The organism is uncultured Ferrimonas sp. (genome assembly GCF_947489035.1).
Lineage (GTDB): Bacteria > Pseudomonadota > Gammaproteobacteria > Enterobacterales > Shewanellaceae > Ferrimonas.
In genome coordinates this window covers 55,904-97,623 of record NZ_CANLCI010000016.1, presented here as the reverse complement: position 1 = coordinate 97,623, position 41,720 = coordinate 55,904, and the positions used below count along the sequence as shown (strand labels likewise).

General features: G+C 56.9%; 39 protein-coding genes. 20 read left to right on the top strand and 19 right to left on the bottom strand.

Annotation, left to right across the window (positions count from 1 at the left end; translation table 11 throughout):
* Positions 1-200: 200 nt before the first annotated feature.
* From menE to Q0796_RS11345, 8 genes are all read right to left on the bottom strand, one after another.
* A complete protein-coding gene (gene menE, locus Q0796_RS11380) occupies positions 201-1,583 on the bottom strand; it encodes an o-succinylbenzoate--CoA ligase (protein ID WP_298443140.1) in 1,383 nt (460 codons plus the stop codon).
* A complete protein-coding gene (gene menC / locus Q0796_RS11375) occupies positions 1,574-2,527 on the bottom strand; it encodes an o-succinylbenzoate synthase (protein WP_298443136.1) in 954 nt (317 codons plus the stop codon). The genes menE and menC overlap by 10 nt, the downstream gene beginning before the upstream one ends.
* Entirely contained in the window at positions 2,524-2,775 is a 252-nt protein-coding gene (locus tag Q0796_RS11370; RefSeq protein WP_298443134.1) for a DUF2164 domain-containing protein, read from the bottom strand. Before Q0796_RS11370 ends, menC begins: the two co-directional genes overlap by 4 nt.
* 12 nt (positions 2,776-2,787) lie before the next feature.
* On the bottom strand, positions 2,788-3,546 hold the full coding sequence (gene menH, locus Q0796_RS11365) for a 2-succinyl-6-hydroxy-2,4-cyclohexadiene-1-carboxylate synthase (protein ID WP_298443133.1): 759 nt from the start codon (positions 3,544-3,546) through the stop codon (positions 2,788-2,790).
* Positions 3,539-5,236 (bottom strand): 2-succinyl-5-enolpyruvyl-6-hydroxy-3-cyclohexene-1-carboxylic-acid synthase, encoded by a 1,698-nt coding sequence (gene menD / locus Q0796_RS11360; RefSeq protein ID WP_298443130.1) that lies wholly within the window; start codon positions 5,234-5,236, stop codon positions 3,539-3,541. Before menD ends, menH begins: the two co-directional genes overlap by 8 nt.
* A complete protein-coding gene (locus Q0796_RS11355; RefSeq protein WP_298443127.1) occupies positions 5,233-6,588 on the bottom strand; it encodes an isochorismate synthase in 1,356 nt (451 codons plus the stop codon). Before Q0796_RS11355 ends, menD begins: the two co-directional genes overlap by 4 nt.
* Before the next feature lie 249 nt (positions 6,589-6,837).
* The gene (glpK, locus tag Q0796_RS11350; RefSeq protein ID WP_298443145.1) at positions 6,838-8,319 is read right to left on the bottom strand and encodes a glycerol kinase GlpK; all 1,482 of its coding nucleotides are present in this window, start codon (positions 8,317-8,319) and stop codon (positions 6,838-6,840) included.
* An 87-nt stretch (positions 8,320-8,406) separates the two neighbouring features.
* Positions 8,407-8,871, bottom strand: a complete 465-nt coding sequence (locus tag Q0796_RS11345; protein ID WP_298443124.1) for an Lrp/AsnC family transcriptional regulator — start codon at positions 8,869-8,871, stop codon at positions 8,407-8,409.
* Positions 8,872-9,025: 154 nt separating this feature from the next.
* Here Q0796_RS11345 and Q0796_RS11340 point away from each other — a divergent pair, with 154 nt between their 5' ends.
* Both Q0796_RS11340 and Q0796_RS11335 read left to right on the top strand, forming a co-directional pair.
* Positions 9,026-9,988, top strand: a complete 963-nt coding sequence (locus tag Q0796_RS11340) for a hypothetical protein (RefSeq protein WP_298443122.1) — start codon at positions 9,026-9,028, stop codon at positions 9,986-9,988.
* 391 nt (positions 9,989-10,379) lie between these two features.
* Positions 10,380-11,285: a LysR family transcriptional regulator gene (locus tag Q0796_RS11335; protein ID WP_298443120.1), complete on the top strand. Its 906-nt coding sequence runs from the start codon at positions 10,380-10,382 to the stop codon at positions 11,283-11,285.
* Here the strand turns inward: Q0796_RS11335 and Q0796_RS11330 are convergent.
* The gene (locus Q0796_RS11330) at positions 11,263-11,808 is read right to left on the bottom strand and encodes a protein tyrosine phosphatase family protein (RefSeq protein ID WP_298443118.1); all 546 of its coding nucleotides are present in this window, start codon (positions 11,806-11,808) and stop codon (positions 11,263-11,265) included. The genes Q0796_RS11335 and Q0796_RS11330 overlap by 23 nt on opposite strands.
* Before the next feature lie 124 nt (positions 11,809-11,932).
* The gene (locus Q0796_RS11325; protein WP_298443115.1) at positions 11,933-12,166 is read right to left on the bottom strand and encodes a hypothetical protein; all 234 of its coding nucleotides are present in this window, start codon (positions 12,164-12,166) and stop codon (positions 11,933-11,935) included.
* Between the two features lie 16 nt (positions 12,167-12,182).
* Here Q0796_RS11325 and Q0796_RS11320 point away from each other — a divergent pair, with 16 nt between their 5' ends.
* Complete coding sequence (locus Q0796_RS11320) at positions 12,183-13,118, top strand: alpha-L-glutamate ligase (protein ID WP_298443113.1); 936 nt, start codon at positions 12,183-12,185, stop codon at positions 13,116-13,118.
* Between the two features lie 84 nt (positions 13,119-13,202).
* On the opposite strand, the gene Q0796_RS11315 is transcribed toward Q0796_RS11320, so the two are convergent.
* Positions 13,203-13,703, bottom strand: a complete 501-nt coding sequence (locus Q0796_RS11315; RefSeq protein WP_298443111.1) for a lactoylglutathione lyase family protein — start codon at positions 13,701-13,703, stop codon at positions 13,203-13,205.
* A 309-nt stretch (positions 13,704-14,012) separates the two neighbouring features.
* Between Q0796_RS11315 and Q0796_RS11310 the strand changes: the two genes are divergently transcribed.
* The 4 genes from Q0796_RS11310 (at position 14,013) to Q0796_RS11295 (ending at position 20,038) form a co-directional block, all read left to right on the top strand.
* Positions 14,013-14,309 carry a hypothetical protein gene (locus Q0796_RS11310; RefSeq protein WP_298443109.1) on the top strand — a complete coding sequence of 99 codons (297 nt, stop codon included), beginning with the start codon at positions 14,013-14,015 and terminating at the stop codon, positions 14,307-14,309.
* A 79-nt stretch (positions 14,310-14,388) separates the two neighbouring features.
* Positions 14,389-15,633: a TolC family protein gene (locus Q0796_RS11305; RefSeq protein ID WP_298443106.1), complete on the top strand. Its 1,245-nt coding sequence runs from the start codon at positions 14,389-14,391 to the stop codon at positions 15,631-15,633.
* 10 nt (positions 15,634-15,643) lie between these two features.
* Positions 15,644-16,906 carry an efflux RND transporter periplasmic adaptor subunit gene (locus tag Q0796_RS11300; RefSeq protein WP_298443103.1) on the top strand — a complete coding sequence of 421 codons (1,263 nt, stop codon included), beginning with the start codon at positions 15,644-15,646 and terminating at the stop codon, positions 16,904-16,906.
* Between the two features lie 9 nt (positions 16,907-16,915).
* Positions 16,916-20,038, top strand: a complete 3,123-nt coding sequence (locus Q0796_RS11295; RefSeq protein WP_298443101.1) for a CusA/CzcA family heavy metal efflux RND transporter — start codon at positions 16,916-16,918, stop codon at positions 20,036-20,038.
* Between the two features lie 83 nt (positions 20,039-20,121).
* On the opposite strand, the gene Q0796_RS11290 is transcribed toward Q0796_RS11295, so the two are convergent.
* The 3 genes from Q0796_RS11290 to Q0796_RS11280 all read right to left on the bottom strand — a co-directional run bounded on the left by Q0796_RS11290 (position 20,122) and on the right by Q0796_RS11280 (position 22,752).
* A complete protein-coding gene (locus Q0796_RS11290; protein ID WP_298443099.1) occupies positions 20,122-20,772 on the bottom strand; it encodes a YitT family protein in 651 nt (216 codons plus the stop codon).
* A gap of 203 nt (positions 20,773-20,975) precedes the next feature.
* Entirely contained in the window at positions 20,976-21,629 is a 654-nt protein-coding gene (locus Q0796_RS11285) for a HEPN domain-containing protein (RefSeq protein WP_298443097.1), read from the bottom strand.
* Positions 21,630-21,870: 241 nt separating this feature from the next.
* The gene (locus Q0796_RS11280) at positions 21,871-22,752 is read right to left on the bottom strand and encodes a DMT family transporter (protein ID WP_298443094.1); all 882 of its coding nucleotides are present in this window, start codon (positions 22,750-22,752) and stop codon (positions 21,871-21,873) included.
* 118 nt (positions 22,753-22,870) lie between these two features.
* On the opposite strand from Q0796_RS11280, the gene Q0796_RS11275 reads away from it, so the two are divergent.
* Positions 22,871-23,455, top strand: a complete 585-nt coding sequence (locus tag Q0796_RS11275) for a TetR/AcrR family transcriptional regulator (protein WP_298443092.1) — start codon at positions 22,871-22,873, stop codon at positions 23,453-23,455.
* 43 nt (positions 23,456-23,498) lie between these two features.
* On the opposite strand, the gene Q0796_RS11270 is transcribed toward Q0796_RS11275, so the two are convergent.
* Complete coding sequence (locus tag Q0796_RS11270) at positions 23,499-23,894, bottom strand: NAD(P)H-dependent oxidoreductase (protein WP_298443089.1); 396 nt, start codon at positions 23,892-23,894, stop codon at positions 23,499-23,501.
* Between the two features lie 166 nt (positions 23,895-24,060).
* Here Q0796_RS11270 and Q0796_RS11265 point away from each other — a divergent pair, with 166 nt between their 5' ends.
* The gene (locus Q0796_RS11265) at positions 24,061-24,462 is read left to right on the top strand and encodes a VOC family protein (protein ID WP_298443086.1); all 402 of its coding nucleotides are present in this window, start codon (positions 24,061-24,063) and stop codon (positions 24,460-24,462) included.
* A gap of 1,204 nt (positions 24,463-25,666) precedes the next feature.
* On the opposite strand, the gene Q0796_RS11260 is transcribed toward Q0796_RS11265, so the two are convergent.
* Both Q0796_RS11260 and gorA read right to left on the bottom strand, forming a co-directional pair.
* Complete coding sequence (locus Q0796_RS11260; protein ID WP_298443084.1) at positions 25,667-26,218, bottom strand: stationary phase growth adaptation protein; 552 nt, start codon at positions 26,216-26,218, stop codon at positions 25,667-25,669.
* A 176-nt stretch (positions 26,219-26,394) separates the two neighbouring features.
* Positions 26,395-27,750 carry a glutathione-disulfide reductase gene (gene gorA, locus Q0796_RS11255; RefSeq protein ID WP_298443081.1) on the bottom strand — a complete coding sequence of 452 codons (1,356 nt, stop codon included), beginning with the start codon at positions 27,748-27,750 and terminating at the stop codon, positions 26,395-26,397.
* 528 nt (positions 27,751-28,278) lie between these two features.
* On the opposite strand from gorA, the gene Q0796_RS11250 reads away from it, so the two are divergent.
* From Q0796_RS11250 to Q0796_RS11200, 11 genes are all read left to right on the top strand, one after another.
* Complete coding sequence (locus tag Q0796_RS11250; protein ID WP_298443079.1) at positions 28,279-28,980, top strand: hypothetical protein; 702 nt, start codon at positions 28,279-28,281, stop codon at positions 28,978-28,980.
* Positions 28,981-29,146: 166 nt separating this feature from the next.
* Positions 29,147-31,189, top strand: a complete 2,043-nt coding sequence (prlC, locus tag Q0796_RS11245; RefSeq protein WP_298443077.1) for an oligopeptidase A — start codon at positions 29,147-29,149, stop codon at positions 31,187-31,189.
* A 403-nt stretch (positions 31,190-31,592) separates the two neighbouring features.
* Entirely contained in the window at positions 31,593-32,312 is a 720-nt protein-coding gene (locus Q0796_RS11240) for a TetR/AcrR family transcriptional regulator (protein WP_298443074.1), read from the top strand.
* A gap of 110 nt (positions 32,313-32,422) precedes the next feature.
* Positions 32,423-33,178 carry a class I SAM-dependent methyltransferase gene (locus tag Q0796_RS11235; RefSeq protein WP_298443071.1) on the top strand — a complete coding sequence of 252 codons (756 nt, stop codon included), beginning with the start codon at positions 32,423-32,425 and terminating at the stop codon, positions 33,176-33,178.
* A complete protein-coding gene (locus Q0796_RS11230) occupies positions 33,175-33,588 on the top strand; it encodes a GNAT family N-acetyltransferase (RefSeq protein ID WP_298443068.1) in 414 nt (137 codons plus the stop codon). The genes Q0796_RS11235 and Q0796_RS11230 overlap by 4 nt, the downstream gene beginning before the upstream one ends.
* Before the next feature lie 165 nt (positions 33,589-33,753).
* Positions 33,754-34,281 (top strand): non-heme ferritin, encoded by a 528-nt coding sequence (ftnA, locus tag Q0796_RS11225; RefSeq protein WP_298443066.1) that lies wholly within the window; start codon positions 33,754-33,756, stop codon positions 34,279-34,281.
* Between the two features lie 247 nt (positions 34,282-34,528).
* Complete coding sequence (locus Q0796_RS11220; protein WP_298443064.1) at positions 34,529-35,032, top strand: disulfide bond formation protein B; 504 nt, start codon at positions 34,529-34,531, stop codon at positions 35,030-35,032.
* Positions 35,033-35,136: 104 nt separating this feature from the next.
* Entirely contained in the window at positions 35,137-36,588 is a 1,452-nt protein-coding gene (locus Q0796_RS11215) for a DUF4145 domain-containing protein (RefSeq protein ID WP_298443061.1), read from the top strand.
* Positions 36,589-36,597: 9 nt separating this feature from the next.
* Complete coding sequence (locus tag Q0796_RS11210; protein WP_298443058.1) at positions 36,598-37,152, top strand: GNAT family protein; 555 nt, start codon at positions 36,598-36,600, stop codon at positions 37,150-37,152.
* A 122-nt stretch (positions 37,153-37,274) separates the two neighbouring features.
* The gene (locus tag Q0796_RS11205) at positions 37,275-38,597 is read left to right on the top strand and encodes a pitrilysin family protein (protein ID WP_298443056.1); all 1,323 of its coding nucleotides are present in this window, start codon (positions 37,275-37,277) and stop codon (positions 38,595-38,597) included.
* Positions 38,594-40,069, top strand: a complete 1,476-nt coding sequence (locus tag Q0796_RS11200; RefSeq protein ID WP_298443054.1) for a pitrilysin family protein — start codon at positions 38,594-38,596, stop codon at positions 40,067-40,069. The genes Q0796_RS11205 and Q0796_RS11200 overlap by 4 nt, the downstream gene beginning before the upstream one ends.
* A gap of 72 nt (positions 40,070-40,141) precedes the next feature.
* On the opposite strand, the gene Q0796_RS11195 is transcribed toward Q0796_RS11200, so the two are convergent.
* On the bottom strand, positions 40,142-40,564 hold the full coding sequence (locus Q0796_RS11195; RefSeq protein WP_298443052.1) for a hypothetical protein: 423 nt from the start codon (positions 40,562-40,564) through the stop codon (positions 40,142-40,144).
* 125 nt (positions 40,565-40,689) lie between these two features.
* Complete coding sequence (locus Q0796_RS11190; protein WP_298443050.1) at positions 40,690-41,712, bottom strand: P1 family peptidase; 1,023 nt, start codon at positions 41,710-41,712, stop codon at positions 40,690-40,692.
* Positions 41,713-41,720: the final 8 nt, after the last annotated feature.

Genomic DNA, 41,720 nt, shown 5'->3' with positions numbered 1-41,720 from the left:
AGTTGGTAGAGCGCACCCTTGGTAAGGGTGAGGTCCCCAGTTCGACTCTGGGTATTAGCACCATCTTTCGATTAAGCTCTGTCCTTTGGACAGGGCTTTTTTCGTTTCTGGCATTGGGATAATTATTGCGGATTGGCGCAGAAAGGGTCTGATCAGTACACGATTGCTGCCTGATCAGACACTGTTGGGGGCTTTTGTTGTTAACAGGCTAACTGTTGTTGGGCGTAACGCATCATCGCTTGGCGGTTCACTTTGATGCCAGTGTTGTCGTTGTTGTTCGGCCAGCGGAGAAACTGCCGTGGACGCATAAAGCGGGCTAATTTCTTATTTAAGCGCTTCTCTAGGGCGACTTGGTCGTAATCTCCGGCAACGATAGCTACGGGTAGCTGGCCAAATTCAGAGTCGTCGATGGGCACCACAATCACCTGCTTAACCCCGTTACAGTGGCTTATTACTGCTTCAATGGCTTCGGGTTGTACGTTTTCCCCCCCGCTAATGAACATGTTGTCGGCGCGACCGATGATCTTCAGTTGTTCGCCTATCCACTGACCACGATCGTTGGTGGCAAACCAGCCGTCCCGATCAAAGGGCTGCTGCAACTGCCCACGTTGGTAGTAGCCCATGAATAGGCAATCGCCTTTCACTTCAATCACATCGCTGTCTTCATTGATGCGTATTTGGCGCCCTGCCAATGGAAAGCCAGCTAAGCCTTGGTTGTTGGCTACGCCGGTGGTTATCTGCGAGCCCATTTCGGTCATGCCGTAGCTGGTGAGTGCGCGCAGTTGCGAGTAAGTGGCAAACAGATCCGCCAACTGGGCTGGAATTGCTCCGCCACCCAGCAGCACGACTCGCAGTGATGCAACACGCTCGCTGGTATCGGATTTGGCCAACAGTCGTTGGGCTTGCGTTGCGACCATCGACACATGGCTGATCTGTTGCGGAGCCAGGCAATCTTCGGCTGCTTTGTGCTGCGGCAATACTGCGGTCGCGCCACTAAGCAAGCAGCGAAACAGAATGGCCATGCCACCGATGTGGTACAGCGGCAGCGACAATAACCAGCGATCACCAACGGTCAGTGGCGTTTGATCGAAGCTGCCTTCGGCTGCTGCCATCTGTTGCAGCAGGTTATGAACTGCGGCTTTAGGCTGGCCACTGGAGCCTGAGGTCAGCACCATCGTTGCCGGTACGCTGGCATCAAATCGCCACAACTGCTCGCCGTCATTTTGTGGCAGTTGCAGGCTGGTGATGCCATTGATTGCAGCATCATCGTGGTATAGGAACCGGATGTTGAGCTGCTCCAGCAGTTGCTGCAATTGCGCTGCAGGGAAACGGGTAGACAGTGGGATGAAAACGGCATTTAAGCGAAAGCAAGCGTACATCAGTACCACAGCTTCAACTTTGTTATCGGCACAGTAACCGACATGATCGCCGCTGTTTACCCCTTGTTTGCGTAAGTCGTTGCACAGCCCAGTAACGCGGCTGTCCAGTTGCATATAACTCAGTTGCTGGCCGTGACCATCAATGGCGATGGCATCGCCCCAGCGACGAGCGGCGCTTTGCAGCGGGCAGAGAATTAAGGCCATAGTGGCTCCAGTTGGGATTCACGCAGCAGTGGTCGGGAAGCGATCCACGGGTTGGGCTGGCATAGATCGTAGTAAAGGGGAGTCAGGGTATCTAGCCCAGCGTCATGTTGAGGGGTAAATTCACCGGCCAAGCTGGCCAGCGCCAATAACCCCAGATTGCTTTCAAAACTGGACGACAGCACCGAGGCGACCCCATCGGCCGCCGCCGCGCTGATGATGGCGCGGAGCTTATTGATGTGGCCGAGAATGGTTGGCTTTAAGACCAGCGCGACCACTCCTGGATGAGTTTGATAACGGTAGTTGGGCTGTTGGGTGGTTTCATCCAAGGCCAATGGCATGGCGCTGCGTTGATGCACTTGCAAGGAATCGGTCAGCGCCAGACAGGGCTCTTCGACGTAATCGATGCGGCTGAGATCGACGGCGTTGGCAAAGGCGCAAGCCTGTTCCACATTCCAACCTTGGTTGGCGTCGATGCGTAAGCGCAGCCTTGGTTGGCGGCGTTGCAGCTGCTGCACCAGTGCGATCTCTTCAGTCAAAGGGTTGCGCGCTAATTTGAGCTTTACGGTGCGCGGTTGGCTGTTCTGAGCTTGAGCCAATATGTGCGCCGTGCTGCCGTGCAATAGTGGCACCGGAGCGGCGCAGCCCGCTGAGGGCCGTTGCGACTGCTGGCGCGCCATATAGCGGCCGCTGCTGATGGCAAACTGGGCTGCGGCGGGCAGCGATTCGATGGCGCCGCCCTGTTGGCACCAGCGCTGCAGTGCCTGCTGGTTGGCATCCAAGCTGTCGTGGGAAAACCCCGGCAGCGGCGCGCAATCGCCCCAACCGATGTGACCATTGTGGGTAAACTTCAACAGCAAACCGTCACGCTGAGTTAAGGTTTGGCCGGCAAAGGTGAGGCTGGTCGCAAGGGGATTGCGGTAGCGATACAGCGCCGTTGGGATCATCGCAGCTGGCTCGGCTGCTCGATTTGATACAGATCGTCGCGCAGATCATTCAGCCGATTTTCCATCGTAGCGGCGGCATCGGTTAGGGCGCGATTGTAGATCTCGGGCCCCACCAATTTCACCATAAAATCGAGGAGAAATTCCGCCTCAAACTGACCGATATCGAGTTCAAATTCACGCTCACAATAGCGTTGTAGCTCGGTGGCAATCTGTTGTTTTTGTTGGCGACTGAGTTCGATCTCGCTCATGGCTGCTGCTGTTCAAGTAAGTTGGCTCAGCAGTGTAGCAAGAAACTCCCCCGGCTGGTGGGCGTGGATGTTATGGCCCGCGTGTTCGATAAGCCGGTGCTGCAACTTATCGCTGGGCCACTGCTGCGCCATCTGGGTGTATTTGCTGTCGCGATCACCGGTCATCAACAGGGTGGGTACGGCAAGCTGCGCCATATCTTGTTGATGGCCCATACTGGTGCCTAAAAACATGGCGGCTAAGGCACTGGGGCTGTTGCCTTGGCGTTGGATGATCATGCTTTGGCGGCGTTCGTTGCTCATGTCGGCAAACACCGGCTGTTGATACCATTGCTGCAGAAACGCCGCCATTCCTTGCGTGGCCATCAGCTGTTGCCATTGCTGATCATCTTGCAGTCGCACCTTTTTGCCCGCTTCGGTGAGGATGCCGCGATTGGCGGATTCCAAGGTTAGGCTTAACAATCGTTCGGGGCAGCGTTGGGCAATGTGCAGGGCAATGCGCCCACCCAGAGAGTAACCAAATAGGTGAAAGGAACCCGCTGGGATCTGAGCAAGAAGCAGATCGACCACTTCCTCAAAGGCGGGGCTGGTTTCCACCTGAACCTGGCTGCTTTGGCCGTGGCCGGGCAGATCGAAGGCGTGGCAATAACAACGCTTGCCCAATGGCTCAGCAAAGGGGATCCACTCTAAGCTGCTGCCCATGAAACCGTGCAGCAGCACCAAGGTTGGCTTGGTTTGGTCGCCCCAGCGGCGACAATGCAGTCGCTTAGCCACGAAGCTGCGCCGCGCAAGCTTTGATCATCTGGGCGGATTCATCCGCTGGCACCACAACTTCAATCAAGGTTGCGCCGGTGCCGTTGATGGCGTTGTGCATCTGTTCGGTAAACTCAGTCAGGCTTTGGGGTTGCTGGTAGCCTAGTTCAAACTGCTTGGCTGCGTGGGCAAAATTGAGGCCGTGGCCAAGACGGTAGTAATCCTGTTTTAGCTGTTCATCCGCCACCGGCAGCATATTAAAGATGCTGCCGCCGTCGTTATTGAGTGCGATGATCAGCAGCGGTTGGCTGCTGTGGCGAGCCAACGCCAAGGAGTTGAGATCGTGCAGTGCAGAGATGTCGCCAATCAGCATGATGGTTGGCTTACCGTTGCCACGGCTGATCCCACAACAGCTGGCGATCAGGCCATCGATGCCGGAGGCTCCGCGGTTGGTGAACACCGTTGCGGCCTCGTTTTTAACGGCGGCGAGCAGATCAAACAAGCGGATTGGCAGGCTGTTACCAATGAACAGATTGTGGCGTTGATCGGCATAGCACGAGAGGCTGCGTACCACCGCCATCTCGGTTAAGCGCCCCTGTTGGTGCTGGCTAAAGTGTTGCTCTAATTGCTGATTTAACGGGTAAAGGGCAGCAGCCCAATCCGCCTGTGCTGAGCTTGGCCAGGGCAGGCTGGCAAAGGCGCTGATGTCACCACAGAAGCTGGTTTTCCGCAGGTGGCTTGGATCCAGATTGCGCCGCTGCGGCAGGCAGTGCCACAAGGTGCGCCACGGCTGTTGATCGATAAATTGCAGTAACCGTTTGGAGAGCAAGCGACTGCCAAACCACAGCAGGGTATCGGCTTGCGCCAAGATCCGCTTGGCATTGGGCAGATGGAACAGCTGATCGATGTGGTTGATCACATCGGGGTGCTGGCGCAGCTGCGATTGGGCGTCAACCAATATCGGCCAGCCGAGTTGTTTGGCCAGTTGCAGTAACTGTTGTGGCTGCTGTTCTGGGCCCAAGGTGCCCACCACAATCACCCCTTTGCCTTGGGCCAAGTGCTGCAGCTGTGCCGGGGTTGGTAAGGCGTGTTGCTGCAACGCGGGCAGGTGTTGCCACGGTTGCTCATCTTGCTGCCACTGGGCTATCGGCGCGAGGTAGTCACTGAAATCACTGCGGCTGCCATCGGGGTACAGCGGCTCGCGGAACATGCAGTTGATGTGCAGCGGTTGCTGCAGATCCGCCATGGCGTGATCCAGCTGCGCCAACAGCGCCTGCGGGGGCAGGTTCAGATCGGCGGCAGGCAGATCCAAGCGTCTGGCGTAATCGGCAAAGATGGCCGGTTGCACAATGGCTTGGTTGGCGCCGCAATCAATCAGCTCGGGTGGGCGATCGCCACTGAGGATCACCAGCGGTATGTTGGTTTGCGCGGCCTCGACGATGGCGGGGTAGAGGTTGGCAACGGCCGTGCCGGAGGTGGTGATGATCGCCACCGGCGCATGGCTGGATTTTGCCAGCCCCAGCGCCATGAAGGCCAAGCCGCGTTCGTCGAAATGCGTGTGGCGACACAGGGTTGGGTGGGCCGCCGCTGCCATGGTAAGCGGGGTTGAGCGAGAGCCAGGGGCGAGACAGATGTGGCGGACACCAAGGCGGTGCAGCTCGGTCACAATCAGTTCCGCCCACAGCAGGTTCAGATCGGCGCTGTGGGTCATAGTCCGTTGAGGATCCCCAGTACGGTGGTTAATTTATTATTCAGTTCTTGCCATTCATCGGCGGCAACCGATCCCGACACAATGCCCGCACCGGCAAACAGAGTGACCTGCCCAGGCTGAAAACGGGCGCTGCGGATCGCCACCGAAAATTCACTTTCGTTGGCGCCTAAAAAGCCACAAGCCCCGGCATACCAGCCGCGCTCAAACCCTTCCCGTTGACGGATAAAGTTCATCGCCGCTGCCCGTGGTAAGCCGCCCACTGCAGGGGTTGGGTGCAACGCTTGCAGCAATTGCAGGTCGTTTACGCCGGCTTTTAGCTCTGCCCGAATGTCGCGATGCAGGTGTTGAATGTGGTTGAGCTTCAATACGGTTGGGCTTTCTTCGGCGCCAACGTATTCCGACAGTGGCAGCAGTTGCTGCTCAATGTGTTCACGCACCAGCTGATTTTCGTGGCTGTTCTTGCCGTCTTGCAGCAGCGCATCGGCCAAGGCATCGTCTTCGGCATCGGTAAAGCCACGGGTGGTGGTGCCTGCCAACGCTTCGGTCGACAGTTCTCGGCCATGGCGGTGATACAGGCGCTCGGGCGAGCAGCTGATGAAGCTGTGTTCCGAGGTAAATTGAAACCCGTACTGATAGCTGCTGGGATTCAGTAACCCCCAGCTGTGCAAGACCGTCCACGGATTGGGCAGGGTATTGCTGTGCAGTTGGGTTTCCCGTGCCAGCACCACTTTGGGGGTGTCGGCAACAAAATTGGGGTTGGTGACCTGCTCGATCAGATCTTGCCAACGGCTGCGATTGGGGTGCTGGGTTTGGCTGAGCACATGGGCCGGAGCCAACGGCGGCAACGGCTTAATCGGGGCGATCTGTGCCAGTGCCAGCTTGGCGGCCGCAAATTGGTCGTCCCAATCTTCGGCGGTTAGGGTCAGCAGCAGCTGCCCTTGTTCGCCCTGTTGGCGGATCTCTAAGCGCGGCAAGACAAAGCGAGCTTGGCCAAAGTGTTGCCAAGCGGGCTGGTCTGGATCGAAGGCCACGCCGCCATACAGCCGCAGCAGTTTGTCGGGATCGGAGCGCAGGTAACTGGCGTACAGCTGATCCAGCTGCTCGCCATCGGGCATCTGTTGCAGGTGATGATCTTGGGCGGCGCCAATGGCCGCAATCTGCTCGCCATCGCGGCGGCCGCGCCAGTAGATCTTGGGGTATTGCTGTTGGCTGGCCAGCCACGCCAACAGCGGCGGTGCCTCGACTGATTCCAGCAGTTGCATGCAGCGGCTAGGCGGGCGCGTGTGAGCCAGTTGCTGTAGCCGCAACTGCAACCGCGCAATGGCGCTGGTCAAACCGTTCTGTTGTGCCACTAATGACCCACCCTAATATCTGAGAATTCACCTAACCGGCTGAAATTAAGAGTCTGTTGATCCAGCGTCAAGTTTAGACGGTCAGCCTGTGACCAACGCAGCATCCTGATAACGTCGCTTGATTATGGCGGTTTACTTTCCCTGATTTTATCGCCCAAAACGCCGTAGCGAGGGCGTCCACATCAACCTGAGTACTAGCCTAGCGCGCCCCAGATTTTGGGTTTGCGAGGCGGTTCAATTTTCGCGCATCTATTTTAAGCGGCACTGGGCCAATGCCTGTTGCCAGCCTTGTTGCAGTTGCTGCCGTTGCGATTGCGCCATTTGCGGCTGAAACTGGCGTTCTGCTGGGTTGAGCGATTGCAAGGCACGGCGATCTGGCCAGAATCCCACCTGCAATCCGGCCAGATAGGCGGCGCCAGCGGCGGTGGTTTCGTTGTTGCTGGGCCGGGTGACCGCAGTGGCGCTGATGTCGGCTTGAAACTGCATCAGGAAATCGTTGGCGACCGCACCGCCGTCCACTCGCAGTTCGGTGAGGGTGAGCTCGGCGTCTTGCTGCATCGCTTGCAGCAGATCGTCGGTTTGGTAGGCAATGGCTTCGAGTGCAGCGCGGGCAATGTGGTTGCGGTTGCTGCCACGGGTTAAGCCAACCAACACGCCGCGGGCGTCGGGATCCCAGTAAGGGGCGCCCAAGCCGGTAAAGGCGGGCACTAAGTAGGTGCCGCCGTTATCGCTTACCGCTTGCGCCATTGCTTGGGTCTCGCTGGCGTGGCGCACCAAGCCCAATTCATCTCGCAACCACTGCACACAGGCACCGCCCATAAACACCGAACCTTCCAAGGCGTAGGGGATCTCATCGTCAGTGCTGCAGGCTAGGGTTGTGATTAAGCCGTGGCTTGAGAGCACCGGTTTGGTGCCGGTGTGCATCAACAAAAAGCAGCCGGTGCCGTAGGTGTTTTTGGCCATGCCCGGCGCCACACATTGCTGGCCAAACAGCGCCGCCTGTTGATCGCCGGCCATGCCCGCCACGGGCACCGTGGTTGGCCCCAATTGGGCGTGGCCAAACAACGATTGGCTGGGTTTTACCTGCGGCAGCAAACTGAGCGGAATGTCTAACGCTTCCAGCAGTTTGATGTCCCAACAGTGGTTGTGGATGTCGTACAGCATGGTGCGGGCGGCGTTGCTGTGATCGGTGGCGTGCACCTTGCCTTCGGTCAGGTTCCACAGCAGCCAGCTGTCGATGGTGCCAAAGCGCAGTTCGCCCCGTTCGGCGCGTTCACGGGCGCCATCAACGTTGTCCAGCAGCCAGGCAATTTTGGTGGCGGAAAAATAGGGATCGATCACCAAGCCGGTGGTGTGGCGCACGTGTTCTTCCAGCCCTTGGGCTTTCAGCTGCTGGCATTGTTCGGTGGTGCGGCGGCACTGCCACACAATGGCGTTGTGGATTGGTTCACCGCTGACGGCATCCCAAATCACCGTGGTTTCGCGCTGGTTGGTGATGCCAATCGCCGCCACCTGATTGTGCTTTACGTGGCAGCGTGCCAGCACTTCGGTCATGACCGCGCGTTGCCCCGCCCAGATCTCCATGGCGTCGTGTTCAACCCAGCCACTGTGGGGGTAGTGTTGGGTAAACTCTTTTTGGGCGCTGCCAACCACTTGTCCTTGCTGATCAAACAGCACCGCGCGGCTGGAAGTGGTGCCTTGGTCTAGGGCAAGAACGTAACGATCGGTCATCATATTTTGGGCTGAATTGAAATTGATAACTTCAATCATATGTGATGGTTAACTGGCTTGCCAGCGCCAAAATTGGCGCAAAAGGCGTTACTCGCTGAAGTGGTATTCGGTGGAAAACTTTACTGTCCGCATGCACACCGCCGTGTGGAATTTACGGATGTTGAAATCACTGCGAAGTACTCGCTCAACAAAATTTTCGTAGGTTTGAATGTCGGCCACGCAGATCACCAACATAAAGTCGTAGGAGCCGGAGATCTGGTAGCACTGGGTTACTTCCGGGGTGTTCATGATCGACTTACGAAACTGCTGATAAATCTCGCCGCGATCGCGGTCCATCTCGACCGACACAATCAGCGTTAACTTATTGCCGATCAGTTCTGGGTTCAGCAACGATTTATCGCCAATGATCACCCCTTCGTCGCGCAACCGCTTTACCCGTTTCAAACAAGCCGGTGGAGACAGCCCGACCTCGGCGGCCAAATCGGCATTGGTCATGCGATTGTTGTGTTGCAGTTTTATTAAAATGCGTCGGTCGATTCGATCTAATTCCATTACTGGCCTCAAAACTTAATAAAATTAACTACAGGTGAAATATACAAAATTTATTTCGTCATTATTGCTGTTTTTGCGATTTAAATTTCTTGGCGCTTCTCTACTATTTGTCTGTCTTTTATCCCCCTGTATTCAGCTTTATTTTGGAGCCCCCGTGGCCGCGCTAGCCCTATTTTTCAAACAACTGTTCATTGATGTCGGCCAAGTTTGCCGCAACCTGTTTCGGGTCATGATCCCGATCCTAATTCTGATCAAAATCGCCCAAGAATGCGGTGCGATTGAACTGCTGGCGCAGGCGTTATCACCGTTAATGGGCAGCATTGGTTTGCCCGGTGAAATGGGGTTGGTGTGGGCAACAACGCTGTTAACCAACATGTATGGCGGCATGGTGGTGCTGGTGTCGGCTGATGTGTCACTGAATGTGGCGCAGATGACCACCCTTTTTGTACTGAGCTTAGTGGCGCACGGCTTGCCGATTGAAGGGGCGATTGCACGCCAAGCGGGGATGAGCTGGGCGGCCATTTTAGTCAGCCGTTTGGGCGGCGGCTTGTTGTTGGCGTGGCTAACCATGCACTACTACCAGTTTACCGGCAGCGGCCAAGAAACCGCGCAGCTGTTGTGGCAGTCCACCCCCCCGCCGGCGGATCTGCTGGAGTGGGCCCAGCAGCAAATTGAAAACCTCGCGCTGATCGCGGTGATCATCTTTGGGTTGCTGCTGGCGCTGCGGATCCTCAACCTGCTGGGGATTGAAGCGCTGTTGACGAAGCTGCTGAGCCCGTTGCTGCAATTGATGGGGATTGGCAAACAAGCCACCAGTTTAGCGATGGTGGGGATCACCATTGGCTTGGCTTACGGCGGCGGTTTAATGGTGCAAGAAGCCAAGGCGGGGCGGATCTCGAAACAGGATCTGTTTTCAGCGGTGCTGCTGCTGAACCTGCTGCACGGAGTGATTGAAGACATGTTGCTGATGACCGTGACCGGCGGCGATCTGGTCTACCTATTTTGGGGACGACTGGTGTTTGCCATCGTGGTGACTGCGCTGATCAGCCATTCGTTGCGCTGGTTTAGTTTGGCGTTCCGTAACCGCTGGCTGTACCGCCAAGTAGAGGCGGCGTAGCGACAACCCTAAGCAACGGATGCAACTTGCACCGCAAACGGATGGCCTTGGCCATCCGTTTTGGTTTTATCGAAAAAAAATCTGGGCCGGTTGATGAGTAGCCCAGTGAGCGCCGCAGTGGATCTCGGCAAAAATCGGTTAACGCAGAGCGTGTTGTTCAAACCACGATGGGGTGGTTGGCGGCACTGGCGGTTGCATCGGCACGGTTTCGCTGTGCCACCAAAACAGTAATATCAGCGCCATCAGTACGCTCCTAGCGAGAAAGAGTGGCAAGGGTACGTGGCTTTTAACGTTCAATAAACTGGCTTGTTTGCAATTTAGAGTTGCAATATTTGCAACGATGTTGGGGTGAAAGGCGGTTATAGTCCCCCGCCTGATCTGAGGAGGGTTAATGAACGATAACGATCTGCGCGTGTTTCACCTGATCGCCGAAAGCGGCAGCTTGGTGCAGGCAGCCCAACGGCTTGAACGGCCTAAATCCCATTTAAGCCGTCGTCTACAGCAGTTAGAGCAACAGCTTGGGGTGGCGCTGTTTTATCGCCACGCTCGGCGGCTGAGTCTTACCCCAAACGGCAGTCGCTTTTATCAAAGCACCAAACCGATTGTGCAGCAGCTGCAACAGGCGGTTGAGGCGATCACCGCCGTACCGGATGAATTGGAAGGGCAGCTGCGTATTCAGTTGCTGCCGATGCCCGCCTCGGATCCGGTGCAAGAGCTGATTTTTGAGTTTGCTCAGCTGCACCCGAAAGTGAACATAGAGCTGCGCTGCAGTGCCACGCACGATGACATTGTCCAGCATCAAGTGGACGTGGCGTTTCAGATCAACGGCCCCAATCCGCTTGATGGTCGCTTTGTGGTGCGCCGCTTGTTGAGCGCCCAGCTGAGCTACTTTGCCTCGGCGGATTATCTGCGTCTGCATGGCCAGCCGCACACCATGGCCGAATTAGCTCAGCACCGTTTGGTGCGATTTAGGCTGCCCGATGGCACCGTCATGCGGAATGGGCCACTGGGGGAGTTGGCCCCCTCGTTGCTGCAAAACAGCACCTTATTGGTGAATACCCTAGAACTGCTGACGCAGGCGGTGCTGCACGGCCAAGGGATCGGGCTGTTGGATGAAAGCGCCTGTCAGGAGATGATTGAATCCGGCCGCGTGGTGCGCCTGTTTGCCGACACACCACCGTTTTTAGGTGCCTACGATCTGGTTTATCCCAGCCGCAACCACCTGTCGGTTGTGGCACAGGCGTTCGTTGATTTTATGCTCAAGCAAAAAGCCCTTACTCCGTCCGTGTACGGATAAAATCGATAAACTCGCGCCACTGCGGGTACTGCTGATAACGCTGCTGCAGATCCCCCCAAGGGGCCAAGATGCTGAGATCGTCTACGCCCTGTTGCTGCAGCTGGTACAGATAAACAAAAGCCGAAGCGCGAAAGTTCGCCTGACAGTGCACCAAGATGGTGCTGTCTTGGTGTTGCTGCATCAACGCGGCAAAGGCGTCGTAATTGGCGGCGCTGGGGGCTTGCCAATCCACATCAATCTGGTGGTACTTCAGCCCCGCCGCGTGCGCCAGTTCGGCTTCGTTGTTTAAGGCGTTGGGGTTGTCTGTGGGGATCAAATTGATGATCACCGTTACCCCAGCCTCGGCGAGTTGGGTAAATTGCGCTGGCATCGGCAAGCCGCTGCTGAGCAGGTGAGGGTTGTGTACTTGCAGGGCTTTGATCGCGGGTAACTTGCTGTTGTTTAGCGTTGCCCCCGCGCTGGCGCTAAGCAGCAACAGCAGCGCCACTAAGGCGGCCGTTATGGTTGAGTTGATGGTGGTCATGCCGCGTTCCTTGCTGTGGGTTCGCGCTCTAAGCTACTGCGCTAACGCGCCGTTGCCAAACTTAGGTGACGGGTTATCATCGGCCATCGTTCCTAAGATTGAATACAAACAAGATGAAAACGCATTACTGGGTGGCTGTCGGTGCCCTGGCTTGGGTGTTGCTGTTGTGGTGGGCAGGGTGGCCGCAACTGGCGCTGGCCAGTGCTATTGGGGCGGCTTTTTTGGTTAAGGTGATGGCAGCACGGCGCCCCAGTGGCGATTGTTGTGGTGGCAGCTGCAAAAAGTAACGGCGCCAGTCAATCGAGTTTCTCGTTTGGGCAAAGCCAAGGTGGCTGTGCTGTAATCGACGCTTCGACACCACAGGAAGTACCGCGATGAAACCAATTTACGTGATGCACGAAAACCCAGAATGGGTTGTGCCGCTGCATCAAGCCTTTGCTGAACTGGGCGTAAACGCCAACGAATGGTTTGTGGATACCGGTGCCGTTGCACTGGATCAAGTGCCAGCGGATGCGGTGTATTACAACCGCATGAGCGCCTCGTCCCACACTCGGGGCCACCGCTTTGCCCCAGAACTGACCCGCATGGCGCTGACGTGGTTAGAGCAACACCATCGCACCGTGGTCAATGGCACTGATGCGCTCTATTTGGAAGTGTGCAAAGTTTCGCAGTACGCCGCCTTAGAACGCGCTGGCATCCGTACCCCGAAAACTCGGGCAGTGGTGGGCGAAGCAAACCTAGTGGCTGCCGCCCAAGACTTTGATCAATGGCCGCTGATCCTAAAACCGAACCGGGGTGGCAAAGGCTTAGGGGTGCATAAGTTCGATACCTTGGCCGCGCTGGCCGCGCACCTTGGCAGCAACAGCGACGAACAGCCGCTGGATGGGATCTGGTTGTTGCAGCAGTACATTGAAGCGGCAGAGCCGTTCATTACCCGTTGCGAATACGTTGGCGGCGAATTTATCTACGCGGTCGATGTTTCCACCGAGCAAGGCTTCGAGCTGTGTCCGGCAGACGTGTGCAGCATTGGCGATAGCTTCTGCCCCGTGGGCGAGCAGCCGCAGAACAAATTCCGCATCAATCATGGTTTTGCCGCCGAGCCGATCATCAAAAAACACCTGCAGTTTTTGGCCGATAGCGGCATTGATGTGGCGGGCATCGAGGTGATCCGCGCCAAAGATGGCACCCTTTACAGCTACGACGTTAACACCAACACCAACTACAACAGCCAAGCGGAAAGTGAAGGCGGCGTTGCGTTAACGGGGATGATGGCGATCGCCAAGCACCTAACTCAGTTAGCGCAGCAATAACGGCACCGGCTCCCCCGCAGCATGCAACCGCAACGGCACCCCAAGGGGGGGGCCGTTTTGATTGGGATTGAGGCCCGCGGGGGGTTAATAAGCGCCGCTCGAGTAGGTTAACTCGTAGCTGTGGGAGTAGATCTCAACGATGTTGCCGAAGGGATCTTCCATGTACACCATGCGGTACGGCTTTTCGCCCGGATAGTAATAGCGGATCGGCATGCGCTGCTTGCCACCGGCGGCGAGGATCTTCTCGACTAAGCCTTCAACGTCGGGATCTTGCACCGAAAAGTGAAACACACCGGTTTTCCAAAACTCGAAGTTATCCGCTGGGTTTTCGGCATTGGGAAACTCGAACAGCTCGATGCCAATCTTATCGCCGGTGGCCAAATGGGCGATTTTAAAGCTGCCCCAGCCTGGGCCGAACACGTCATTACACATCACCCCAATGGCGCTGTCGTCTTCGGTTACCGTGGCCGGTGCCATGATCTCGTACCAGCCCATGACTTCGGTGTAAAACGTCACGGCGGCGGCGAGATCCGGCACCGAAATGCCAATGTGTGAAAAAGTACGAGGAAACGATTTGTTGTGCATGATGTAAGCTCCAGTGCGTTGATGGAGCCAGTGTAGGGCGGGCCAATTATCTTTTGAAATTATCAGGTGTTGTTAATTTGATAATAAATATTAATGGTGTTTCCAACACGCAGGCCGTCACCATGCCTCGTTAATTCACGCTTAACCCCAAGCCCCGCTCTCAAACCCGAGCCCGTTCACCGTCGTTACATGGTGCGATAACGGTGACGTTGCTCACGTATTGACGGCAAACTGTTGGCTGCGTATGGTGCGAATGTTAACAACTTGGGTGGGTAAAAAAGAACAGTGCGGCAATGGATTGCGGTTTTGATGTTGGTGATAGTGGGTCAGCTTGGCAGTGCCAGTTTGGATCGCCACGGCGACGCTGTGGCCAACGCCGACCAAGTTCATGCCAGTAACGTGATCCATCTGGATCAACCCAACAGCGCCGATCCCCACGCCAATGACGTTGAGCTGTGCGCCCAGTGCGGCTGCCACCATGCTGTGTATACCGTGTTGACGGCATTTCGCAGCGCCATCGCGGTGCCAACCTTAATGCACCCAGCCGTGGCCTTAGTCTACAGCCCACCCAATTTACCCCAGCTGTCTCCCCCTCCTACAGCCTGATCCTGCTGTTGCCGTTGTGGCTGCGTGCAGTCACTGCCGTCTTTCTGCGCCTTTCGTGGCGTGATCCAGGATCAAAATTATGAAAACCCGTTTTAAAGCGGTGGCTTGGGCGTTAAGCGTTGGCTTAACACTGCCTGTGGCTGCCGCGCCTCTTCCGCCCGAGCCGAATGCCGTCGAGCCGGTACCCAGCTGGCCGCAATTGGTGTTGGCGCAGCTGCAACAGTTGCCGCAACTGCAAAGCGCCGCTGCGGCTTTGCAGCAGCAACAGTTCGCCGTAAACCGTGCCAGCCAAGCGCTGTACAACCCTGAACTGGCTGCTGAAGTGGAAAACATGGGCGGCGATGGCGCCGCCGAGTACCAGCTTGGGATCAGCCAAACCATTGATTGGGCTGACAAGCGCGGCCTGCAAACGCGGCTGGCGCAGCTGCAAGCACAACAGGCGCAGGCCAGCCATCAGTTGCAGCGCAATCAACTGTTGCTGCAACTGCTCAACCATTACAGCCAATGGGCTTTGGCGCAGCAGCAAGACAACTGGCATGCCCAGCAGCAACAGCAATTCGCGCTTCTGGTGCAGCAGACCCGCCAAAAAGTGCAGGTTGGCGACGTCGCTCCGCTGGATCTGCAGCTGCTGCAGCTAGAGCAAGCGCGGCTGTTGGCTCAGCGCAGTCACAGCCAACAAGCGTTGTTGCAGCAGCAAGGGCAGTTGCAAGCCTTGGGCAGCAGCTTATGGCAGCTGCCAATCCAACTGGATGAGATTTCGCTGCCAAGCGGGCCGACCGCCATATCACCACGGTTGCCTGCGTTGCAGCCCGCCTACAAAGCGGTGCAGATCGCCCGTGCTGAAATGGCACTAACCCAAGGTCAGCAGCAGTGGGATCCCACCGTGTCGATAGGGGTCAAACACAGCGGCAACGAGCAAAGCCTCAATCTGGGGATCAGCGTGCCGCTGGCGCTGCGAAATCGCGGCCAAGCAGAGCTGCAACAAGCGCAGCAACAGTTGCTGCTGGCCGAGCTGCAACTGAGCGAGCACCAGCAGCGGCTGAGTATCGAGTTAGAGAGTTTAACCGCCCAGTGGCAGCTGCTGTCCAGCAACTACGGCCAGTGGCAACAGCTGGCGCTGCAGCCGCTGGCCAGCAGCCAAGCGTTGCTGCAAAAGCAATGGCGCAGCGGCGAACTGACCACCCCCAATTTTGTGCAAGCGCAGCAACAGTTGCTGGCCACCCACAGTGCCGGAGCACAGCTGCAAACCCAGCGGCAACAGGCGGCGTTAGCGTTGCTGGCGGCTCGGGGCGAGCTGGAAACTTGGCTGCAGCATCGGCGTTAAAGGAATCACCATGAAGACTCAAAGTAATCGCATTACCGCGGCGCTGCTGGCAACGCTGCTACTGACTTGCAGCCCCGCCGGGCTGACGCAATCCGGCAGCGCCGCTTCACTGGAGCCGCACCACCAACAGGGATCTGAGCAAGCGCATGATCACAGCAACAAGGTGCATTTCGCTGCTGACGAGCATGACGAGCATGACGAGCATGACGAGCACGATGAACACGGTGAGCCGTCAGCCGCAGCGGATCACGCCGAAGACGCGGTGGTAGAGCTGACCGCGATCCAGCAACGGCTCGCTAACGTTAGCTTGGCAGCCGCGCAGCACAGCGAGTTTCGTTTTCAAGGACGGGCGGCGGCACAGCTGGTGGCCGATCCGGCCAAAACGGTGCAGATCGCGTTGCCTATCAGCGCCCGAGTGATCGCCCGTTACAGCAACGCCGGTGCCAGCGTGCAGGCGGGGCAGCCGCTGTTTCGCTTAGCGTCCAGTGAGTTGGCGCAAGCGCAGGGCGCGTACTTGCTGGCGCTGGCGGAATGGCAACGGGTGCAGCAGTTAGGCAGCCAAGCGATCAGCGCCAGCCGCTTTGGCCAAGCGCGGATTGATGTGCAAACTCGGCAGTTAGAGCTGATCGCCATCGGCATGACCGACGCACAGATTCAGGCGCTAACCAAGCCCGACACCCCCTTAGGGGAGTTCACCTACTTAGCGCCGATCGCAGGCACGGTGCAGCGCGACGATCTGGTGTTGGGGCTGAATCTGGCTGCCCACGCACCGCTGCTGCAATTAAGCGATGAATCGGGGCTGTGGGTGGAAGCGCAGGTGCCCGCCACCTTGCTGAGCGCCATTGCCCTCGGCGATATCGCAGTGGTGGAAGTGGCCGGGCGCCGCTACAACGCGCAGGTGATTGGGCGCGACCATCAAATGAACCAACAAACCCGCACCGAGTCGGTGCGATTGCGGTTAGACAACCCCAACCACCAACTGCACGTTGGCGAATTTGCCAGCGCCTACTTTACCCAAACGGCGTTAACCGGCGTGGTGCTGCCCGACAGTGCGCTGGTGCGCACCCCCGATGGCGATTGGGGCGTGTACCTGCTGGTGGGCAGCGACGCCGATGGCCAGCAATTTAAGCAACAACGGGTGCAGGTGTTGCAGCGGCAGCAAGGGCAAAACCTGATCGCCGGCATTGCCGAACACAGCCAAGTGGTGATCCACGGCGCCTTCTTTATCGCTTCGCAACAAGCCAAAGCGGGCTTTAGCGCCCACAACCATTAGGAGCCAATCATGTTAGCCAGATTAACAACCTGGGCAGTTGAGCAGCGCCTGATCGTGATGCTGCTGTTGCTTGGGGCTGTCGCCGCCGTGGCCTTTACCCTGCCCAAACTGGATTTTGATGCCTTTCCCGATGTCACCAACATTCAGGTCGACATTAACACCGCCGCCGCTGGCTTAGCGGCCGAAGAGGTGGAACAACTGATCACCTACCCGCTGGAAGCCGCAATGTACGCGCTGCCTGGGGTAACTCAGGTGCGCTCGTTATCGCGCACCGGCTTTTCGATGGTAACGGTGGTGTTTGCCGAAGGCACCGACATCTACTTTGCGCGCCAGTTGGTGCAAGCCAAGCTGCAAGAAGCGCGAGACGCAATCCCCGCTGGCGTTGGCACCCCAGAGATGGGGCCCAATACCTCGGGCCTAGGGCAGATCTACCAATACCTGCTGCGCGCCGAGGCTGGCAGCGGCTACAGCAGCATGGATCTGCGTAGCCTCAACGACACCCTGGTAAAGCGGATGCTGATGCCGGTGGATGGGATCACCGCAGTGCTCTCGTTTGGGGGCGAAGTACGGCAATACCAAGTGCGCGTTGATCCCGACAAACTGCTGGCGTTTGCACTGACCCTCGACGATTTACGCCAAACCCTTGCGGCCAACAACCGCAACACCGGCGGCTGGTTTATGCCCCGGGGTGAAGAGCAATTTGTGGTGCGTGGCTACGGCTTTATTCCCGCAGGGGACGCGGGCTTGGCCGCCATTGCCGCGTTGCCGCTAACCAGCGTGAATGGCACCCCAATTTTGGTGGGGGATGTGGCCGAGGTAGGCTTTGGGGCCCAGATCCGCGTTGGGGCGCTCACCATGACCCGCCGCAACCCCAACGGCCAAGCCGAAGCCTTAGGCGAGGTGGTGTCTGGGGTGGTGCTGAAACGGATTGGCGCCAACACCAAAGCCACCATCGACGACATTAACGCTCGGCTGCCGCAGATCCGCGCCGCGCTACCGGCGGGGGTACTGTTAGAGCCCTACTACGACAACGCCGATCTGGTGGCCAAAGCGGTCACCACGGTGCGCGATGCGCTGGCCATCGCCTTTGTGTTGATTGTGGTTATCTTGGCGTTGTTCTTAGTGAACTTACGGGCAACCCTGCTGGTATTGGTGTCGATCCCCATCGCCATCGGTTTGGCCTTGGCGCTCATGGCGATGTTGGGCATCTCGGCCAACTTAATGTCGTTGGGGGGCTTGGCCGTTGCCATCGGCATGTTGGTGGATGGGTCGGTTGTGATGGTGGAACACATCGTTAAGCATCTGGGCAAAGGCGCCAGCACCGTTACCGTGCGTCAGCGGCTCGTGGCTGCGGCGCGTGAAGTGGCGCGCCCCGTGTTTTTCGCCACCGCCATTATCATGGTGGTGTTTGCGCCGCTGTTCACCTTAGAAGGGGTGGAAGGCAAGCTGTTTCAGCCAATGGCGATCAGCATTTTGCTGGCGATGATGGCCGCCTTAGTAACGGCGCTGGTGGTGGTGCCGGCGCTGGCGGCTTACCTGTTTCCACGGCGGCTCACTCTGCGGCCGAGCCCGCTACTGGTGCCGCTGGAACGTGCCTATCGGCATACTCTGGCGTGGGTGATCAACAAACCGACCCCAATGCTTAGCGCGGCGGCGGGGTTGCTGCTGGCGACCTTGGCGGTGGTGCCGCAACTGGGCACCGAATTTGTGCCAGAACTGGAAGAGGGCACCATCAACATACGGGTAACCTTGGCCCCCACCGCCAATCTTAATACCGCCTTGCAGGTGGCCCCCAAGCTCGAAGCGTTGCTGCTGCAATTTCCCGAGGTTGAATACGCCGTCAGTCGCATTGGCGCTGCCGAGATCGGCGGCGATCCCGAACCGATATCCAACATCGAAATCTACGTGGGCTTGCAGCCCGTCGATCAGTGGCAATCGGCACCGGATCGGTTTGCGCTGCAAGCGTTGATGGCGCAAAAGCTGCAACAGCACCCCGGTTTGCTGTTTAACTTTTCCCAGCCCATCGCCACGCGGGTTGATGAACTGCTTTCGGGGGTGCGGGCGCAGCTGGCGATTAAACTGTTTGGCCCAGATCTGACCGTTTTGGCCAGCAAAGGCCGAGAACTCGAAGCACTGGTGCAGCAGGTTGATGGCGCCACCGATGTGGCACTGGAGCAGATCGCCGGTGAGCTGCAATTGGTGGTGCGACCAAACCGCGATGCCTTAGCGCGTTACGGCATGACGGTTGATCAGGTGCTGCAATTGGTGGCCGATGGGGTCGGCGGCGTTAGCGCCGGACAGGTGATAGAGGGCAACGCCCGTTACGACATTCAGGTGCGTTATCAAGCGCGTTTTCGTGGCGATCCCGATGCCTTGGCCAACCTTACGTTACGCAGCCCCGCAGGCGCTTTAGTGCGTCTTGGTGATGTCGCGCAACTGGCCATGGAAACCGCGCCGCCCAACATTCGCCGTGATGACGTGCAGCGGCGGGTGGTGATCCAAGCCAATGTCGTGGGGCGCGACATGGGCTCGGTGGTGGCCGACATTTACGCCAGCATCCACGCCAATGCACAGCTGCCCGCCGGCTATGTGGTGCAAGTGGGCGGCCAATACGAAAGCCAGCAACGGGCGCAGCAGCGCTTGGCGCTGGTGGTGCCGGTGTCGGTGGTGCTGATCGCACTGCTGCTGTTTTTCTCGTTTGGCTCGGTTGGGCAAGCGTTGTTGATCATGGCTAACGTGCCCTTGGCGCTGATCGGCGGAGTGTTCAGCCTATGGCTGAGTGGCACCTACTTATCGGTGCCCTCGTCGATTGGGTTTATCACCCTGTTTGGCGTTGCGGTACTGAACGGCGTGGTGTTGGTGGATGCCATCAACCAGCGGCTGGCGGCGGGGGAGCCCTTAGAGTTGGCGGTGTTTGAAGGGGCAATTAGCCGCTTGCGCCCAGTACTGATGACCGCGCTTACCTCGGCCTTAGGCTTGATCCCAGTGATCCTCGCCACCGGGGTTGGCTCGGAAGTGCAACGGCCATTGGCGATGGTGATCATCGGCGGCTTGGTGAGCTCAACCGCGCTCACTCTGCTGGTGTTGCCTACCTTATACCGCCGCTGCTTTGGCGGCCGCGCGCTTGGCTAACGCGCTGATCAGATGAAGCAACAACCCAAAAGCCAGAGCAATTGCTCTGGCTTTTTTGGGTTTGTGCTGTAACCGCGAAGGGATCAGGACGACGCCAATTGCGGCTGGGCGATGTAGCGGCCGGGCTTATGGTTTAGCCCCACCACCAGATTCATCAACACCACACACAAGGTGGATGCCAGCAGGGTTTCAACGCTGAACAACAGCGCCGTGGCCAGCAAAATCGCCAGATCTAAGCCCATCATCAGGTAACCGGCGCGAATGCCAAAGCGTTGCTGGCAGTAGATCGCCAACACATTAAAGCCACCGGCACTGGCACCGTGGCGAAACAGCACCAACAGCCCTAAGCCACACAGCACCCCGCCCATGGCACCGGCCATCATCGGCGTTAACCCCGAGATGGCGATGTTCAGCTGCATCAGCTCGGCCAGATAAGAGATGGCGCCCACGCACAGCACGCTTTGCAAGGTGAAGCGCTTGCTCATGCGGAACCACGACATCACGTAGAAAGGGGCGCTTAATCCGAAAAACAGCAAGCCAAAGCTGATGTCGCTTAACTGGCTGATCAACAGCCCCAAACCCGCGATGCCACCCACTTGTACGCCCGCTTGTTTCAGCAGCACCAGTGCTAACGACAGCACCACCACGCCAATGCTTAACGAGAACAGATCTTCATGGATCGGATGGAATGCTTTCACCGTTTGCGGCCTCTTACCCGGATAATTTGCCGCCATAGTAGTGATCCACACACCAAGTACAATTGCTCTAATCAGAGCGTTCGTCGGTGTTGTGGCCATTTGATTAACTTAAGTGTTGTTGGCTTGCTGCTTGGTTGCGTCAGCGACCTTCGGGGTTAGCTGTTGCTGGTGTTTTGTGCTGTATTGAGCACTGTGGTTGGCGCTGCACTATTGATGGATAAGCGCCATCAATAGTGGGCTTAGGCTGGCACCAATGGGTAGATGGCATCGCCCCACAGCGCGTTGTGGTTATCCATCATCAGTTCGATGATCAGCGGCACCAACTGCGTCAAAACCGCAGTGCAATCCGCTAACTGGGCACGATTGGCGCTGCTGCCGTAGGTGGCACCGCCGTGGATCATTTGATTTCGCAGGGTGTAAAGCCGTTGAAACACAATCGCAAGCACCTTGGCGGTGTCGTTACTGGCAAGGGCACGGTTGGCGGCGGCTTTGGCACTGTTCAGGGCGCATTTCCACTGCGGCTCATCAATCTCACCGCGTTGAAACTGCCAGTATTCCGGCAAGATAAATTGGTTATCCAAGATGCAGCGAATGGCGCTGGCGTAATGCTGCCACACCACGTCGGCAAGGCGGTGGTGATCGTCCAGATCCACCAGCTTTTGCAGAAATTGCTGATACAAATTGCGCTCCGCCAAGCGGTGATCTTGCTCCTGCTCTTGTGCGTAGGCGCTGTTAAAGGCGATCCACAAAAACAGAAAGCGGGCATCGTCATCGCGACTTTGCTCCGCTTGCTCTAGCCAACTCAACGCTCGGTGTACCCTTAGCCCGATGGAATCATGGTAGTGATGCCGTTCCTGCCGCTGGCGGGCTTTCAGGCGTTGAAATGGACTCATTGGACTCTCCTTGGTTGGGGGTTAACAACACCAGAATTGGCCAAGAAAGTACAGTCGAAGCCGTTGCTTCGTTATTTCAAATCAAAACGATTGCGTTGTTGAAGCAGCAACAAAGGCATGAGCGCCAATAACACTGCCACTGCCAAGCCCTGATGACTGTGCAGTGGGGCAGTGCTCAATGCGCTGATACGGCGTTTCAATCTGGCCGATAAACGGCAAAGTGGGTTGCATGGGCAGGCTCCTATTGGGCTTGGTTGCTGGCTTTGGTGTACCAAATCAGAGTGAGTAATATGATGGCACCGCCAAGAAAGCTGCTGTTGGCGGGCACTTCGCCAAAGAAGCCAAAGGCCCACAGCGGCGCGAATACGGTTTCGACGATCAGGATCATCCCCACTTCTGGTGCGGTAATGTAACGGGTGGCAACCTGAGATAAAACGCGACCAAAAGGCGCACTGAATAGCCCCATCGCGGCCATCACCAACCAGGTGTGCAGCGAGTAGCTGGCGGGCTCAGCAAAGATCAACATCACCAGCGCCAGCAGGGCGCCACCTAAGCCCACGCTGGCCATGCGGCTGATCTCAGGAAACTTACGCATCAAGGTTTGCAGCAACGATATGCAAGTAACCGCCACCAGTGCCAACAGATCCCCCAGCCAATAACCGCTTTGGTACGCGCCGGAAACCACAATGCCGATGCCAATCATCACTGCGCCTATCGCCACCCACGTTTGCCGTGACGTAACTTCCCGCAACAGCAACCAGCTGAACAGCGCCGCAATGGCAGGGGAAGCACTTAAGATCACAAAGGTGTTGGCCACGGAAGTCAGCTTGATGCTAAGCACCAACGACGAGGCGCTGCCAAGCATCAACAGCCCCGACAGCAGCAGCGGCAAGCCACCGTGGCGCAGCGCCCCAAGCAGCCCGTTGGGATCTTGGCGTTGCACAAACCACGCCATTGATAGTGCCGTAAACAGGCCAAACAGGAAGGCGGTATCAACGCCACTGACGCCAGAAAAACGAATAAAGATGGGATCGAAACTCATCAGAACCGCCCCTAAAAAGGCGATGGCGATGCCGGTAGTACGGGGGCTGGCGCCCCATTTGGTGGTCAAACTTGGGTTCATGATAAGTACCCCCTCAAAAAATCATACTTGGTAGTATGATTGATCTCGATTGCCAGCTTGTCAACAAAGTCATACTATTGGGTGTGATTATTATCTGGAGCATTGAGGGAAAGCATTGATGAGTAAAATGGAGCAGAAGCGGGCAGAAAAGCGCCACGCCATTCTAACTGCCGCAGAACACACGTTTTTGTCTCAGGGCTATCTGTCGGCAAGCATGGATGCGATCGCCCGCTTAGCGGCGGTAACCAAACAAACGGTGTACCGCTATTACCCCTCGAAGCTGGCACTGTTTGCCGCCACCTTGGCAAAAATGGGCGAAAGCGAAGAGTTCAGCTTCCTTGTGCACCTAGAGGAGCCCGACAACCAAGCCGCGTTGCTGGGGTTTGCGCGCCACTTCATCCGCGCCCACCTAAGCAACGAACATCTGGCAACGTACCGCTTGCTGGTGGCCGAGCACGGCAAGGCGCCAGAGCTTATCGCCAGCTTTAACGAACAGGGCAATGATGAAGTGGGGCAGCAGTTAACGGCCTTTTTTGACCAACGCTTGCGGCTGGCGGACGCCAATATGATGGTGGATCTGTTCTGCGGCATGCTGTTAGCGCCGCGCTCGCAAGTGTTGATTGGCATGCCAGTGCCCAGCGCCGCCGTGCTAGAGCAACTGGCTCAAAGCGCCACTGCGTTGATCATGGCGCAAGTCCGTTAAACTGGCGGTGGGGTAACCCACGCCATGCGGCCCAGTTTGCGGCTTAGCTTAACTCAGCAAAGCGTTGATGCAGCTTATCCAGCCAGCGCTGGCGCTGAGTGGGTGAAGTGGATTTGACCGAACTTAAATTGATCCACTTACGCTGTTTAATGCCAATTTTCCAGAAGGTGCCCATCAGCAGCGCCTTGCTAATGGCGTTACCAAACAGCAGCCGATACGCCAACGAAGGGGTATTCATGGTGGTGATCAGCGTTACCCCCTTCAGCTTGTCTAAGGTGCTGAACATGCGGCTGCCCTTATCGTGGTAGCGATAGGCGATGCCGGGGAAGATCAGCTTATCAATAAAGCCCTTGGTCAGTGCTGGCATCAGCTCCCACCAGATCGGGAAGATAAACACAATGTGATCCGCCTGCTCCAGCCGCTGCTTGTACTGCAACACCTGTGGATCAAGCCGCTGCTGTCAGAGCTGCTCGGTGCTTTGCATCGGATCCACCTCAGTGTGTGTTAATGCCAGTGGTTATTGCGCCAGTGTGGCTCTTGCCGCAAGATGTCGTGCCCGTGGCCGCCGCGTTAACATCGCACCACGTTTATTGAGGAACCCAATCATGACCAAGCCCATTCAACAGCAGATCGGCTGCCTTGCCTTGGTGGTTGAAAACTACGATGACGCCATCGAATTTTACACCCAAAAATTGCGATTTGAGCTGGTGGAAGACACCGACCTAGGCGGCGGCAAACGCTGGGTGCAGATCGCCCCGCCCAACGCCATTGGCACCAATCTGTTATTGGCGCAAGCCAGCAACAGCCAGCAGCACGCCGCCATTGGCAATCAAACCGGCGGCCGCGTGTTTCTGTTTCTGCACACCAACGACTTTTGGCGCGATTACCAGCAGATGCAAGCCAACGGGGTGATCTTCAATGAAGCCCCACGGGAGGAAACGTACGGCACCGTGGTCGTGTTCCAAGACTTATACGGCAACAAGTGGGATCTGCTGCAGCGTCATTAAGGCGGCTGGCCTGATAACGGCGGCCACACCGACAGCGGTTTATCGTAGCTCGGTATTTATCCTGACGGTCGGCCGCAGGGGGGGATTGGCGGTGATTGCACTGGGGCTATGTCGCGGTGGCGACGGCACACTAGCTCGTAGAAAAAAGGGGGGGGGATTCTCCCTTTGGAATCCCACAGCCTTAGCACAGCGTTACTTTCGCTCCTTGCACTGCGCCATTCGGCCCTGCATCCATGGCTTAGCGATGCATTCGCAACATCCTGTTGCTCTACCTCATTGTGCAGCACACCGCTCCACGCTGTGAATGCGGCGAAGAGCGCAGGGTTGGTGTAGACCGCTGTTGATATGGTGGCTGTCCTGTTAAGCACTGGGGCTATGTAGCGGTGGCGACGGCACCCAAAGGGATTCTCCCTTTGGAATCCCACTGCCTTAGCACAGCGTTACTTTCGCTCCTTGTACTGCGCCATTCGGCACTGCATCGATGCGCCATCCATGGCTTAGCGATGCATTCGCAACATCCTGTTGCTCTACCTCATTGTGCAGTACACCGCTCAACGCTGTGAATGCGGCGAAGAGCGCAGGGTTGGTGTAGACCGCTGTTGATAAGGTGGCTGTCCAGTTAAGCAGGCGTCCTGACGGTCGGCCGCAGGGGGTATTGGCGGTGATTGCACTGGGGTAATGTCGCGGTGGCGACGGCACACTAGCTCGTAGAAAAAGGGGGGGATGCTCCCTTTGGAATCCCACAGCCTTAGCACAGCGTTACTTTCGCTTCTGTACTGCGCCATTCGACCCTGCATCGATGCGCCATCCATGGCTTAGCGATGCATTCGCAACATCCTGTTGCTCTACCTCATTGTGCAGCACACCGCTCCACGCTGTGAATGTGGCGAAAGGGCGCAGGGTTGGTGTAGACCGCTGTTGATAAGGTAGCTGTCCTGTAAGCAACCGTAGCTGCTGAGAATTGGCTTAAAACTGTGACCGGCATTTGTTGACCACTACAACACATGGGTTGACATGTTTAGGCACGTCAACCCATAATGAAGCCAGCTAGAGGAGTTATCTTTAGCAGGATGCAGCAGACTGGCTCAGCCAGACATCCCGTTACCCATGTGGTCGAGGCCAAGCCCGGTAAAGACGTTCTGAATACCAGAAAGCTAAGCTTTCTGGCGAAGCCCGCTTAAGCGGGCTTTGTTACATCTGGAGCCTACCTAGGTGGCCGAGGCATGGGACGATTCCGTAACAGGTTCCACGCTATTGTGAAAAACTTCACTCTCTTCCCATTGGGCCGATCAGTCAGCGGGTACGCACTGACCACATGTAGCCGCAGCTTTTTTCGTTCCTTGAAGACCTTAAATGGCACGAAGTAATACAGCTTTTTATTATCCTCAGTAACGACCTCAGCTGTCGCATAGCCACCATGTCCGGCATGCTGAACAATACTTCCCTCCGCTCCGAGATTTTCGATGATTGCACGCAAGTATTGCCTTGCGAGCACATGCCTGCGGTAGCAGAACGGCCGAGACTCCTTCGGTGCGTGATAAATCAGGTCGGCGCGCTCTTGCTCTGTCAGCTCAGGATAATCCTTAGCAAAAACATGGCATGAGTAGGTGACATAGAACTCATACGTGATCGGATCTTTACCAGGTTCATTGTGAACATAGGTGACTCGATGAGCATTGGCGTAGGACAGGTCTACCGACTCTCCACCATTCGCCGGTTTGAACGGCTTCCAGTGCATTACCTCGTCCAATTTCACTGTTTTTTAAATCTCCCTACGATTGACAGACGATGATAGCAGCGGCCTTTGGGAACCCAAAGATCAGTTCTGCGCTATTACATATGCTACATAAGCCTTCGCTAGTGTGCTAGCCACAAGCCCCCAGATCAAAAAAGCCCGCATTCAGCGGGCTTTTTTCGTTAACGAACCACCCATTAGCGCATGGTCACAAACTCTTCGGCGCTGGTTGGGTGCAGTGCCACGGTGGCGTCAAAGTCGGCTTTGGTGGCGCCCATTTTGATGGCGACGGCGAAGCCTTGCAGGATCTCGTCCATGCCGAGGCCGATGCCGTGCAGGCCAACCACTTTTTGCTCTGGGCCTGCGCACACCAGCTTCATTTGGGTTTGCTGGCGGTGGGCGGTAACGGCGGTGTACATGGCGGCAAAGCCAGAGGTGTAAACGGTGATGTTGTCGTCGCCGTATTGCTCGCGGGCTTGGGGCTCGGTTAAGCCGATGGTGCCGATGGTAGGGTGGCTAAACACCACGGTTGGCACCAGCGAGTAATCCATCTTGGCGTTCGGTTGGCCGCCGAACAGGCGTTCGGACAGGGCGCGACCGGCTTTTACTGCTACTGGGGTCAGCTCGATGCCGCCTTCCATGATGTCGCCCACGGTGTAGATCCCGCTGACGTTGGTGTTTTGGTATTCATCCACAGGGATAAAGCCACGGCTGTTGACCTGTACGCCAGCGGCGTCGATGTTGATGCCGTCGGTGGCGGGTTCACGGCCAATGGCCCAGATCAGGCAATCCACTTCTACGGATTTGCCGTTTTCTAACTGCAAGGTCAGGCTGCCATCGGCGTTTTTCACCACGGATTCTGGGGTGGATTGGGTGTGCAGGGTTGGCCCCTCTTGCGCCATCAGCTCCACTAAGGTGTCGACAATCAGCGGATCGAAGCTACGCAGTGGCGCGTGTTTGCGCACCAGCAGGTGGGTTTCGCTGCCCAGCGAATGCAGTACGCCCGCCAGTTCCACCGCGATGTAACCGGCGCCCACGACTGCCACGCGCTTGGGTTGTTCGGTTAGGGCAAAGAAGCCGTTGGAATCGATGCCGTGCTCGGCGCCGGGGATGTTCGGAATGGTTGGGCGGCCGCCGGTGGCAATTAGGATGTTGGGCGCGCTGTAGTGCTGGCCATTCACTTCCACGGTGTTTTTATCCACAAACTTGCCGTAACCCCGCGCCAAGGTAACGCCGTTGGCGTCGAGGCCACGGTTGTAACCGCCATGAATACGTTCGATGTAGGCTTCGCGGGATTCAACCAGTTTGCTCCAGTTGAACTGTTTCAGCTCAACGTCAAAGCCGTAATCTTTGCTGTAGAGGTTGATCGCTTCTGCAACCTGCGCCCCAAACCACATCACTTTCTTTGGCACACAGCCAACGTTAACGCAGGTGCCACCAAGGTGTTGCGCTTCGATCAGCAGTACCTTGGCGCCGCGCATGGCGGCACGGTTGGCAGAGGCGATGCCGCCTGAACCTGCGCCTAATACGATGTAGTCAAACTGTTGTGCCATGACGGATTCCTTCAATGTGGTTGGGCAATAGCGTTGGCTAAGTTGTAACCCTAATTGGGGGTTGGCTCAAACGAAAACAAGGGATTGAGGTAATCGGATCGCAATTAAGGTGGCGTTATCTGTGGCCGTGGCTTGCGGTTGTGGCCATGGATTGGTGGCCTTTCACTTTAAAAGTAGGCGCGATCAGCCGCCACGGTTGCGGTGCGATGTTGTTGCATGCAGTCCATTGGCAATGGGTAATGTTGCTCTCGCGCTGCGGGCGTTATTTTCATCGTCGCTGTTGTTATTTACGCCAAGCGGCACGGGCAATAATCGCAGTCACAACCGCATGTTTGGCTGTTTTTGGGAAAGATGCTGCACAGATGTTGCAACTGGCGCCGCAAATGTGAGCACTTGTGTGGTTTTGTTCACAGAGATAGTGCGAATTAACAGCGATCAACCTTGAACTGAGACGTAGCTCACAGCCTGAGTTTGGCTGATAACGATAATGACTCGCATTACAAATACATCAATAAATTGTGGGTAGTGATGATGAAGAAATTGGCATTAGTAGCAGTGGCGGTAATGGCCAGCGCAGGCGTTCAAGCGGCTGACATCGAAGGTTACGTAAGTTACGACAACAACCACACCGGTGAAGGTCGTACTAGCTTAGATGGCGCAGGCATTACGTGGGCTGGTGTTGCCGCAGGTTTTGAAAACGGCGTTGCGGTTGCGGTTGATTACGGCTACTCCGACGAGAAAGCCGATTACGACGAGCTGGCCATCACTGTTGAGTACGGTTTCAACGCGGGCGATTTCGCGATGGCCGCCGCTTACACCCGTTTAGAGATGTTTGAAGACAACGAAGACGACAACGAATTCGCTTTCGGTGTGGCTTACGAAGGGTGCGATCTGTTGGTGCCGTCTTTGGATGCGGTTTACAGCACCGAAGCCGAAGGCAGCTTTGTTGAGCTGGGCCTGACTGCCCCTTACCAGATCAACGAACAACTGGCGCTGGAAGCCTTCGTGGTTGCTGGTTTTGACTTTGGTTACGCCACCGAAGACAACGACGGTTACAACCACACCAGCGTGGGCGCTGCCGCCAGCTACGCCATTAACGATAACCTGGCCTTTAATCTGGGTTACGCCTACCACATTGCGGGCAGCGACATCGACAAAGAGATGGAAGCTGAAGGCTTAAGCGCTGACAACGAATCCGTTGTTACCGTGGGGTTGTCTTTCGCCCTGTAATGCCAAACGCGTCAGTTTTGGTTAAAGCCGCTGCCTTTGCAGCGGCTTTTGTCGTTTTAGGCCACAGTTACGCGTAAATGCTCGGCTGAGGTGGTTGAAGTTACGCCACTTCGCCCCCAAGTTAGGCGTTACTATCCTGCTTATTTTGTTGTGCAAAGGAGCTCACATGCCAAACCCTCTGCTGGATCTGCAAGCCCTACCGGAATTTTCTAAAATTCGCGCTGAACACATTCAGCCAGCGGTGGAAGCCGCGCTGCAACACTGCCGCGAGACCGTTGAGCAAACGATGGCAGCGGGCGGCCCGTGGCACTGGGATAACCTTGTTGCCCCATTGGATGAAGCCGAGGATCGACTGTCGCGTTTATGGAGCCCCGTAGGCCACATGAATTCGGTAGTGAGCACCGACGAATGGCGAACCGCCCACGATGCTTGTTTGCCGATGTTGTCGGAATACAGCACTTGGCTGGGGCAGCACAAAGGGCTGTACCAAGCCTATAAAGAGCTGGCCGCCAGTGACGGCTTTGCCGAATTGACCAGCGCACAGCAAAAAGTGATCACCAATTCTTTGCGTGATTTTGAACTGTCGGGCATCGGCTTAGACGACGACAAACAGCAGCGTTACGGCGAAATCGTCAGCCGCCTGTCGGATCTGTCCAGCCAGTATTCCAACAACGTGTTGGACGCCACCAATGCGTGGACCAAACAGCTCGACGACGCCAGCGCGTTGCAGGGGCTGCCCGAATACGCCATTGCCGCCGCCAAGCAGGCCGCCGAGTTGCGTGAGCAATCCGGTTACCTGTTAACGCTGGAGTTCCCATCGTACCTTGCGGTAATGACCTACGCCGACGACGCGCAGCTGCGCCGCGAAGCCTACACCGCCTTTACTACCCGCGCGTCGGATCAAGGCCCTAATGCCGGTGAGTTTGATAACAGCGCGCTGATGACCGAAACCCTTGCTCTGCGCCACGAATTAGCGCAGCTGTTGGGCTTTGCCAGCTACGCCGATAAGTCGCTGGCCACCAAGATGGCGCAAACGCCGGATCAAGTGATCACCTTCTTGAACGAGCTGGCGCTGGCGTCCAAAGCCCAAGGCGAGCAAGAGTTTAAAACCTTGGCCAAATACGCCGCCGATACGCACGGCCATCAAGATCTGCAACCGTGGGACGTGACCTACTTTGCCGAGAAACAAAAGCAGGATCTGTATGACATCTCGGATGAAGCGTTAAAGCCGTACTTCCCTGAAGACAAGGTGCTGTCTGGCCTGTTCTACACCGTCGAGCGTCTGTTCGGGGTGAAGGTTGCCGAGCGCAGCGAATTTGATAAGTGGCACGACGACGTGCGCTTCTTCGACATTTTAGAAGCCGATGGCAGCGTGCGCGGCAGCTTCTACTTAGACATGTACGCCCGTCAGCATAAGCGCGGTGGCGCCTGGATGGACGATTGCCAAGGCCGCCGTTTCACCTTGGCGGGCCAGCTGCAAAAGCCGGTGGCGTACTTAACCTGTAACTTCACCGCGCCCGTGGGCGATCAGCCTGCGCTGTTTACCCACGACGAAGTGGTTACCCTGTTCCACGAATTTGGCCACGGCATCCACCACATGCTGACCCGAGTCGATGCCAGTGGCGTGGCGGGGATCAACGGCGTGCCGTGGGATGCGGTAGAACTGCCAAGCCAATTCTTAGAAAACTGGTGTTGGGAAGAAGAGGCGCTGGCGCAGATCTCCGGCCACTTCGAAAGCGGCGAGCCACTGCCAAAAGCGATGCTGGATAAGATGCTGGCGGCCAAAAACTACCAAAGCGCGATGATGATGCTGCGTCAGTTGGAGTTCTCGCTGTTTGATTTCCGCATGCACTTGGAATACCAAAGCGACACCAGCGATTGGGTGCAAACCATTTTGGATCAGGTGCGCGGCCAAGTGGCGGTGGTGCCGGTGGTGGAATTCAACCGCTTCCAGCATGGTTTTAGCCACATCTTTGCTGGCGGTTACGCCGCCGGTTACTACAGCTACAAGTGGGCGGAAGTGTTGTCTGCCGACGCATTTAGCCGCTTTGAAGAGGAAGGGATCTTCTCGGCGCAAGCGGGGGCGGATTTTGCCCAACACGTGCTAGAGCGTGGTGGCAGCGACGAACCGATGAACCTGTTTGTGGCGTTCCGTGGCCGCGAGCCAAGCACCGAAGCGCTGCTGCGCCACTGCGGCATCGCCCGCTAAAGTCTTACAGAACTTCTAGCCTTAACCTGTTTATTTAGCCCTCGCCTTGTGCGAGGGCTTTTTATTTCATCCCGCTAAATAAATCGGTTTATCTTAATTTTTATGCTGGCTGAAAACGAACTGATGAAATAAAAAACTAATGAATAAAATTCAATTGTTATCGTAATGAAGCGCAGTTGAGTAATAAATATAAACAATCCGCCTAGTTAATAAAAAAAACAAATAATGCAATAACCAAAAATGAGCCGATTCGATCAACATGTTGTTATCAAAAGAAAAATGAGCGTGTTGTGTGATCCGTGCCTCAGTCTGCTGGAGCTGAATTTGATTTGATCATAATCAGCAGCAATAACGGTGCGTTAATCGCGTGGTTATTGATTAATTGATTAACGGAGTTTGCATCATGAACAAATCGGAACTGTTCAAATCAAGAGAACGGCGTATTTTGGCCGCGGCACTGAGCACCGCCCGCAGTAAAGGTGCACTGGACTTTCGCATGGCGGATGTTGCTCGCGTAGCGGAATGTTCAGTTGGCACCCTGTATGGCCACTTCCTGTCGAAAGAAGACATGATGGCGGCACTGGTGCAGCTGGCCGTACAACGCCGCAGCGATTGGTTTGAATTAGTACAGCAGATGCCAATCAGCACCGCTGAAAAGTTCATGGTGTTGCTGCTGTCCGATCGTCGTCGCTTGGTGCAAGACGACGTGTTAGCGCAGTTAGAGATGCTGGTTAGCCACACCGAGCTGTGGTGCCGTGCTGCTGATCAGCGTCAGGTGGTGTTGCGTCAAACCACGCACGAGCTGTCGCTGGTCTTAAAAGCCGTACTGCAACAGGCGGTGGACAGTGGCACAGCCAGCCTCGACAGCGTTGCCATTGAACGCATGGCCGAAACCGGCCGCGCCCTGATGTTGGGGGTGCAGTTGCAAGCGTCGCGACAAACCCTAAGCCCAGTAAAACTGCTGCAAGATGAAACCATCATGATGGATGCGCTGTCGGCGCTGTTGGTGCAAGCGGGGATCGCGGCACCGCAGGGCAACTGGCACGAACGCTGTTTTGAAGTGCTGAGCCAAAACCAGCAACAGCTGGAAGGGCTGACCTTAGGTGACGTTGCTGCCGCTTAACTTGCCGCTTCAGCCTGCCCCCGCACAAGAGCCGACAATGTCGGCTCTTGTCGTTTTTGGCGCTACCTTTATACTGCCCGCAAATCTGTGTCGCCATCATCGAGCCAACCATGACCGCCATCTACCTTGATCTCAGCCAACAACACCCAGAACGCCTGCAACAGATGGCCGCGCGGTGGGGATTGGTGCACTCGGATGAAGCGCCGTTTCTGTTGTGCTATCAGCAAGAGCGGTTAAGCCTGTATCTGCGCGCCGAACCGAAGCTTGGGGCGATAGAGGTGGATTTGATCGGCGGCGCGGTGGCGCACCGGCGTAAATTCGGGGGGGGCCGAGGCCAAGCCATCGCCAAAGCCGTTGGGCTTAAAGGCGGGGTGATGCCCACGGTGGTGGATGGCACCGCAGGCTTAGGGCGCGATGCCTTTGTGCTGGCCAGCCTTGGTTGCACCGTTACCATGGTGGAACGCCATCCGGTGGTGGCGGCGTTGCTGGACGATGGCCTGCAACGGGCGTATCAAGATCCGGAGATTGGCCCGTGGCTGCAGCAGCGGTTGCAGCTGCATCACGGCAACAGCGTTGAGCAACTGGGGCAGTTGGCGCTGCAACCCGACGTGGTTTATCTGGATCCGATGTATCCCCATCGCGCGAAATCGGCGCTGGTAAAGAAAGAGATGCGGGTATTCCAGCAGCTGGTTGGTGCCGATCTGGATGCCGACGGCCTGTTGGCTCCGGCGTTGGCCTTAGCCAGCAAGCGGGTGGTGGTGAAGCGCCCAGACTACGCCGAAGATCTCGATGGTAAGAAACCCAGCACGGTGATCGCCACCAAAAAGAACCGCTTTGATGTGTACGTGAAGGCGGCGATGGCGTGATCGGCCAGTGGCTTACGCCGCTGCAAGCGCCGCTGGCAACCGCCTTTTACCGCCGCTGTGGCAGTAAAGAGAAAGCCAAAGGCGACGAACGCATCGCAGTGTTACGCAACCCCACGCAACAGATTGTGGCGGTGCTGCGGCTCGCCCCCAAAGGCGAGCACTGGCTGTTGCGGGCGCTGCTGGTGGATCCCGCCTATCGGCGCCAAGGCTTGGCGTTACACTTGCTGCAGTTTATTGATGCGGCCGTGGCCGAGCCCATCTGGTGCTACCCCTATCCCCATCTGCACGGCTTATATCAACGGGCGGGCTATCAAGCGCAAACCAGCGCACCAGCGCCGATCTTGGCACCCTATCAAGCCTATTGCCGCAAGCAGCCATTGCTGCTGATGTGGCGGCCTCCGTCGGTTTAAGCCGCTGACTTCCACCTGCAATTTATCAGCGCGCTGTGATCCAATCCCATCGGTATGGTTGCGCTGGGGCGGTGACCGTAGCACCATAGCCAGCAGTAAAGGGTTGTTCTGGTTACCCAATTGGGAAGCCATAACGGCCGATAAAATCCAATCAAGGAGCGTTACATGTTGGCTGCAGCAATGACCACCCGCCTCAACGAGCAGATCAATCTGGAGTTTTTCTCCTCTAACCTTTACCTGCAAATGAGCGCATGGTGTGAAGACAAGGGCTTTGAAGGCGCGGCTGAGTTTCTGCGTGCGCACGCCGATGAAGAGATGGAGCACATGCGCCGTTTGTTCACCTACGTGTCTGAAGCCGGCGGCATGCCGCTGTTAGGGGCGATTGATGCGCCCGAATCGCAGTTTGAATCACTGCACGATGTGTTTGTAAAAACCTTTGAGCACGAACAGCTGATCACCAAAAAGATCAACGATTTGGCTCACACCGCTTTTGCTAACCAAGATTACTCTACTTTCAACTTCCTGCAGTGGTACGTGGCCGAGCAGCACGAAGAAGAGAAGCTGTTCAAAGGCGTACTCGACCGCATTGAACTGGTGGGCAACGACGGCGCCAGCCTGTACCTGATCGACAAAGAGCTTGCCCAGCTGGCCACGGCCGAAGGCAGCAGCGTGATGCAGGACACCGCCGAGTAACCTTGGGTTTGGTTCCGCCAAAAAGGCAACGCCATCTTGGCGTTGCCTTTTTTGTTGGGGCGACTCCGCGCGACGGCGTGAATGTGCAATAACGGCGTTTTTGCACAAATAACAAAAGAGGGGCTGTGGCCCTAAAGGCCATGTTCTGCGATCTAAGTTGCACCAAAACTGACATTATTCCCGCCAGCACAAACCTTAACGGAGTGGCAGCAACAACGGTGGCTGTGGTTACTGATGAGCGGCGCTGTTGCTGATTTTATCGGCGATGGGCTACTTCCAGTGGTTCCTTGAAATGGATCCCTGTGAAATCTGCGTCTACATCCGCTTTAGTCCGTTCTGCATTTTATTTGCCGGTGTCATTATCGCCGGTAACCCCAGCAATAATGTGCTGAAAGTATGCGGCATGGCGTTGGCTTGGTACGGCGTGTTGCAAGGGTTGATGTGGTCGTTCGATCTGAATGCACTGCACGACTCCAGCCACGCACTGGATGACGTGATGGCCAGCGGTGGCGATCTGTTTGCTGCCGGTGGCGGTGGTAGCGCATGTTCCACCGAGCCGACATTCCCATTGGGCTTGCCGCTGCACCAGTGGTTTCCATATGAATTTCAACCTTCAGGGATCTGCGGGGAAGACGATTGGAGCCTACTGGGGTTGAACATGGCGCAGTACTGCATCATTGCTTACAGCGTTTTTGCCATTGGTCTTGGCGCGGCGACTTTTGGCTGGGTGCGTCGCTTTATTGCGAAGTAAAATATCAATGGGGGCAATCAGCCGCTTGCCTCCTTTTTTATTGCCCTTTGGCCAGTTACATTAACGGGCAGTGGCCCCGCAATAACTGAGCTAAAGAGCATTTGATGAACGATCTGGAGCTGATCCGTCAACTTAACCGCGATCTGGTGGACGACTACCAGTTAGCCCGCAACTACTGCCTTGATGTACCCACCTACGCCTTAGTGCATCTGCGCAGTGTCGCCCACCGCTTGGTGGAGCAACTTGGGGCGCTGCATCAGATTGAATTCCGCTCAAAAAACCTCTACGACCGCATCGATCAGCTCGGCAAAATGCGGCTGCTGGACATGCGCCTTGCGCGCAAGCTGCACAAGCTGCGTAACGACGGCAACAAAGGCGCGCACCCAGAAAAATACCAACTGTCGCAGCCACAACTGGTGCAACTGGCGGCCAAAAGCGTGAAAGATTGCGCCCGCTTATGCGCCGATCTGTACCCGTTGTTGCTGCAGCAACAAGCGCCGCAATGGCAGTTTGAAGCGGTGGATGCGGAAGCGGGGCGCGAGCTGTGCTACCGCGCCGTGATGGAAGACGATGCCAGCGCCCAATACTTGGTGGGGTTGTCGTTAAAAGCCCGCGCAGCGGCGCGACAAGAACAAGCCGAATCTTTTGCCCAAGCCAACGACACCCAGCCGCACACCGAATCCAGCGATGAACTGACCCAAGCGGCTTACTGGTTTGAGCGCGCCTCGCTGCGCCACGCCGGTGCGCGCTTCGAACATGGTGTGGCCTTGCTGCACGGCTACAGCGGCGAAGCGGACGAGCCACTGGCACTGGAGCTGATCAGCGCCGCGGCCGCCGAGAAAAACGCCGACGCCCAAGCGTTGCTGGGCTATTTTCATTTAACGGGCAGCCACCAGTTTGCTCAGGATCCGCGCTTAGCAGAACACTACCTGCTGGCCGCCGCCGAACAAGAACAACCGGAAGCACTGGCCAACCTGGCGGTGCTCTATTATCAGGGGTTGTTGGGGCAAGCCGATTACCAACAGGCGCGGCGCTGTGCCGAGCAAGGCGCGCAAGCGGGCTACCCTCATGCCCAGTACCAGTTGGCGGTGATGTTGTTTGCCGGTGAAGGCGGTGCAGTGGATGCAATCAGTGGCATCAGCTGGCTGCAAAGTGCCGCCGAGCAACACTACCCAGAAGCCCTTGCCGATCTGGCGCAGCGCCGCTTGGATGGCGATGGCATTGAAGCCAATGCCGCCGCCGCCGAGGCGCTGTATCAGCAAGCGATTGAATACGGTGCCTTGCCTCGGGCGATGTTTGAATTGGCGCTGGCGCACTTTGAACAGGAGCTGCCTCAGCCGGATCTGCAACTGGGCGCACAGCTGCTGTGGCAGGCTTATCAACGGGCGGCGCCGCACTCTGAATTGGGGCGGGCTATCCACCAATTGGCACCGGAGCTGGTGGCGCAACTGGACAGCGCCATTGCCGCCGGTGAGCAACAGTTGGCGGCCGTACGACAGCAGTTTGATGCCCAAGGCTATCCGCAGCACAGCAGCGATCACCACATTAACGACTAGGGAGCCGCAATGCCGGGCATTTTGGTGGCGCGCAGCGCCATATTATCGCTGCACCAGTTTGCCCAAGGCGATGCCTGTGCCTTTAAAGCGATGAACGATCAGCCGCAAGCGCTGGCGTTCACCGGCGATAAACCCTTTCCCTCGGAAGCCGCCGCCGCGGCCTTCATTCGCGATTACGATCACTACCATCAGTTTGGCTTTGGCCGCTGGAGTATCTACCTAACCGATGGCCGCTACGCCGGGTTTTGTGGCCTGCGCCAGTGCGTGGCCAGCAACGGCAAGGTGCAGGTTGATTTAGGTTACCGAGTGCCGCCCGCGCTGTGGGGGCAAGGCATTGCCACCACCGCCGCCTCGATGGCGTTGCGGCTGGGGTTCATTCGGTTTGGCTTAAATGAAATCGTTGCCAACGTGATGGTGGCCAACCCTGCTTCGGTGCGGGTGCTGAGCAAACTGGGCATGCGCGCCACGGGCCGCAGTGAAGATCAACATGGCCAATGGCTGCGCTTTTCGTTGTCGCAACAGCAGTGGCTTAGCCAGTCATCCATTGCCCCCTCTGGCCGCTGAAGCCCCGCCTCGGGCAAAAATCCGCGAACAAAAATCCCTGGGTTAACGGCTTGTTACTTGCGCGCTAAATAGTCACACTCATGGCGTTGTTCCGCACAATAACAAGGATCTAGGAGGCCATGATGGCACTGCGTAAAGCCGCAGTGGGGCTAATGCTGGCGTTGTCGGCGGGGGCGCAAGCCACCACCGCAGCGGACGTGCAAAGCTTCACATTGAATAACGGCATGAAAGTAATGGTGATGGAAGATTTCACCATTCCGAATGCCAATATGTACCTGTTTTGGAAAGTGGGCTCTCGCAACGAGGTGCCCGGCATTACGGGGTTGTCGCACTTCTTTGAACACATGATGTTTAACGGCTCTGAGAACTACGGGCCGAAGATGTTCGATCGCACCATGGAAGCCGCTGGCGGCGCCAACAATGCCTATACCACTGAAAACCTAACGGTCTACACCGATTGGTTCCCCGCCGATGCGATGGAAGTGGTGTTCTCTTTAGAAGCGGATCGCATTGGTGCCCTGAGCATCGATCCCGAACTGGTGGAATCGGAACGCGGGGTGGTCTCCTCTGAGCGCCGCACAGGGTTGGAAAACTCCAACTGGCGCATGCTCAGTGAAGAAGTGAAAGGGGTAGCGTTTCGGGCTCACCCTTACAGCTGGTCGGTGATCGGCCACGAATCCGACATCAATGCGTGGGAGCTGGCGGATCTGCAGCAGTATCACCAAACCTACTACGCCCCCAATAACGCCGTGGTGGTGATCTCCGGGGCGGTGAAGTTTGAGCAAGTGCAGCAGATGGCCACCCAGTATTTTGGTGGCATTGCCGCGCAACCAGAGCCCGCCGCCATTCGCACCGTTGAGCCGGAACAAAAAGGCGAACGACGGGTGTATGTGCAAAAGCCATCGGTTTCCAGCACCAACTTGATGGTGGCTTATAAAGTACCGGCCACCAGCAACGCCGATTACTACGCCTTGGATCTGTTAACCGATCTGCTGCTGAGCGGCAAATCCAGCCGCTTGAATCGCGCCTTGGTCGACAGCCAAATGGCCACCGCGGTGGATGGCTACATGCCGATGAGCTTCGATCCAAACCTGCTGTACCTGTACGCCGTGGCCACCCCAGGCAGCGACAGCGCCAAGCTGGAGCAAACCCTGATCGCCGAGGTGAACCGCTTAGCGGTTGAGCCGGTGACCGAGCAAGAGCTGACCAAGGTGAAAAACGGCAAGCTGATGGCGTTTTATCAGCGGATGCAAACCATCAACGGCCGGTCCGATAACGTTGGCACCTACGAGCTGTTTTTTGGCGACTACAACAAGCTGTTTAGCGCCCCAGAAGCGTACCAAGCGGTTACCGCCGCAGACATTCAACGGGTAGCGAAAGCCTACCTAACCAAAGCGCGCCGCACCGTGGGTGTGTTGGCCGCGGCGGAGGACAAAGACCTATGAATAAGTTACTGATAGCGTTGCTGGCTGCGGGCCTAAGCAGTGGCCTGAGTGGTTGCGTGAGCACCAGCGACAGCGCCAGTGCAGCGGTGGCAGCTCCGGCGCTGGAAAAGGCGCCGTTTGTGGTGCCCGCCTTGGCCAACAACAGCGCCAAGTTTACCCTGCCAAGCTACGAGCAAGTGCAGCTGGATAATGGCCTTACCGTTTACCTGTTGCAGCGCGACACGGTGCCACTGATCACCGTAAGCGCGGTTGTGCGTGCTGGTGCAGTGAATGATGCCGAGCCCGGCACCGCCATGCTGACCAGCCAAGCCACCTTGCTGGGCACCAGCACGATGGACAAAAATACCCTTGAGGAAACGGTGGAAAGCTTGGGCGCCAGTTTGGATGCCAACGCCGGTAAAGAGGGCACTCAGATCCACAGCCAGTTCCAAAGCAAGGATCTGGCGGTGATGATGCCGTTGTTGGCGCAGGTGTTAACCCAGCCGAGCTTCCCAGCGGATGAAGTGGCCAAGGCGCGGGATCGCTACGTGGCGCAGTTGTCGCAGCAAAAAGAGAGCCCACGGCAGGTGATCGGCAACTACTTCGATCGGTTGCTGTACGGCAATCACCCATACGGCAATGCGGCTGCGGGTAACGCCGACGCCATCGCCCAGTTGGATGAGTTTGATCTGAAACTGTTTCACGGCAGCTGGTATCAGCCGCGCAACAGCGCGTTGATTATCGCCGGTGATTTTGACCGTGCTGCCGTGATGGCAATGGTGCAGCAGCAGTTTGGTGGCTGGGCCGATCGCAAAACCCCAACCCCACCGAACGTGGCGGCGGCGGTAGCGAAGCCGAGCAACGCCAAGGTGTTGTTGGTGGATAAAGCCGATGCACGGGAAACCACCTTTTTGATTGGTGGCCCAGGTGTGGCACGGGATAATCCCGACTACGTTGGTTTGCAGGTGATCAACACCATCTTAGGCGGCCGCTTTACCTCGTGGTTGAACGACGAACTGCGGGTGAATGCGGGCTTAACCTACGGCGCTCGTTCGCGCTTTAACGCGCAGGGGCAGCATGGCAGCTTCTACATCAGCACCTTTACGGCCACGCCCACCACCAAGGACGCGCTGGATCTGGCGCTGAAAACCTACGGCCGCTTATGGCAGCAGGGCATCGACCAAGCCACCTTAGACAGCGCCAAAGCGTACGTTAAAGGCCAGTTTCCGCCGAAGTACGAAACCGCGGATCAGCTGGCTGGGTTGCTGGGGCAGATGCACTTAATGGCGATGGATCCGCAGCAGCTGAACCGCTTTAGCCAGCAAGTGGATGCGCTTAGCTTGGCGGACGCACAGCAACTGGTCAGCAAATACTTCCCGAAGGACAACTTGCAGTTTGTGTTGGTGGGCAAAGCCGATGACATTCGCGATTTGGCGGGCAGCTACGGCGACGTGACGGAAGTCAGCATCAACAAAGCAGGGTTTAACTTCTAAGCCTAGTTAGGCGTTAGCCCAAGGCCAATCACGCAAGTGATTGGCCTTTTTTATGGTTGCGGCCGAACTTGCTTAGTCGCGCAGCATGGCGATGGTGGGCGGGCACTGGCCAAACAGCACCATGCCGCGTTGAGTTGGGCGTTGGGCGCTGATCTGATAGCCGCCCAAACACAGCTGGCGGCGTTCAAATTCCGCTTCCAGCAGATCCAACATAAAGTGCGGATTGGTCAGTTGGTTGTAGCGCGGTACGGGATCCGTTTGCGGTTCAGCAGCGGGCTCTGCCGAGCCGTTGCGGCGTTGCCCTTGAGCCGATTGGGGGCGTGATTGGGATTTGGCGGGCGCGGTTGAGGCGGTGGGCTGTTGTTGGTGCTCGGCCCCAAAGTAGTTCAGCTGAAAGTGGGTGATCCCTTTGCTGTCCACTTCGGCGTGGAACCACTGCCGTTGCTGTTCGTTGTTGCTGCAACCGGTTGCAGCCAGCAAAGCTAGGCTAATCAAAAACAAGCGCACATCAAATACATCATCGAGAAAATGGGCTTGAATTGTAGTCAGCCGCCGAGGGCCAAATCCAGAGGATTTACCTAGCTTTGCAGTAAATTTACTTTTAAAAATTAATCGTTTAACTACTTGTTAGGGGATAACACCTGTTGGCTGGCAGGAAACGACGCTACCCCCTTGGCGGCATTGATGGCGTTGTGGATCGCTTGCTCCATCACTTCGGCGCCAATGACCCCGAGTAAGTTCACGTCCATCGCCGCTACTTCGCCGGTGGCGGCCGCAAAAATGGCGTCGCCGTCGTACATGGAATGCACCGGACGAATGGCACGGCCGTAGCCGTCGTGGGCCATTTGCGCCACTTTCAACGCTTGGGATTTGGTTAGGGTGGCGTTGGTGATCACCGCGCCAATGGTGGTGTTGCGTCCGGCGAAGCCTTGGGCATTAAAGCCAGAGAGGATCAGCTCGGTGCCGTTGACGAAGTGGCTGCCATCGTCGCTGCGACTGGCGGCCATTAAGCTGCCGTCACGGCTGACCACATCGCCCCAAGCGTTAACCGCCACCACGGCGGCAACCACAACGCCGTTATCCAGTTGCAGTACCGCTCGGCCAATGCCGGATTTGGTGGCGTGTTTCATGCCGCGGATTTTGCCCACGGTTGCGCCCATGCCTGCGCCGTAGTTGCCCTGTTGAAACTGCTGCCGTTGGGCGGCTTTGGTGGCCGCTTGCCCCATGGCGAAGTTTGGGCGAGCCTTGGCGTCGCCAATGGCCAGATCAAACAGCACCGCACCGGTAACAATAGGCACCTTAGCCACGCCCACATCAAAGCCAACGCCTTCGCTTTCAAGCTGATTGGCAACGCCGCTCATGGCATCAAGGCCAAAGGCGCTGCCGCCAGAGAGCACGATGGCGTGCACTTTTTCCACCAAGTTTTCGGGTTTCAGTAGATCGGTTTCACGGGTGCCGGGGGCGGCGCCGCGCACATCAACGGCGGCGGTGGCGCCTTTATCAAAGCGCAATACGGTGACGCCGGTGATGCCAACGGCATCCTGTTGTTGGCCCACTTTCAGACCTTGAATGGCAAACAGGGGATCGGCGGCCATGGCAGGGGCGCACAGCAGCGCAGTGAACAGCAGAAGGCGACTAAACATGGATATTC

Coding starts and splice junctions, on each gene's coding strand:
- menE (WP_298443140.1), bottom strand. CDS start 1,583: ATGGCCTTAATTCTCTGCCCGCTGCAAAGCGCCGCTCGTCGCTGGGGC.
- menC (WP_298443136.1), bottom strand. CDS start 2,527: ATGATCCCAACGGCGCTGTATCGCTACCGCAATCCCCTTGCGACCAGC.
- Q0796_RS11370 (WP_298443134.1), bottom strand. CDS start 2,775: ATGAGCGAGATCGAACTCAGTCGCCAACAAAAACAACAGATTGCCACC.
- menD (WP_298443130.1), bottom strand. CDS start 5,236: ATGACCCACAGCGCCGATCTGAACCTGCTGTGGGCGGAACTGATTGTG.
- glpK (WP_298443145.1), bottom strand. CDS start 8,319: ATGACCGATCGTTACGTTCTTGCCCTAGACCAAGGCACCACTTCCAGC.
- Q0796_RS11345 (WP_298443124.1), bottom strand. CDS start 8,871: ATGGAATTAGATCGAATCGACCGACGCATTTTAATAAAACTGCAACAC.
- Q0796_RS11335 (WP_298443120.1), top strand. CDS start 10,380: ATGAACGATAACGATCTGCGCGTGTTTCACCTGATCGCCGAAAGCGGC.
- Q0796_RS11330 (WP_298443118.1), bottom strand. CDS start 11,808: ATGACCACCATCAACTCAACCATAACGGCCGCCTTAGTGGCGCTGCTG.
- Q0796_RS11320 (WP_298443113.1), top strand. CDS start 12,183: ATGAAACCAATTTACGTGATGCACGAAAACCCAGAATGGGTTGTGCCG.
- Q0796_RS11315 (WP_298443111.1), bottom strand. CDS start 13,703: ATGCACAACAAATCGTTTCCTCGTACTTTTTCACACATTGGCATTTCG.
- Q0796_RS11310 (WP_298443109.1), top strand. CDS start 14,013: ATGTTGGTGATAGTGGGTCAGCTTGGCAGTGCCAGTTTGGATCGCCAC.
- Q0796_RS11305 (WP_298443106.1), top strand. CDS start 14,389: ATGAAAACCCGTTTTAAAGCGGTGGCTTGGGCGTTAAGCGTTGGCTTA.
- Q0796_RS11300 (WP_298443103.1), top strand. CDS start 15,644: ATGAAGACTCAAAGTAATCGCATTACCGCGGCGCTGCTGGCAACGCTG.
- Q0796_RS11295 (WP_298443101.1), top strand. CDS start 16,916: ATGTTAGCCAGATTAACAACCTGGGCAGTTGAGCAGCGCCTGATCGTG.
- Q0796_RS11290 (WP_298443099.1), bottom strand. CDS start 20,772: ATGGCGGCAAATTATCCGGGTAAGAGGCCGCAAACGGTGAAAGCATTC.
- Q0796_RS11285 (WP_298443097.1), bottom strand. CDS start 21,629: ATGAGTCCATTTCAACGCCTGAAAGCCCGCCAGCGGCAGGAACGGCAT.
- Q0796_RS11280 (WP_298443094.1), bottom strand. CDS start 22,752: ATGAACCCAAGTTTGACCACCAAATGGGGCGCCAGCCCCCGTACTACC.
- Q0796_RS11275 (WP_298443092.1), top strand. CDS start 22,871: ATGAGTAAAATGGAGCAGAAGCGGGCAGAAAAGCGCCACGCCATTCTA.
- Q0796_RS11265 (WP_298443086.1), top strand. CDS start 24,061: ATGACCAAGCCCATTCAACAGCAGATCGGCTGCCTTGCCTTGGTGGTT.
- gorA (WP_298443081.1), bottom strand. CDS start 27,750: ATGGCACAACAGTTTGACTACATCGTATTAGGCGCAGGTTCAGGCGGC.
- Q0796_RS11250 (WP_298443079.1), top strand. CDS start 28,279: ATGATGAAGAAATTGGCATTAGTAGCAGTGGCGGTAATGGCCAGCGCA.
- prlC (WP_298443077.1), top strand. CDS start 29,147: ATGCCAAACCCTCTGCTGGATCTGCAAGCCCTACCGGAATTTTCTAAA.
- Q0796_RS11240 (WP_298443074.1), top strand. CDS start 31,593: ATGAACAAATCGGAACTGTTCAAATCAAGAGAACGGCGTATTTTGGCC.
- Q0796_RS11235 (WP_298443071.1), top strand. CDS start 32,423: ATGACCGCCATCTACCTTGATCTCAGCCAACAACACCCAGAACGCCTG.
- ftnA (WP_298443066.1), top strand. CDS start 33,754: ATGTTGGCTGCAGCAATGACCACCCGCCTCAACGAGCAGATCAATCTG.
- Q0796_RS11215 (WP_298443061.1), top strand. CDS start 35,137: ATGAACGATCTGGAGCTGATCCGTCAACTTAACCGCGATCTGGTGGAC.
- Q0796_RS11210 (WP_298443058.1), top strand. CDS start 36,598: ATGCCGGGCATTTTGGTGGCGCGCAGCGCCATATTATCGCTGCACCAG.
- Q0796_RS11205 (WP_298443056.1), top strand. CDS start 37,275: ATGGCACTGCGTAAAGCCGCAGTGGGGCTAATGCTGGCGTTGTCGGCG.
- Q0796_RS11200 (WP_298443054.1), top strand. CDS start 38,594: ATGAATAAGTTACTGATAGCGTTGCTGGCTGCGGGCCTAAGCAGTGGC.
- Q0796_RS11190 (WP_298443050.1), bottom strand. CDS start 41,712: ATGTTTAGTCGCCTTCTGCTGTTCACTGCGCTGCTGTGCGCCCCTGCC.